Here is a 57,671-nt window from a genome sequence, read left to right on the forward strand (position 1 = left end):
GAAGATTACAGTAGTCCCTGATCAGGTTTCCATCTAAAAATTTTTGTTTTTTTCTGAAGTTTATTAATTGCGATCGCTTTTTTAATTAAAGTTAAGGGATGATCGCCTCCTACTCAACACCGAAACATTGTCCGCTCCAATTGATGTGTTATACACTGATCGCTTATCAATTACTTGTACTTTGCGATCTCCAATAACTTCTCGGAACTCATCAATGAAGCAAATCATTTTTGAGTGCTTAGTCCTGGCTAGAAGCCGATAGCTTTTGCAGACTTTTCGGTTTGGTATAACGTTTGAGTTTAACGGCGTGCATCAGCTCGTCCGCTGGAACGATTTTCTAGGGTTTTATGAAGTGTATTACCGGATCTCTAAGACAAGTTCCTACATCAGGATCAACGATGTGGTAGCCAACCTCCTTTAGCATAGAACATGTTCTTTCAATACCAGCGTTATACCATTTCGAAGGTTGCGGCTGTTCCGCTATACTTGCTGGCCCAATTCTCCTGACGAGATATCTGGAGAGCCATTTTAGAGGCAGATACATTCGCGATCTTGGAATCATGGCAGTCAAAATGCTCAGATCGTTCAGATTTGAAACTGCACTGTTATATTTGTCATGGTCTGCAACCATCCAAAAACAGTTGCTGCCTCGTTTTAGCTTTGGATAGATATTCACTGCGTATTCTCTAATTCCTTCAAGTGAAACATGACATAAGCAACCATATGAGAACATGTAGTCAAAATATTCTTCTGGTAGTATTTCACACTTGAAATCTTTGACCTGAAAGTATTTCACATTCTTCGGATATCCAAGGTATTCGAAAAATCTATTATGTTCTTCTGGCAAAGCATCCAGAGCATAGACCTCTTTTGATGGCAACAATGATCTTGTCCATGCGCCTCTGCCAGGGCCAATTTCTAATGAAACAGTATTACTATTCACATAAGGTCTTATACATCGGAGATACGTTGCGTGCAAGGTACTTATAAAACCCAATTGCCTATAACTTGATCTTGCCATTGGATTGAGGGGGTCTCCTTCAAAATACCCATCTTTCCACATACCCTCGAACGACTCTAATTCATATTTTAACTTTTCGTTCATGCGTCCTCTTTGAAATGTATATGTTTGTTGTTGATCGTAGAGTCCTAATTGTTCATTATACCGACATTCTCCGTCCAGTCACCCCCCAGAGGACAAAAAACAGAAAGTTTCCGCATATTCACCTTATAGATAAGGATAGCCAGAAACATTCCGTAGATTCTCCAGTGATAGATAGAAACTTTCTGGATAGCATACCAGATAGTCACACTATCCAGAAAAATTCTGAATATCGCCCGATGGAAAAAACGCCCAAAAAGCTCCTTGAACAAGTGAGTAATACATTCGGAAAAGGATGATCGCCCTATTGTTGATGACAATTCTAACTCAGAAGTAATTCTGTGGGAAGATCGCTAATAATCCGTTTAAATACCTGAGCATTATTTAAACCCTGAGACAAAATCAAAGAACCTTGCACCAAAATAACCGCTTTTTCAGCTTGCTGTTTCGCCACCGTTTCCTCCATTCCCTCCGCCATTAAAACCGCCGCGATCGCCGATATCAAAACCTCAAATAATTGTTGAAAAGGTGTTCTCCCCCTTCATAAAGTTCCAACAGGCGATCACCTCTCACTCAAAATCTATACCCTGATCGCTTTCTCGTTTTAGCGATCGCATCCACAGTTACAACTTAAAGCGCAGTCTGACTTTCCAGTTGTTAACTTAGCCTAAGAAGCGGCTACGAAGCGGCGATCTCGCTCAAGCTTCTTAGGGTTTAGGCACAAACCCAAAATATTTAGCGGCCCCACCCAAAACAATGAGAAGTAATCCCCCTAAAATTCCCTTGCTCACAAATTCCTGATTTTCAAGACGTTTCCCAATGCCTGTAACCTTTTCATCAAGGACTTTTATATCGCCTCGGATTTCTGCTTGGGAGACTTTGAGATCGGTTAAATCGTCTCGAATTTCTTTCAGGTCTTTTTGGATGCTGACTAAAACATCTTCTAATTTAATTTCTACAGTGGGGTTAGGCATAAGTTCTGATTCCTCTGGAGATTTTCAATTGAGAGGGAGAAGTTGGCCGCTTTTCCTTTTCTATTTTCTAGGGTAACGGATAAGGGGTGACTGCGATCGCCTCTTAACTCTACATTCTGAATCCCAAACAGGATCGCCTCTAATTCAAAACCCATACCCTGATTGCATTTCTATTTTGCTGTAGTAGCAAGTAAACACAGATCTCCCTCTCATTTTAGCGATCACATCTACAGTTTAAAGTTCAGTCTGGCTTCTGAATTAGTATTACCAGAGAAAAGCAATTCTGGGTTTCCTGTTGTCAACTCAGTCTACGAAGCGGCGATCGCACTAAATTCTTTCATAAGAAATCTTTATGATCACCTGAAGCCTTTATCTGCTATAGTCTAGAGAAGAGAAGAGTAGAAACTTCCACTGATGGCAGCGGTGGTGGAAACGACATACCTTGACTTTTTGCGGCTCCCAAACGCCACATTTCAGGCAGGTGTCCGACAATTTTGGCAGAAAATTTGTTATCCACATCGGAATTATATATACCTGGAGTGCCTCCAGATTCAATCCAGATTTCTTTCTGGACACTAAAACCAAAGCGCCCGTTACTATATTTTACCCAAAGTTGATCCATTATGCGAAGTTCCTCACTAGGAAAGTTTTCGTAGTCGTTTGGGCCTAAATAAAATCTATTATTAGTAATTTTCTTCATCAATTCCCATGTTTCTGCATCAGCTTCTTCCCATTTTCCGGCTGCTAAAAGTTGATCTAAATTACGAAAATCAGCTTTAGTTGTTTGCAGTTGAGTGGTGGGTTGAGAAGTTGTAGATGTTGTTGGAGAATCGTTAGATTGAGATGTTGAAGATATTGTTTCAGAACTTTGATTCGATGGCAGGTGAGTAATAACATAAACACCTGCAAAACTAATAGTTATTGCTGCTCCTACACCTGCGAAGATTTTTGTGGGAAACTTTTTAGGTGATGGAGGAGGAGGTGATACTATAGTTTTGAAAGGTGGAGTTGATACTACAGGTTTATCAGGTGGAATTAGTGCTTGTAAAGCCTCAGTTGCATTATTGTAACGCTGACTAAAATGGTCGCGCACCATCTTAGTTAAAACCTCAGCAAATCTATCACTAATTTGGGCATAATTACGCCAGATAATTTCCCCAGTATTTGAATCTTCTGGAAATTGTCCCGGCACCATTCCAGTTACAGCTTGAATAGCAATCATACCCACAGCATAAATATCACTAGCTAATCGAGGTCTACCATTGGCTTGCTCATCGGGAATATAACCAGGAGTACCAATTCCCACAGTTAGACTGGTTTGCCCCTGAGAGTTGACTGTCAAAGCTAGAATTTCTTTAATTGCCCCAAAATCAATCAAAATAATTTTGCCATCTTTGCGACGCATGATATTTGATGGCTTAAGATCCCGATGAATAATGTTTTGATTATGGAGAATTATTAAAACTTCCAAAATTTCAGTAATTAATTTAATCGTTTGTTGTTCACTAAACTTTCTGCCAGGGATAATTTCTGTTGTTAAGTCATGTCCATCTACAAATTCCTGAACAAGATAAAATTCTCCGTTTTCTTCAATATGGGCAAAGAGTCTGGGAATTTGATCATGTTTACCCAAGTTATGTAAAATTTCAGCTTCCTGCTCAAACAATCGGAAGGCAATGGCAAAACCTCTAGGATCAGGATTTCGCTTTAAATGCTTAACCAAACAGAGCGGATTCCCTGGTAAATTTCTATCCTCGGCTAAGTAGGTATCGCCAAAGGTTCCACCACCGATTTTTTTGAGAAGTTGATATCTATTTTGGAGTTTTATCATTGACTTAATTCTCCTACAGTTTAAAGTGCAATCTGGCTTCTACTTATGAACCTAAGCTATGGCGGATAGATGAATCACGCTAACTACTATTTCTTTGGGTAGCTATTTTTAAGATATATTCATATGATTCTTGTATTTCAATGCTTTTTTGATGGGCTAACTCCTGAAACTCTTTTGGTAAAGTTGCAACTTTGTCAGGATGGTAATCTTTTAATTTTAAGCGATAAGCGCGTCGAATCTCCTCAACAGATGCACTAGGCTTAAGACCTAATATGGCGTAATGATCTTTAACAAATTTGTCTAGTTGAGTAACAATCTCTTCGGAGAAGCCAAAGCTCCTAGCTATCATTTGCAATGCATGACATCTTTTTTTATCAAGAAATCCGTCTATTTTTGCAAAATCTAATAGGATTTCAACTATACTTGATGCATCTATATTTTGATATCTGTATGTAGTAAATAAGACCAGGGATGATATATCTTCAGATGGTTCTGACTTTATAATTTCTTTAAGAATGCTGCGCTCTTCTTCTGGAATTTCCAAAGGCCCTTCTAAGAATTCTTTAAGCTTTTTAACAGTGCCTCTATCTAACTCTCCATGTACGCGAGCAATGATCATGAATAAGCCTATTAATGGACGAAGGTACTCGCTTTTGTACCAAGGGCGTGAAGGTGGTAGAGTCCCATTAAATAATTCCCTACCAATTAAAGTGGGATTATTGTTTGAATCAGCACCAACAACTGTTATAGAAAATTTATAATCTCCACCAGACGTATAGTTTAATACTCCTATTGGGAGATAAAAAACTCCACAGCCTTTTGAAAATCGAGTAGCTAGTGAAAAGTCTCCATCTTTATCAACAAAAAAAGGAGGGATGGAAGGAATCGTCTTCGTTTTAATATAACTTGTTCCGCTATAAGTTAAAATATTAAGAATTGCAATTAACTCTTGTGATGGTGGTGCCTTTTGAGCTTCGATAAAAAGATAAAATCCGTCCTGATCAGACTGAACTTTCATTGCAAGATCTAAAGAGTCATTAGTAAGTAAAGCAGGATTCTGGCTGCTTGTATTAGTAGAGTCATTAACAGAATCAAAAGCGTTTCCTATCGCTATACCCGCTGCTGTTCCAATAGGACCAAATGCTGATCCGATTGTCCCCCCGATGATTTTTCCCCACATACTCAATTTCTCATCTTTTACTTAATTTAGTCATGGGACAATACAAAAGACCCTATGCGCACTGCAATGAATGCGCATTGTTTTTAAGAGTCTTTCTGTTTATGAACCCCAAGTAGAATGATCGCCAGAAACTCTCCCGCATAGCATAACAAAAAGCGCATTATGCCGATGTGCGTTCCTATTTATGAACTATACGGAATTTTAACTCAAAACTAATTCCTTGGCAAGATCTCTAATGATCCGTTTAAAAATCTTAACATCATTCAACCCCTGAGATAAAATCAAAGAACCTTGCACCAAAATAACCGCTTTTTCGGCTTGCTGTTTCGCCACATTTGTCTCCATTCCCTCTGCCATTAAAAACGCCGCTAGTCGTTGTATTTTAGTAAGGTAAGCTAGAGATTATTGAGCGTGATAACATGAGGGTAGCCACATGACAGCTAGAGAACAACTTAGCAAAGAACTCGAACAAGCTCCAGACTCATTAGTTGAAGAAATCCTTGACTTTTGCCTATTTGTCAAACAACGTCAGCAAGCCAAAACTAACCATCAGGCAACTGAAACAAAAACAAATGGAATCCTCGACCTATTAGAGCGCGTCAAAGAAATTCAAGCCCAAGTTCCCACCGAAGAATGGGACAAACTTCCCCATGATGGCTCAATCAACCACGATCATTATCTCTATGGTTCTCCAAAGATTGAAGGATGAAAACAGTTTTTGCTGATACTGGCTACTGGATCGCCCTGATGAATAATAGAGATGCCATCGCAATTTTCAAACATAAAAAAGTAGCTTAAAATTATCCAGACGGCCCTAAAATTTTTTAGAAAATTAAGCGATCGCTGAGGGAATTAGTAATGATCTAGAACTAGAATAAATTGGTGATTTAATCCACTTTTATGAGAATTAACTGATCAGCGATCGCCGCTTTTGGTCTATCATGAAGGAATCATAAAAATTATCCAATAGTTAATTTATTAAAACTAAAATTATGCTCACAAACACTCAAATCTCAATTCCTCCCCAACCGAAGGCTTGGTCAAAAAATATTGCTCAAATTGCCCAGGAATTTGAACGGACACCGTTATCTTTACTTTCGGGTCACATCCCTGAAGGAATACGGGGAACACTCTACCGTAATGGGCCAGGACGATTAGAACGAGGTGGTCAAAAAGTAGGGCATTGGTTTGATGGCGATGGAGCCATTTTAGCGGTTCACTTTCAAGAAGGCCAAGCCCAGGCCGTATATCGCTACGTACAAACCCAAGGCTATCGAGCGGAAACCAAGGCCAATCGTTTTTTGTACGCTAACTATGGCATGACCGATCCCCAAGGTATTTGGCACTATTGGCAGGCTATCTTTAAACGGCAGGATATACTGAAAAATGCGGCTAATACTTCAGTTTTGGCCTTACCCGATAAATTGTTGGCTCTTTGGGAAGCGGGTTTGCCCCATGCTCTAGATCTAGAAACCTTGGAAACTTTGGGTATCGAAAATTTTGGTCAGTTTCCCGCCGATCAACCCTACTCTGCCCATCCCTTACGTGACCCGATTACCGGCGATATTTTTAGTATCGGGGTGGATATGCAAGGGCGACTTCATCTCTACCGTAGTGATCGCCGAGGAACACTTCTTAAACATCAGATTTTAAAGCTAAAAAACATGCCCTTTCTCCATAGTTTTTGTCTAGCTGGCCCCTATTTAATTTTTTTCATGCCACCGATGAAGCTAGATAAATTGGGCGTATTATTGGGAACAAAATCCTACGCTGATGCAATTCAATGGCAAGCCAACGCTAGTACTAAGATTTTAGTAGTAGATCGAGAGAGTTTTGAAATCGTCAGTCAGGGAGAAACTGAGCCTTGGTTCCAATGGCACTATGGCAATGGCTGTGTGGAAGCAGACGGCAATATTCGACTAGATCTGGTTAAATTCCAGGATTTCAGCCAAACCAATGAGTACTTACGAGAAATGGCCACAGGTCAAACCCAAACTCTGAGTCAGGGGCATCTCTGGCAAATTCGCTTAAATCCTTTGACTAGTGAGATCCTAGAATCCCAAGCTGTTTTGACTCGTAGTTGTGAATTTCCCACCATTGATCCGCGTCTCGTGGGCCAACCCTGGCGACAGACCTATGTGGCTGTTCAGCGTTCCGGGGTGGAATCGGCAGAGGAATGGTTTGGGGCGATCGCAGCTGTTGACTATGAGACGGGCCAGGTGACAGAAGCCGATCTGGGAGAAGGCCTTTATCCCGTTGAACCGCTCTATATTCCTGATTGTATTCATCCTGAACAGGGTTGGATTATGACGGTGGTTTATGATGGAATAAAGGAACAAAGTGAAGTTTGGATTTGGAACAGCGATCGCCTAGAAAAGGAACCTGTCTGTCGTTTAGGATTGCCCCAAATTATTCCCTTAAGCTATCACGGTACTTGGAGACCTTTGTAACATGACCTTAACTCGACTGGAAAATGGTTTTATGCCCCGTTTTTTACTCACTTGGCTGATTACGGCCATTTCCCTTTTAGTCACGGCTTACCTTGTCCCCGGCATTAGTTTGGATAGTGTGACGGCAGCCGCGATCGGAGCCATTGTTTTAGGCTTGATCAATGCGTTGGTTCGTCCGTTAATTCTACTGTTTACCCTACCGTTAACTATTTTGACTCTAGGGTTATTTCTGTTCGTGGTTAATGCCATTTCTTTTTCCCTGGTGGCCTACTTTACCCCTGGATTTACCATTGCCACTTTTTGGGACGCGCTCTTTGGCTCGATTGTGCTTTCCTTGGTTTCGGGGGTGTTCAATCATCTTTTTGGCAATGAAGGTTAATCTCAAATTTGCCTGAGATGGGGGAGCAATGGTTCAAGGACTACAGATTTAACCCAGGGATCAGGTGACAATGGAGGGCTAGGGTTATTTTTCCGAACAATCCAGAGGGCCGTCCATGAAACCGCGCATTATTGTCTGTGGCTTGGGACAAACGGGTTATAAGATTTTTAGTCTCCTCAAACAACAGGGGGCCAGCGTTGTGGGCATTTCTAACGTTCCCATCCCCGAAGAAAGTGAGACAAATTTAGTGATTGGTAATTTGCGATCGCCGGCCACCCTCACAGCGGCCCAAATTCAATCTGCCCATACCCTAGTTCTGGCCACTAGCGACGACGCACTCAATCTGGCTATTTTGACCCAAGCCCGTATTCTTAACCCTAAAATTCGCATTATCAACCGGCTGTTTAACCATGCTCTAGGAGAACGTTTAGATCGAACTTTACCTGATCATGTGAGTTTGAGCGTCTCGGCTTTGGCGGCTCCGATTTTTTCCTTCGCGGCTCTAGGCAATAAGGCGATCGGTCAATTGCGACTACATAACAAAACCTGGCCGATTCAAGAAATTGTCATTGATGAAGAGCATCCCTGGTACGGTTTACCCTTGAGTGATCTGTGGGATGATCCCACCCGAATGTTGATCTATTACTTGCCCGCCTTGGATGAGATCAATTTAGTATCTGCGGTGATCAATTATAAAAAACTGCAAAAAGGCGACCATTTGATCATTGGTATCCAGCCTCAAGTCATACAACGACAGCGATCGCTTTCCCGCAAATTCTCCAAGGTTGTCACCAATCTCCGGCAATATCAACGCTTTGTGCGACCAGTGATTTGGGTGTCTCTCTGTCTGTTGATCATGATCATGACCGCAACCTTCACCTACATTTGGGTGAATCAGAAAATTTCTCTAGTGGATGCACTGTACTTTTCTGTGGGCATGATTACGGGGGCGGGCGGTAAGGAAGATGTGGCCGAAAAAGCTCCCGATGCCATCAAGGTATTTACGGCCCTGATGATGGTGGCTGGAGCCGGTGTCATTGGTATTTGTTATGCCTTGCTCAACGATTTTGTCCTAGGTAGTCGTCTCAAACAATTTATCGATGCCGCCAAGGTTCCCACTCATGGGCATTACATTGTCTGTGGTTTAGGGGCTGTGGGTATGGCCATTGTGGAACAGTTACAACATCAGGGCCATGAAGTGGTCGTCATTGAGGTAGATTCAGAAAATCGTTTTCGGGCGGCCACTCGTGCCCTGGGGGTTCCTATCATTGAGGAAGATGCTCGTCTAGAAGGCACACTCAAAGCGGCGAATATTGGCAAGGCGGAATCCATTTTAGTGGTGACTAGTAACGACATGGTAAACCTGGAAATTGCCCTTACCGCTAAGGCGATCGCCCCCCGTTTAACCGTTGTGTTACGGAGTCAGGATGCTCAATTTAGCCAGTCAGTGCAGGAAGTTTTTGATTTTGAGACGGTGTTATGTCCTGCGGAATTAGCGACCTATTCCTTTGCCGCAGCCGCATTGGGGGGCAAGATTTTAGGTAATGGTATGACCGATGATTTGCTCTGGGTTGCCCTGGCCACACTGATTACGCCTAATCATCCTTTTTGTGAAAAAACAGTCAAAGAAGCGGCCATGACGGCTGATTTTGTGCCTCTTTATTTAGAACGTCAAGACTATACTATCCATAGTTGGGAATTATTAAAAATTACGTTGCAATCGGGAGATGTGCTTTATCTAACCATGCCTGCCACCGAACTAGATCAACTATGGCGTAATCCTTTGACCGAATTTCAACTCAGTGAAGATTCTCTCCGGTAAGGCGATCGCGACAGATCAAGCGGACAGTCTCATTGAAAAACTTTTCTATCTGAAAAATCGAGTTACTTTTAAGCGAGAATAGAGTGATTAACTGGTTATATTTTGCTTGACCATGACCTATTCTTTTTTAAAACTGACAACCATCAGTCTCCTTTCCCTCGGAATTGCCACTACCCTTACAACCGCTTTTCTGCCAAAGGCGATCGCCTTTAGTGTTTGTGGACTCAGACCAGAAGCGGCTGCGTTTAAAACCAAAAGTTATCTCATCACTATCTGTTTAGGAGAGGCCAGTTACCAATTAATGTTAACCTATCACGATGGAACCGGTTACAAACGAGTTCCGGTACAAAGAGAAGGAAAAAGATTCCGAGGCACAGACGGCCAACAAAACTATATTATTGATCGTCAGCAATTCGTGATTGGAACCGATGGCAAAGAGCCAATTCGAGAAAGGGTTTTGACATCAAGATAAGTTTTTGATCACGTTTTCTACCCTTAAGTGAGGTTAATAATTATGTCTTCTTTTCGGAATGAACCGTTTTTGTGGATTCATCTTTCAGGAATTGCCGTTGCGCCCATTGCGTTACTCATTGTCTGGTTATCTTTAGCGATCGCGACTCCCATTACCCCCTATTGGTTAGAGTTAATAATTTTAGGGATCATTGGCATTATACCAATTCTTTTAATGCAATGGCAAAAACCCTTTGAAATTTTTAGTTTATTAGTGGTTTCCCTCCGTCCTGAAGTATTAACGCTAGAACAACGCAAAATTTTAAGTTTGTTTAAGCGGCCTAAACAGCAATTTTTGGCTCTATTGACAGCCTTACTAATGGCAGGAAAACTTTATGGCATCTACTATTTTGCTCCCTTAGCAGCCTTGCCAGTAGTTAACTTTCCTCAAGTTCGTCTCTTGGCTTTACTGGTAGCGGCGATCGCTTTTTTAGTGGCCAATTTATTTGTGCAGGTTCCAGTCAGTGTATTGGGAATTTTATTTACCCAGAATAAAATCTATGAGGAAACGACTCCGATTAATATTGAGGACATTCCTAAAAATTTAACAGTTCCAGGGTTGAGGGTTAGAAAGATCTTCTTTATCCCTGAACTTTCTGCCTAGTTGGGTTGTTACTTTTTCAAACCATATCAGATGGGTTAGACAGGGGTTGGACGGCGATCGCGTTTAAAATGCTAACCCATCTATTGGCACTCATGGCGATTTTATTCAAAAACGGATGGAATCCAAAGTCAGTAGGTCATTTAAGGAATGATCACAACACTAGGAAATTTTCAGACGAAATAAGAGAAACTGAGTTACCTGATCGGGACGAAAGTTATCATCACTGACTAAGAGCAAACTTTGGCTCCCGTCCGCTAAACGTGGCCCCAGGGCTAAACCTTCTAAATTATCGAGTTCAACACCGATATTTTCTAAGTCAAGCAGTAATTGCTTGCGTAATGGTTCAATTTCATTGGTATCATTTTTAAAACTAGCAATCCGAGAAGTATCACTGGCATTGGCATTGACAACTTGGAAGATTTTGATATCAAAACCCGCTAAGGTTAAATTGCGTTCTAAACTGAGAAAATAACCCTCTTTTTCCAAGGTAGTAATGTCACTTAAGCCACTCAATAGGGTTCCACTCGGAACGGGATCAAGCCAATAAAGATTCTCGCCAATTAGAACGGGATCACCAATGGGATTAATGACATAGTGTAAAAAACGCAGAGGTGAAGATTTTACCGATTTTTGAGGATCAATATCCTGGAGTAGAGAATTTTCAATGACGGTAAATAGCCGAAAGGGATCCTCTTTGAGTACACTAGTTGCTCCCACAGCGAGGGATTCAAAGCCTAGATTATGTTGAATGCCCTGGGGCGATCGCTCGGTCTGATTGGGGGAATTAGGAAAAAAGCGATCGGGTAATCTTAAATTCTGTTGACGCTGACCACTATTGAGATCAAATTCGCCAATAAAAGGCATCACATTTTGCTTAATACTGCCTTCACTAGCAATAAAAACGGTTCTCCTCGGTGTTAGAGCAATTCCTTCGGCATCAATGGTGTTATCAGGATAAATTTCTCCCGATTCATTTTTTAGGAAAGTAACCTTTTCCACTGTCACTTTTTCGATCTGAATTTTATCTGGTTGATGTTGATCAATATCCAGTTTCAGCGTATAAAAACGGGGTTGGTGACGATCATCACTAATGGCATAGAAGCGATCGCGTTGGCGATCATAGGTTAAACCCGACAGCCCTCCAACTTTGGTTTGCTCAAAGGTTTGTTTGGGTAAAATGTACTCCCCTAAAAAATCGAGGGAAAGATCTAAATAAAGCCGCTCCTCCGCGCTAACCTGGGGGAAATTACCACAACCCGTTAGTCCTAAAAAGATCGAAAATATTAAACAAAACCGCATTAACTGTTGCATCAGGAAGTTCAACCGATAAACTCTCACTATGCTAGGATTTTAACCAGTCTCCGGCTCCCCGTCTATGTTTCTTAATTGTTTGCTTCGCTTGAGTTCATTCCCGTTTGCCCGTTTGGGATTGCTATTTGCTCTTTTTTTGAGTACTGAATTGAGTGGCTTGGCTCTGTTTCCCGTATTAGCGACTTTACCCCCCAATTTAACGACGACTCCAGCGAAACCCACTAATATCAGCGAAGTTGACCCCCTCAATCCCGATCTCTATCCCCCTGATCCCCTGCTCCCGTTAAGTGTACCCCTTTCACCTTTTCAACGCCGTCGTCTGCGGGAAGCCTTGGACAAACTCAATCTAGAGGCTCAAGCCCAAGCCGATACTGGGAATCAGGATGGAGCCTTTGACATCTGGTATCGAGAATTACGGGCTAGACGGACTTTGGGAGCTTTAGAAGAAATTAACGCCCTGGGACGGGTGGGGGGAGTGGCCTGGGAAAAAACGCGCAAAGAGGATGTGGCACGCATCACTAAACGACTAGAACAGGTCAAACTGGAGCAGCAGGGAGATGCTTCCTTAACGCCTGAAATTCTTACCGCTTTAGCCAAAGCCTATCAAAAAATGCGAAGTCTGGATGAGGCGATCGCCATTTATCAACAGATGCGAGTCAATGCCAAAGCGCAAAAAAATGTGAAAGCGGAAGAACAATCCTTAAATATTTTAGGAGAACTCTATTTAGCCAAATTTGACTACACCAATGCAGCTATTATCTATGAAGATTTATTAGCGCGATCCCAAGCCAGAAAAAACGCCTATTGGGAAGGAATTTATCTGCAAAAACTAGCCGAAATTTATAGCAAATCCTCTGAACCGAGCAATGCGATTCGCATCAAAGAGCAATTAGTTAAACGTCATATTAAGGATCAAAAAATCGAACTTATTCCCGATTTAAAAATTGCCTTAGGAGAAGACTATGAAGCTCTCAATCAGCCCGAAAAAGCGAGTCAAAATTATCAAGAAGCCTATTCTCTGAGTTGGTCTCTCCAGCAATTTGGAGCCGCAGGACTGGCATTAAAGAAGTTAGCCAATCTCTATCAAGTTAATAATCAACCTAGCTTTGCCCTCCAAATTTACCAAAAGCTCTTGCGTATTGAACAGCAATCCTATAATTACTACGGTTTAATGAAAACCTATGAACAAGTTGCCCAACTCTATCGCACAGCAAAACAGTATCAACCGGCTTTGATGGCCTATCAACAATCCCTAGCCTTGGCCCGTTCTCTAAAATATCAAGAACAGGAAGATTATTTACTGAATCAAATTCAGTTGGTTAATAGTGAAATGCAAAATAAGGTGCCTATTAAATAACAACTAATTGCTAAATTTTAGATATAGCCGTTGCAACAGTTGGGACGTTAACAAGGGGCTTAAGCCCCTTGCCCCAAGAGTTTGAATGTCATAACCAAACTGTCCGTTGCTATAAAATGGAAGGGAGATAAATAACTAGGAATTGGGCGGCTCTAACAACAATTCTTTGACGGTTTCCAAAGTTCGTCGATCTGACACCATCCAGGCATGAAGGGGAACAGGGATCACAATTTCCTTGCCGATCGCTAATCGGGAACTAATCGGTGGCAGAATCATTAAATCGTAGGGTGTCCAAAGAATTGTGATCTGAAGATTTGCTAACGTCACCGCATAATCTCGGTTGAGATCTTCCAGAAAAGCACTGCCTGGCCGCATTTGTAAAACACCAGTTCGAGGTAAACCAAAGCCGAGCCAAGTACCATTATTAGGGGCGGAAATACTAATGTAACGCTGTACCTGGGTATGACCACCTAAACGCTGTAAATAATAACGGGTGACAATACCGCCCATACTAAAACCGAGGAGATCAATTTTTTGGTCTGGGGCAAAATTTTTCTGCACATAATCTGCCACTTGTTCGGCGAGGATGGCCAAAGAAGCTGTACCATCATTAGGGGTGAGATTGAAACAATGAACTGACCAACCGGCCTGTTCAAGATAAGCGGTCAGGGCTGTAAATTTGGCAACGGTGTCATAGATACCATGAATGAGAAGGACTGGATTGCGATCGCTTGGCATGGAATTCCCTAGAATAAATCAATGTTTATGTCTAACTCACCAATCTTGTTGCTGAATTTTGGGTTGCTTTTGTTGGGTTTTTGCCACCAATTGATCTAAATCCGCCTGCATTTTATTCACGACTAAATCATAACAATAGTCCACATAATCGCGATCGCGGGCAGCAATGGGCCCATAACGTTCTAGAATAATTGGTTCACAGATACGGGTATGGATGGTCAGAGGAATGGGTAAATGAGGAAGGGGGCCAAAAGCCACCCCCCAGGGTAAACCCAGATAAATGGGAAAAACAACCGGATCCACATCAAATAACCAGGGCATTCCCAAATCATGTAAAAACTTGATCTGTTCATAGCAATCCGTCATCACCAAAAGCGTTTCGTGGGAACCAACGGAAATAGCTGGCACAATGGGGACGTGTTCCCGAATGGCCAATTTAATAAAACCTTTACGACCAGCAAAATAGATTTGATGCCGTTGGGAAAAAGGACGAAATACATCCTGCGCTCCCCCTGGATAGACTAAAACACTGGCTCCATGATGTAACGCGGCGATCGCCATTCTAGGATGAGCTTGTACCGCCCCCACTTTCACCGCCAAGCGAGCCATTGGTGGACTCATTTTCCAAACGGTCGGGTGCATTAAACCATAGATCGGACGCTCAAAACCCTGATAACGAAACCAATCGTAGAGCATCATTACCATATCTGGCGTAGATAAACCGCCATTGTGGGAACCGACGAGCAATACTTTACTATCGGGAATATGCTGCCAACCATCGGTTTGTACCCGAAAATAATGCTGATAAAACCATCCCCAAAAGGGCATCAAACTTTGAATAGTAGCGGGATCGCGTTCTGTTAATGACCAACCTTGACCAGGTAATGGTAAGTCAGAAGTCAATTTCCCTTGTCTATCATTCTTAATCAGATCGCTCACAGTTTAAACCCTTTTCAAACTCCATTTATTTTAATTGTTGGCGTAACCATTGACGAAATTCTCGGAGGATTGCATTTTCGCCCAGTTTACCTTTTTTGGACAAAAAACGCAGTAGGTCAAAACGGGTTAAAATGGGCAATACTTTAGATGCTTCCTGAAGACTATAGTCACCTTTTTCTAGGCTATAAATCCACAGATCTTGTCCATCAAATCGCCACACTTCCCCCACTCCTAAAGCTGCGTAAATGCTCAAACGCTCTAGGGAACTGCTGGTTAAATCAATCTCGATCGCCAAATCTGGGGCAGGATCGATATTTAGATCAAAACGATCTTTTCCTCTCGCGATCGCCTCTTGGGTAATGTAATAACATTCATCTGGTTCAAGTCCTTTGCTTAGGTCTTTACGGCTCCAGGTGGTTGAACCGAGACTGCAAATTTCTAGTCCTAATTCTTCAGTAGCGGACTCCACAAAGCGACCTAAAATTCGTTTACTGGCCTCATGTTCCGGCAGAGGACTCATAATCTCTAACGTGCCTTGATTATAGGTGAGACGTTGATGGGAAAATTCAGCCCAATCTGTAAGCAGGGATTGATAGGTTTGCCAACTAATGTGGGTTAAAACGGTTCGATTTTCAAGATTGGGGACAATGGGAGTAGTAACCATACATCCAGGTAGGGGCATAAAGCTTGCGCCCAAAAGTGTTATTTCAATTATTTAGTCTAGCACTGTGATCTTTGGCTACACTGAAAGACGGGGATTAAGTCCGTACCACGAATCTTTGTATTAATCCTGAAGGCGATCGCACTCAAGAAGATGGCAAGTCGGCTGGATTACTCTAGCTGTGGGTCAAGTTTGTCGTTAGCTACGGCGATCGCGAGTAACCTAGACTGATCACGCCCGATTGGCACAAAGCTCTGCTCACCAGAGGATTCTGAAAGGGTTTCCATAGCGTAATTCCCGTACTTTGTTGCTCTAGGACTTGCTTATTTGCAGAGAATCAGGTAAGAATAAAGGAAATCAAGGTTACATCTCTGCGTTTTATTTGTTAATCTTCGCGCTAAATATTCAAGATTTTCAAAGGAAAAAACGCCCTATTACCGTTTAAAAATTCAACTACCGAATAAATTACCGTCGAACTTTATGACGAATCAGCTTGCTCATCCGATGGAGAAGTTCCAAAGAAAAATGGCTTCTCTCGTAGAATCCAAAGCAATTAAACCCAATGACAGTCTTTGGAAATTAGCTCTACTGTATGGAGATGATTGGAATTTCTGGAAAAAAGAATTGGAAGAGTTTGGTTTTGCAATGCAAGATCCGATTAAGGAAGTCCTAGCTGTTGAAGCCTGGGACGAGGACTAACAATTCTTTCAATCATTGATGCTTTTCTATTAAGTGACTGCATATTCTGACCATTGCCAGGGTTTCATCGGCGATCGCCTTTTCGTTGTTATTGAACTCTAACAGTTTAATTAACGCTGATTTAACTGAGATAAATCAACAGGTTTAACCCTGGAATGGTGCGGGATAATGTCCAGAGTAGTAGGGTTAAATAAAGAATCCCTAAACTCCATTGATACCAAACTAAAATACTGATCAGACCAGGAACATGTTCGTCTCGTAGGCGAATATCGTTAAAACCGAGTTTTAGAAAATTATTGCAGCTAAAATCATAGTAATTTAGCCAGTTCCAACGTCGTTCCCATACCAGGGGCATATAGCGATCGCGGAAAAAAGGAAATTCAGGAATGATAGGAAGACGAACAATTAAGAGGCGCAATTGGCGTAGAGTACCCTCCTGGGTAAAGTAAGAAACCTGGAGCAAATCATGATACCGTCCCTGGGAATAGAGTTTGAAAATTAATCCACCGGATAAAGGCAAAATCATTAGACCTAATCCCCACAGCGTTGACCAGGGATGCTGAGTCGAGGTAAATACATTAATTAAGCCCAATAAGGTGAGCAGAAACCAACTCAGGAAGAGATCTAGACTCTCTAGACGAGACGGTAAGATGGGGTTAGGCTGCCAACGTCTTACTCGATCAATCAAACCAAAACAGGCTCCAAAGAAAGCAATGCTAATCATGCCAATGCCGATAACAAGACTGACGTTAGTGCCATAGTTACTAAAGAGTAATAGGTTAACGAGTAGTAGCCATTGACTAAAATGATTGACCCAGGTTAATAATAATTGTCTATCAGTGGGCCAGTTACGGAGTTCTTGATTTAACTGTTGAAGCAATAGTAACTGACTGGTATATTCCATCTGATTAGCATCAGGAATTTGCTCTAGATTCCGAAAATTACGCACTAAATTGCGAATAACAGTTTCATTCCCTTCTAGGGCCGGTAGGGAGAGAACTTTGCCGATAATATTTTTATCACCCAGCAGTTTTGCCTGTTCAGAGTCAAAGGCAAGTCCCGCAACGTTAATTTTCGCAAAGGGAAAAAAGATCGCATTACTAAAATCAAGTTGTCCTAATAGTTTGACATCCTGTAGATCTGCCAAATGGCTAAAACGACTGTAGCGAAAGGCCGCAGATTTTTCGAGAGTGGCTCCATTCAAGTTTAAATCTTGGAAAAAACGGCTCCCTGAAAATAAAAGGCGATCGCGCCAACTGCATTGCCTAAAATTAACGATCTTGAGCCATTGCACATTGGTAAAATTAGCCACTTGAAAGAACTGGGATTGCTCAAAATCGACCAATCCTAAAAAATGACTATGACTAAAATCAACGCTACTTTGAAACTGAACTTGGCGAAATTTACTATTGCCCAGCCATAAACTCTGACTCCAGTCGAGATTGCGTCCCCAAATACTACCCGACAAATCTAAGTCTCGTCCAAAACGACTACCGGCCCAATTAGCTTCCTGGGTAAATTTTGCCTCCTTGCCTTCTATCCGTTGTAAAAAAAAAGTGTTAGAAAAATTGGTTTTTCCTGTAAATAGGGCATCTGGAAATTTTAATAATCCCCGAAAAACGGTGATTGTTTTAGGCTGACCATTGTTTTCCGTTAAAAAATCGGGATCAGAATGTAATTGCTCTTGTTCAATGGGAGAAAGATTTTGAGGAAGAGTGGCATTGGTGAGTTGAGTATAAAGCCCCAACCGACTCACTTGAAAATCGCCTTGAATTAAACTATGACTGAAATCGAGTCCAAGAGCTTTACTGCTATGGCTAAGAAGCGATTTAACTTGTTGATAAAACTGGTCACGGAATAGGGAATTTTCGGGGGTTAGATCAATGACTAAATTCTGAAGATCAATGGTTAAGGCTCCATCATTGAGCACTGGGTGGTTTAATCGCTCCTCCAATAAGGTGACGGTAAGGGGGAGGCGATCGCCACTGGCCAAAACGGGCTGACCACTACTGAGCCACAGCCCAAGCAGACTTCCCAGCAGAAGGATGAGGCTAAACCAGCGTTTCTGACAAGGGGTCAGCATATTGGTTAAAAAATTCTGATCATTATTTCTTGAAATCGGCGACAGCTTAGAGGATGGCCAGTAAAGACGTTAGCCCATCCTGGGAAAGTTCTGTCAAAATAAAAATTTCCTGAGCCGTTTTTCCCTGTCTGGCAATTACCTTGTAGCCACCCCGAATCGGTACAGACACCCGAAAGCGGAATTGAGGAACATGACTACGAGTCCGACTAATTACCCCAGGCGTTACCGTGCCAATGCCCTCAAAGGTAATCAATTTTTCTAAGCGGGGGATCAAACCGTCTAAATGGGTAGAATGATTCCACACAAGTCTTCCTTTGGCCCCGGAGTTCATGATCTAGGCAGCCTCCAAAGGAGCCATGGTCAGTCCGGCCCGTCGTAGTTGTTGATGGTAGAGTTCTGCGGGTTCCTGGGGCCCGACCCAAACGATCGCTTGCCCCTCATCGTGGACTTGGTTGGTGAGTTCCCAGGCGCGATCGCTATTCATGTTGGGAATATAGGTCATCAAACATTGGGCAACGTGCTGAAAAGTATTGAAATCATCATTTAAGACGATAACTTTGTAGTTGGGATAGGTTTTACGAACGACTGTGGTGGCGCGATCAGGGGTGGCCGTCGAAGCAGAGGCCACTAGGGGCAGGGCAGCCAATGATTCTTGACGCATAATTTAATCTGGACTAATGGCAATGGATAATTAGGAAAGCTTAACAATCAACTTCTATTGACGACTTGATCTTTCTCCTTCCCTTAGTCTAACGGTTAAGGTTAAATTTAGCCAAGAAAATTTAGGCGGATTCACGGCTACATTTCGCTATCTCTCGTGCTCTTAAATCTGATCTTGACGAGAAACTGAGTTAAGAAATTTTTAAGAAAGTTTTAAAATCTGGTATTCCTGCCAATCTAAATTAACCTCTTCATTGTCAATTTATCATGACTGAATTTCCAGTGAATTTAGATTACACTGAACTCACATTCTTCACTAATGCTATCCCTTAATCAGAACAAAACTCATGAAACCCCTCAGTCATCGTACTAAAATTGTAGCCACGATTGGCCCTGCCAGTAGTTCTAGAGAAATTCTAATTGCGATGATCCAAGCCGGCATGAATGTGGCTCGTCTTAATTTTTCTCATGGTAGCTATGAAGATCACGCCAAAATAGTGACATTATTGCGTTCTGTCTCGCTCGAATTAGACAATCCTATTACCCTTTTGCAAGATTTACAGGGGCCAAAAATTCGGGTTGGTTACTTACCTCAGGGAGAAATATTGCTAAAAAAGGGAACGTTTATTACCCTGATTCCGTTAGAGCAAGCCGATCTCTTTCCCGACGCGATCGCGATCGATTACCCCCATCTGGCAGAGGAAGCCTGTATGGGGGAAAGAATTTTAATGGATGATGGCTTACTGGAATTAAAAGTAACTCAAGTAGAGGCTCAAAAGGTAATCTGCCAGGTTGTTAATGGCGGTATTTTAAAAAGTCGAAAAGGAGTCAACATTCCAGGGTTGGATTTAAAATTACCTTCCATGACGGATAAAGATAAACAGGATTTGGAGTTTGGTTTAGCTCAAGGCATTGATTGGGTTTCTCTCAGTTTTGTACGGAAAGCGGAAGATATTTTATTCCTGAAAGCCTTTCTGGCTGAACGCGGCCATAGTTCTCTATCTGTAATGGCTAAGATTGAAAAGCCCCAGGCGATCGCCCATTTAGATGAAATTATTGCCGTAGTTGATGGACTGATGGTGGCCAGGGGAGATCTGGGCGTAGAAATGAACCCAGAAAAAGTGCCCCTACTGCAAAAACGAATTATTCAGGCTTGTAACTTTAAAAGTATTCCCGTGATTACAGCTACCCAAATGTTGGATAGCATGATCCACAATCCTCGGCCGACCCGTGCCGAAGCCAGTGATGTAGCCAATGCCATTATTGATGGAACCGATGCGGTGATGCTGTCAGGGGAATCAGCCGTGGGAGCTTACCCAATTCAGTCCGTCGCCATGCTCTGTAAAATTGCTGAAGAGGTGGAAAAAGAGTTTCATTTTGATAATGTGCCCCCCGCAGACAATACGGAAACCCATGCCCTGAGTGAGGCCCTTAATGTGATTGACGAGATTTTACCCCTACGTTATGTCGTCACCTTTACCAGTTCGGGTCATACGGCTCTTTTGGCTTCCAATCAACGACCCTCTGTTCCTGTTGTGGCTCTAACCCCTGACGAAAGGGTTTATCATGCCTTGAATTTAATTTGGGGGGTGATTCCATTGTTGATCGATTATCAAGTGGAAACCTTTGAGGATTTAGTTCAACAGGCCGAAACCAATCTTTGCGATCGCAATTTAGTTAATAATGGCGACAAAATTTTGATTATTGCCGGGATTCCTACCAAAATCTCCAGGGGAACAAATTTCATGAAAATTCACACGATTAATTCGAGCAATTGTCAGAAAACCTTGGATTAATGTAGCGGTAGTTAGTCATTATCTTAACGAACTGCCCAGTCTTAACTACAGCCGTTGTTTGATAAAAGTCACTAATTGGGAAATTTGTTTCTTGAGATTTTCCACTTCCCCTGACATTTTTGCCATCTGTTGTTTGAGAGCTTGAATTTCTGCCGCCATTTCCTGATTACTAGCCCCACTAGTGCTGGCTGAGGTTGAGACAGAAGCGGCCACGGCGACGGGTTTAGGATGTTTCTTCGCCTTAACCATCGCCTCTTTAATGGCCGCTACTAATTCTCGCTGTTCAAAAGGCTTTTCCACAAAGGAGAAATATTCAAAGGGTTCTGTCAGTTTTTCGAGGACTTCTTCTTTTCGTCCTGACATCAGCACCAAAGGAATACTTTTTAGTTCATATTCTTTTTGAATTTCTTGATAGACTTCCCAGCCACTCATTTTAGGCAAGAGGAGATCTAACATGATTAAATTCGGCTTCTCGCTACGGATCATGTTGTAGCCTTCGACTCCATCCCTAGCCTCTAAGATATCAAAGTTGCCCTGGGGGAGCATATCCCGAACCCGCATCCGAATAACCTTACTGTCGTCGATAACCAGAATTTTATGGGCTGACATGATAGACTCTCCTTCAAGCAATTCTCCAAAATTCTACACAGGGAGTGGGATAAAAACACTAGTCTCTGTGCCATAAGCAGTTTAGCGTTTTTTAGATTACGTCTGTGAGATGGCTGAGATTTTTTACGGTTAAATGGGGACAAGTCCGTTTGATTAAGCCGGCTAGAACCTTACCCGGCCCGACTTCCCAGACATTTTGAATATTTACCTGGGGCAGTGCTAACATAATTTCTCGCCAACGGACTGAGCCGGTCATTTGTTCACTGAGACGCTGTTTCAGGATCTGGGCATCGGTTTCCGGTGTGGGGTCAACATTGGAAAAGACGGGCATTTGGGCATCAGAGAAAAAGCTGGCTTGGAGAATATCTTCAAATTGTTGAGCGGCTTCTGCCATGAGGGGAGAATGAAAAGCACCAGAAACTTTGAGGGGAACAGTTCGTTTGGCTTTAACCTGGGCCAGGACGGAATCAACGGCAGTGGGAGTGCCAGAAATGACGGCCTGTTCTTTACTGTTATCGTTCGCCAGGACGACATCCGGTGTATTTTTGATGACTTGGGTTAGTTGCTCATGGTCAAATTTCATCAAGGCTGCCATTTTACCGCCCTGGGCTTCATTCATTAGTTGCGATCGCCGTTTGACCAATTCCAAGCCCGTCGCAAAATCAAATACACCTGCTGCGTAGAGAGCCGAATATTCACCTAAACTATGGCCGGCCACATAGTCTGGAATCTGGCCTTGTTGTTTTAATAAATCCGTCAAAATGCTTTCAATGACATAGAGACAGGGTTGAGTATAAACGGTCTGAGATAACTCCTCTTCATTGCTCTGACAGCGTTCCACCACAGACCATCCTAAAATTTGTTCTGCTTTGGCAAACTTCTCTTTGGCGATCGCGTTATCGATGAGATCGGTTCCCATACCGACCGCCTGGGAACCTTGTCCTGGAAATACCCATGCTATTGTCATTGAAGCTTAATATTTTTTATTAACAGCCTGGTAATTATACCAAGCAGTGATCCTCGAAAATTTCTTGCTGTAAAATTTTCGTTGATTACATCTGACGCGAGCTCGAAAGCCCTATCGTACCGTTTCACAGGATAATCTATCAACGAATTATTTACAGGTAGCAATCAATTGAATAAATAAGCTTTATGAGTGTATTTTCTCGGCGATAAGCTTTTTGGGCATGGCGATCGCGCTGTGGCCTATGGTTTCGGGAGAACTTGTAGCACGATGAATCCCTTATTCGTCAAGTAATACGCCCGTCCGCCGAAGCCCGGAGTGATCAGGTTGTTGAGTCCCATCGGTTCAAAGAAATCAGACTCCGCCAGAATTCGGCCGGTCGATGCCTCTCGCCAAGTCACTTGTTCCTGGTAATTTGGGTGTGACCTTTAGTTGATGAAGGAAAAGAAAAGTGTTAACATGGGATGAAAAGTGACAAAGAGGAAACAATGATGACAGCAAAACTAATTAATGTAGAGGGTTCAAAGATAAAAATAGAACTAACATTAGAACTCAGTCGTTCAATGTTGGATACAGAAATAAATATTCAAAAAGGCTTAAACGAAGTAGGTTGCATCGCCAGCAAAGAAGCCTTGAAATATTTAGATACAGATGGTTCACCCTTAAAAATCGGTGAAGAAATCTGGAAGAGTAAGGGAGAGCAACCGAAAGAATATCAAACACCTTATGGTGAGGTTATAGTGAATCGTCATGTATATCAGCGTTCACCTTTGAGGAAAAACGTATTGCCCCTTAGAAAGAGAAGCAAGGATAATCATAACATCAACGCCATTATTGGCAAAACAGGTATCCTCAAAAATGTCAGGGATGGCAGGCAAAGAGGTGAAAAATGATTTATTAGAAAATCATGGTAGAAAAGTAGCGCTATCCTATATCCAAAGATTGAGTGAAGCAGTAGGAAGTGTGGTACAGGCAAAAGAAGAAGCGTGGAGTTATGCCCCGCCCAAGGAGGATAGCCAAATTGCAACAGTGGGAATAGGATTAGATGGAACCTGTATGCTGATGTGTGAGGATGGCTACCGTGAAGCAATGGTGGGAACCGTTTCCCTATACGATAGTGAAGGCGAACGTCAACATACAATCTATCTAGGTGCGGCACCAGAGTATGGAAAAAAGAGTTTTCTAGAAAGATTAGAAAGAGAAATTGAGCGAGCGAAAAACCGTTATCCAGAGGCAACATTGGTCGGGATAGCAGACGAGGCAGAATCAAATTGGAAGTTTTTAGAAAAGCAAACGGAAGAACAGATATTAGATTTCTATCATGCCTCTGGTTACTTAGGTGCCTTGGCAGAAGCGTTGCATCCGAATACCGTGTCAAAACAAAAAGAATGGTTGACTGAAAATTGTCGAGAACTCAAGCATGAAAAAGGAAAAGCAGGAGAACTGCTAAATCTGATGAAAGAAGTCAAAGAAGAAAAAAGTCATTCTAAGAATCTTACCGAGAAACTACAAGCGGCGATTACTTATTACGAGAATCATCAGCATCAAATGGATTATGCTGAATACATAGAGAAAAAGTATCCGATTGGTTCAGGTGTTACGGAAGCAGCTTGTAAGACGTTGGTCAAACAACGATTATGTTGTTCAGGGATGCGATGGAAGGAAAAAGGAGCAGGAATTATTTTGAGCCTACGAGCTTTGGTATTGACCAAGGAACGATGGAGTCAATTTTGGGCAAAACTTGATCAATATGGGTTCCCTGTAGAACCCTGATTACAACAGCTTTTATCAACTAAAGGTCGCACCCGGTAATTTTGGGTAGCGAGCATCGGGAGTAACGACAGCCCTGGCACATTGCTCTTGAAGTTGGAAATGACCAAGACGCGCTTGTCCTTCGGGCCATAGAGAGGCTGGAATCCGCTAGTCGCATTATCCAGAACAAACTTGGTTTTCAACTCGCCAGTTGCCTGGTCGATCGTGATGCCCGCAACTTTCCCCCGCCCCATATCGGCCGAATAAATCATGCTGTTTTCTGGGTCGGTTTGGGGCTTCGGCGGGCAAAAACTTACCTCGCCATCCTTAAGTTGCCCGAAGGGAAATATCTTTTTCAACGTCGTCGGGTCTTTAGCGTTGACAGCGACGATGCTCGAAGCCGTCTTCTTGCTGAGTATGCCGTTGGTTTGAAAGACAATCCAGTCACCAAGAATGCTGGGTGCGGCCGGGGTAGTTTGCCCCTCCTCCAACACTGAGGGAATCCAGAACTTGTCTTGCGAGAGTTTCTTCGTCTTCGGGTTCCAAAAGTAACGGAAGGCTCCACTGTTCGCGCCGATGTAGATCGCGATCTTGCCCTTGAAGTTGGTGATGGTGTGGGGAACGACAGCCGGTTGCAGCAATTCAACGGCATCAATCACTTCGAGCGTATCGGGGTTGACCGCCAGCAACATCGAGTTGCCCCACTTCTTATACTCATTGGCACAAACGTTGAGTGCAAGAGTGCCTTGCTTGGTGCAGCCAGTAGACGGTATCCTGCAAGAATGGAGGATTTTGAACTCCCCGCCTCCTTGTTTTTTAAAAAACAAAGGAAATATTGCTAGAACGGACTCGGAAGTTTCCAGTAATTGATACCACAAGGAAGTTGATTATTGGAGGCGAAAACGGACAAAGGCAAGTCCCAGACCCTAGAACCAAGGAAGCGTAAGCCTCCATCGGTCAATCGGGGAGCGAATATAAAGCAGTTGACACTGTTTAACTTTGGTTAACTCCGTTTTCTGTGTGCCTCTAACGCATGAACTTTTTAATCTCTCTTGGGTTTAATTCCCCGCTGCTTGCAGCGAAAAAATTAAAGTTGCACTGGAAACCGTCGGTTTACGAGCAAAACATCTTCCATACCCCGCCCGCTTGCGGCGGGGAAATTTTGATTAGATCACAATCTCAAAGGTCATGCCCTAGTTTTCTTTGGTGCGATCGCCAGTCAAGGTTGGCTTGAGCTAGTTCGGATTCGTTTTTTGACCTTTGCAGAACTGGATTTGCCCACCGACAGTGACGATAGAATTGTTTGGCGACTAGCTCAAGAGAATCAGATGATTTTGTTGACAGCTAACCGCAGTATGAAGGGCAAAGATTCGCTAGAGCAAGTTATGCGTGAAGAAAGCATCTCTGTATTCCTACCTGTTGTCACAATTAGCAATGCTGATCGATTACTCAACGATTCTGAATATCGAGGTCGGTACGTTGAAAAGTTGATTGAAATTGTTCTCGATATTGATAGTTATCGAGGAGCAAGACGAATTTTTATTCCGTAGGGCGATCGCCACTTCCCCTTCACTCCCCAATAATCACCGTCTCCAATCTCATCCCCTCAAAAAGCGATCGCCTAAAAATCACGAGTCACAGGAATAGCGATCACATTTCATCAGAGAAAGCGATCGCGTTGCAAGGAAAGTCAAAATCTCAAAATTTGGTGTATTATAGCTTTATCTTGCTGATAACCCACTGGATGGAGAATAAGATCATGACAAATATTAAACCAGTCTCTACACAAAAATCATCCCTTAATCGTCAAAAGTCTTTAACCCTTAAGGGGTTTCCACAAAATACGCTACTAGAAGAAGTTCGTTGTGGTTATGGGCATTGTTCCTATAGTGGTTGTTATTGCAAAAATTATGAAGGCCCTCCTAGCTCCACTACCTGTCAAAATTCGGGATGTGGCCATAGTTATACTGATCATTGGAATAGCTAAGACCTATTTGAGCTTTATATGTAACTATTGTGGGGTAGGCATCCTGCCTGCCCAAATCTCTAAATTAGGTACGTTTTAGCTGATTGCCCTATTTTAACCTTACAAAATATTAAAAATCAAATGCAAATCACCAGAGACTATTGCGAAGGAATGATCGAAGGATTCGGTTACAATCCCCTTACAGGAAAGATTTACGATAAGTATGTTACTTTTGAACGAAAAGTTATTGCAGGTGCAAAAGAAGGCGCGATCGCGGATTTGTTATTCAAAAGGGTAACATCTACTGCTGAATTAAATACCGTTTTGAACCTAGATGCCAGCGCGAACTTGAATGCTTCTTGGTTTACGGGACAAGCTTCTCTCAAGGCGAAGGTTTCTCTGGAATCTAGCGAAAAAACGGAAGAATTTTCTACTTTTTCGGTGTTGTATGTCAAAGTCCGCGAAGCACCAATAATACTTGAAGAGGTTGATTTAAGTGACAGAATACTCAAATTTATCGACAAAAATGGACTAGATGAGTTTTATCGGCGGGCGGGTTATGAATATATCGCTGGGATTATTCCTGGTGGTGAGTTTATCAGTACGATTAAGATTATTTCTAGCAATAGGGAAACTAAGGTACTGGTATCGTGTGATCAAAGCTAGAAAAAGTTATGGTGTAAGAGTTTGAGAAAATAGAAAATAACTTACGACTGGACATATTCCCGTTTTTGTTATACTATTATTATTGTCATTATATTAAAGAAAGGGAAAACGGAAAGCAATGTCAACATTGAATAAAAGCTCAATTGACCTCCTAAGTGATATTGGCTTACCTCAAGAGAAAGAGGAAGCCTTATTTCAGAAAAACTGCCCTCATTGCTATAGTGAAAAAGTAAAAATACATTCTCATTACCAAACGAAAGGTAACGGGGAACGTAAAATGTTCATCTGTCAAGAATGTGGTTCTTGTTTTGCTGAGACTTATGGTAGCGTAATCGCTGGCTTAGAAACCCCATTAAGTGAAATTGTAAAAGTATTAAAAGCCAGAATGGAAGGAATAGGATTAAATGCAGCAGCCCGAGTATTCGGCTACGCAAAAACAACAATATTGAATTGGGAAAAGAAATTATCAGGATTACAAGAGACATTATTTTTATACGCCTTAGTGAATGAATTTGTTAAATTAGTAATAGAAGGGGATGAACTATACACAAAAGTTGGAAAAAATAAAGAAGCAAGTGCCTCTGAGGGGTGGACAATCGTGCTCATGGACAGGGCTAGCCGCTTTATTTGGCATTTAAAATGTGGTAAAAAAGAGCAGAAATTATTTCTAGAAGCAATGATGACGGTAGCGGAATTATTTGAAAGGAGTGCAGAATCTCTCCAGTTATTTACAGATGGAGAAAAGCGATATAGTCAACTGCTATTTAATATTTGTCACGAAGTATTAAGGACTGGGAAGCGAGGTCGTCCCACCAAAGTATTACCGAAGGGTATGGTGGTAAGATTAAAAAATAAGAGTAGTAAACGTCGAGATTCTGAGGGTAAACTAGAGAAAGTAGAAACTCCGAAAACTGAACATCCTGAGACAACAGAAAAACCAGAAGACAAGGATGTTCATGCCAACCACGTTGAGGCATTTAATAGTTCTCTACGACGCTATTTAGCCGCCTTTCGTCGTCGAACAAATACTTATGCTAAATCTGTTGTGGGATTACAGCGAGTGCTAGATATTTTCTGGATGGTTCATAACTTTGTTCGCAGCCATTTTACGACGAAAAAAGTTCCTGCGGTAGCTCTCGGTATAATTCAAAAAGGGTTAACTTGGGAGGACTTACTCCAAATTCGCCTGATTTGTTGAACCTCTTGTATTGCAACGTTTATAGCTTCTAGCTAGACGATACCAGTGCCGAAACTAAGGAAAAAGTTGATGCGGCCTTCAACGCGCAAATGTCTTTTAGTTCGGGAGTTCCTAGTAGTGGCTCGATTGAGGCTGGTCTTGAGCTAAAATCAACATTTTCCCAATTAGCAAAAAATAGCCAAGTGCAGATTGAAGCGCGGTGTTATCGTAAAGGCGGTGAGGGTTTGTTGGTGACAAATCCTGAAGATGCCCTTAATTATGCTCTCAATTTTCCTGCTTCGTTGCGACAGTCGCCCAGTATTTTGCAAGTGATTTGTAAGCCTTATCAAGATTTATTGTCTTTTCCAACGGCGGAGAAAGCGATTGATATGATGACTTTGCAACGGCAAAAACGGCCATTGCAAGACCTTTTTGATATATTTCAACAAAAAACCAAAACTCTTGCTCAAATTGACGATATTCTTTTGAATCCGATGCAGTTTCATGGAGTGGAAGAAAATGTTTTGAGGGAAGGGAAAAGACAGTTAAAAGAGCAATTAGATAAAATTGCTGAGAGTGCGACTAAATATGCTAACAATCCTCAAGACATTAGCGTTGATAGTAGCGATTTTCCGCCTATTTCTCTCGCTTTACCTACCCGCAGATTGGTAGAATTAAAGTCAGGTTTAGGAATAGATTATACTAAGCTATCGGATTTACTTTTTGCCAAGGAATGGCTTCAAGCAGACATAGAAACCACAGAATTAATGTTGAAATGTGCTAACAGGGAAAAAGAAGGTTGGTTAGATGTTGATAGCTGTCGCAATTTTCCCCAAGAGCAGTTACGCATTATTGACCAATTGTGGTTAAAATATTCTCAGAACAGATTTGGTTTTTCTGTAAACAAAAAAATCTGGGTTGACAATGGTGGTAAGCCTGATGGAAGCTTTAATTTAGAAATCTACCATAAACTAGCAGAAAAAATTGCTGAAAAGATACAGCGAGGATCAAAGTCTCCATGGCCATTAAGTTTCTTACTCGACGACGCACAAAAAGGGCATAGGCCTTCCGCGCCTTTTGTGCCTGTAGCCAAGCTTATGACTTTTATGTGAATAAAAAATATTTCTGCTTAAAGCTTTTAGTGCGAGCTTACTAAGTTTATTGGGTTTCATTACCTGCTAGGGGCGGGTTTGTAGAACAATTGCAGGGAAATAATAATATTATGTCCTTATATTTTTGGGGTGGAAAATTAAATAAAGTTATCAAACTGAGTTAAAATTATTATTTCTGCAAAGTTTTCCGTCAAATAAAATGAATGAAATCACTTTTTTCATTATCTCCATTACTATTAGATCAAAATGAAGAAAGCCCCATGAAAAGTTCTATCACAGTTGATCCAGATATTTGCAATGGCAAACCCATTATCGCTGGCACAAGAATTTCTGTACAAACCGTAATGGAGTTTTTGGCAGCAGGAGATTCCATTGAAGAAATTTTAGAAGAATATCCTTCCCTCTCCAGAGAAGATATTTATACCTGTCTCCAATTTGCTACAAAATTAATGGCAAATCATTATGAAATCCGAAAAGTCGTATGAATGGATTTTTATTTGATGAAAACCTGCCTTCTAAAATACAGTTTGCGTCATCATTACCGATTACTCATGTTTCAGCTTTAGGCAAAAGTCTCAGCGATACAGAAATTTGGCAATATGCTAAGGAAAAAAATCTAATAATTGTCACTAAAGATGTAGATTTCTCAGATAGACTAATGCTAGATTCCAACCCGCCTAAAGTCGTTCATCTCCGCTTTGTGAATATGTGAAAACGTGAATTTCATCAGTTTTTAGCTCATATTTGGCCACAGATTGAAGAATCTGACTTTTCCCGTTAAGTCTGAAAACGACGACAGAATAAGGGTTTCAAGCTCTTTGCTGTTGCCAACAAGCTAGACTTAATGATGATAGACAACGAGAGAATAGGGCTTTGAGATAGGGGAAAATTAGGTGATCGCTTAAATAAAAAGATAATGGGAAAAGTCAGATTGAAGAATTAATTGTCGATCACAAGTTAGTTAACGTTTATCTAGATCAAATTGAAGCATTTAGATAGTGCGATCAGTGTAAATAAGAAGTGCTTAGATTATTCGTTTTGAAGAAGATTATCCTCGTTTAACTACCGTATATCCTCTTGATTAATTATAGGAGATCAATCAACATGAGTCTAATTAAATTACATGATATTATCGCGGCACTGGTATCGTCTAGCTAGAAGCTACAAACGTTGCAATACGAGAGGTTCAAGAAATCAGGCGAATTTGGAGTAAGTCCTCCCAAGTTAACCCCTTTTCAATTATACCGAGAGCTACAGCAGGAACTTCTCTAGTCGTAAAATGGCTGCGAACAAAGTTATGAACCATCCAGAAAATATCTAGGACTCGCTGTAATCCCACAACAGATTTAGCATAAGTATTTGTACGACGACAAAAGGCGGCTAAATAGCGTCGGATAGCACTATTAAATGCCTCAACGTGGTTGGCATGGACGTCCTTTTCTTCTGGTTTTTCTGTTGTCTCTGGATGTTCTGGTTTCGGAGTTTCTACTTTCTTTAGTTTACCCTCAGAATCTCGACGTTTACTACTCTTATTTTTTAGTCTTACTACAAGACCCTTCGGTAATACTTTGGTGGGACGACCTCGCTTTCCAGTCCTTAATACTTCGTGACAAATATTAAATAGCAGTTGACTATATCGCTTTTCTCCATCTGTAAATAACTGGAGAGATTCTGCACTCCTTTCAAATAATTCCGCTACCGTCATCATTGCTTCTAGAAATAATTTCTGCTCTTTTTTACCACATTTTAAATGCCAAATAAAGCGGCTAGCCCTGTCCATGAGCACGATTGTCCACCCCTCAGAGGCACTTGCTTCTTTATTTTTTCCAACTTTTGTGTATAGTTCATCCCCTTCTATTACTAATTTAACAAATTCATTCACTAAGGCGTATAAAAATAATGTCTCTTGTAATCCTGATAATTTCTTTTCCCAATTCAATATTGTTGTTTTCGCGTAGCCGAATGCTCGGGCTGCTGCATTTAATCCTATTCCTTCCATTCTGGCTTTTAATACTTTTACAATTTCACTTAATGGGGTTTCTACGCCAGCGATTACGCTACCATAAGTCTCAGCAAAACAAGAACTACATTCTTGACAAATGAACATTTTACGTTCCCCGTTACCTTTCGTTTGATAATGAGAATGTATTTTTACGTTTTCACTATAGCAATGAGGACAGTTTTTCTTGAATAAGGCATCCTCTTTCTCTTGGCACAAGCCAACATCATTCAGGATTTTCATAGAGCTTTTCTTTAATATTGACATTGTTTTCTGTTTCCTTCTTCTTTGATATAATGACAATAATAATATAATAAAAACGGGCCGATGTCTAGTCTTAAACTATTTTTCTATTTTCTCAAAGCCTTACACCATAACTTTTTCCAACTTTGATCAGACGATACCAGTTCCATTATCGCTCTTTCTGAAAATATTAAAACCACCCAATTTATGACAGAAAAAGAAATAATTTTACCTAGAGGTCAAATGGGGACAGTGGTAGAAGAATATAATAATGGAGAAGCTTTTGAAGTGGAATTTTGCGATCATAATGGTCAAACTTATGCGTTAGTTTCCCTAGAGTCGGAAAAATTAATATTGCTTTATCCTGATACTTCTAATCTTATTTTAGTTTACTAAATTATCAGCGAATTAAGCGAAATTCTCAAAAGGATCGCCGTCTTCCTGTTAATTAAACTAAAAGTGCGATCATTTTTGCTTTTGGAAGTGCGATCGTGTTGTGAAGTGGCGATCGCACTTCATCAAAGAAAGTAATCGTATTAACCGACAAGGAGGTTATCATAGGGTTGTGTTCGTTAACCCAAATTACAGGATCGGCGATCGCGCGACTCATTTTAATTTGAGGGGAGCACTTCGTCAAACCAATCTACAGTGCGATTATTTGCTTTACAATTTTTACTAATCCCTTTCCAACAATGACTCGAAATCCCCGTGAACTTTATTTTAAGTCACCATGCCGAAGAAAAAATTATTCAACGCCAAATCTCTTTAAAAATATTGCAGGAAATCATCAACAATCCTGAGCAAATTTTAGAAGAAGATGGACTCAAAGTTTATCCTGACTTTTCCCGTTAAGTCCAAAATCCAGCAATGCAAACTTCTAGAGGCTTTATCTGGCAAGGGTTTGAGTAATGATTCTCTTGACAGGAAAAAAATATTCTGAAGCCATCATCCCGCTTATCGTTCAAATTTCAAAAACAAAGGATGAAGGGAGTATGAGACTGTAAAATGGAGAAAATCTTAAAGGGCAGGTCAAAAAATGTTGGAATGGTGGACAAAAAACTTTGCCAGTTGTGAATTGGGAGACGAGAGGCTAAACAATCGTGCCTTCTCGATTGGGAAAAAGTTAAGTGAGGGGTTTGGAAAAGCCTTATCAGAAGTGTTTAAGGGAGGAAACGAGTTAAAGAGGGCCTATGAATTTTTGGGAATCCGAAAACAGACTTTGTCAAGATAATAGAGCCGCACTGTGAAATGACAACTGCCGCCGTAGAAGAATATAAGATAATGCTATCAGTCGGAGATACGACCTTCTTAGATTATCGCAATATCAAGGAAAAAAGGGAAGGGTATGGGCCGACTGGAAAAGGAGGGAATGGATTAATACTGCATAGTGCTTTAGCAATTGAGCCAGAAAAAGGACAAGTATTAGGTTTATTATGGCAAAAACTGTGGAATAGGGAGGTAAAAGAAAAGCCCCCAACAGATGAAACGGCGAAGCAGAAAAAAGAAAGACAGAAAGAACAAAGAAAAGCAGCTCGTCAAAGACCATTTGAGGAAAAAGAATCCTACAAATGGGTAGAGGCTCTAAACACCTGTGAGAAACAGGTAGAAAGTTCAACGAGGGTAATTCATGTATTTGACAGAGAAGGAGATGTTTCAGAAGTCTTTGACTCAGTGCGTCAACTCAAGCATACAGGAGTGCTGGTCAGAGCGTCTCATAATCGTAGTTTAGACAAAAATAGTGAACGACTTTGGCAACATTTGGAATCAGAACCGATTCGTTTTCATCAAGAAATCGAGATTCCGAGTACAGGAAAAAGAAAAGCACGGAAGGTTAAGCTTGCCGTCCGATTTTGCTCAGTTAATCTACGAACTCCCTATCGTTTTGATAATCGTGACCCGTTGAATGTCTATGCTGTTTATGCGACAGAAATCGATTGTCCCGAAGGCGAAACTCCTTTATCTTGGATGCTTCTGACTACAGAAGTTGTTGAGACTATTGAGATGGCTGTCACTATTCTTCGTTGGTACACCTACCGATGGCGGGTTGAAGAATTTCATAAAGTCCTTAAGTCTGGTTGTCAGAGTGAGCGTTATCGACTTGCCTCTGATGGAATGAAAACTCTTTTGGGTTTTTTAAGTGTCATTGCTGTTGAACTTTTACACGTTACTTATCTTCATCGTACCCAGCCCGATGCTCTCGCGATTGAAATTCTTAATCCTCTTCAACTTCAGGTGTTAAAAGCAGCCGCCTCTCAAAAACTTCCCCCTATTTTGACTGTTGCTTGGGCTGTCGAGTCTGTTGCTTTTCTTGGTGGTTATCTTGAACATCGTCGTAAAACTCCTCTCGGTATCCAAGTCCTTTGGCGCGGTTGGTTGAAGTTGCATGACCTTTGCCAAGGCTGGCAGCTTGCAATCCGCACTTAACGGGAAAAGTCAGGTCAACTGACAGTTTTCGGTGGAGGTGCTATTAAAGTGCGATCTCCGCCTTAACTCTCAGTGAACAGCGATCGCCAATTGTCTTAGGGCAATACGAAGATCGTTGTCATTTCTGTAGGATCGATTAAGAAACGCAACGAATCGTCAAGCTAATCTACAAAAAACAGCGATCATACTATCCCTCTAAGCATTTTTACTTATTCTCTTTTGCACGAACGATAAGTTACTATTACAAGCAACTTTGGCTAGTTGAGATAAATTCCATGCACTTACAACGGGTTCAAGTTCCCGATTTTCGGGTTTTAAAGGATATTGATATTAGCTTTGAGAAGGAGTTTTCTCCTCGTATTTTTCCCCTGGGTAGTTTGAATGGTGGGGGAAAAAGCACCTTATTGCAATTAATTTTTATCTTGTTGCATTGCTCAGCTGATCCTCAGAAGTACCACTTTATCCGAAATTTATTAGAAGATTTCACAATTCCTAAAGGCACTGATCAAAGAACGTTGGCTAAGTTTGAGATTGCGAATAGAGGGGGGATTATTGGACTCGAATATTTGGTATTTTTAGGAAGTTCTTTTTCTGCTTTATATAGCACCATTGAAAACAAGACCTTTTTGATCTCTGAATCAATAGGGAAAGAACAAAGTTTTGCAAGTAAGCCTAAATATATTCTTGACTATAACAACTATATTCTTGCTTATAGAATTATACAGGCTTATCTTACAACAGTTAATGAAGCCCAAGATCAATCTACAAATATAGATTTTGATAAAAGTGATATATTTCTAGATAATTTATCCAAAAAAGTATTTTTAGCTTCACCTTCCACTCAGATTTTTCTTTTTCTTTCTAAAAAATATCGTAAATCACGATTTAAAAGCAATAAAACGTTAGAAAATCAGGAAGAATCTTCAAAAAAACAGGATAGGGGGTGGGAATGGGACGATGCGAAAAATCAACTAACCAATTTTTTCCCCTATGACTTTGTTTCGGTAGATATTCTTATTCAATCCTTTAAACAAGCAAGAGATAAAGATTTTGAGGAAGCAATCGAAACAGGAGGTCACTATGGTAAACATTATCAAAACTTACTCAATGATTTTAATAAATTTTTAAAAGATAAACAAATCAATCTAGACAAAGATTTATCAGGAGTTAATTTTAAAGCAGAAAGGAATGGTGAAACCATAGAACTTTATCCCGAAGATTTGAGTCATGGCGAACTCAAAAGACTCAGTTTATATGTTTGGCTCAAATATAGTAATATTGAAAATGCAATTATTCTGTTTGATGAAATTGAAATTGCACTTCATCCTGACTGGCAATATCAAATTATTCGAGACTTGGAAGAATGGGGGCCAACTAATCAATATATTTTAGCGACCCATTCCTACGAACTTTGCCAAGCTTTAACCCCTGCTCATGTTAAAGAAATTGAACCCAAACTTTTGAATAACGTTAATCATTCGTAATGAGTTTTGATGCCCAACAACTTGAAGAACATTGTCAAACGATCCTCCAATCCCGTCGCATTAAAAATAAAATTGTCATCCTGTGTGAAGGTAGTTTTGCCCCCATTAAAGGTCGGCGATCGCCTCAATCCTATGGACGAATGGAAGATTTTCCAGACGCAAACTTTTATAAAGCCTGTGTTCCGCAAAAACACAATCAATATTTACCTGAATTCTTTAATTGCGGCGATCGCTCAACCTGACTTTTCCCGTTAAGTGCGGATTGCAAGCTGCCAGCCTTGGCAAAGGTCATGCAACTTCAACCAACCGCGCCAAAGGACTTGGATACCGAGAGGAGTTTTACGACGATGTTCAAGATAACCACCAAGAAAAGCAACAGACTCGACAGCCCAAGCAACAGTCAAAATAGGGGGAAGTTTTTGAGAGGCGGCTGCTTTTAACACCTGAAGTTGAAGAGGATTAAGAATTTCAATCGCGAGAGCATCGGGCTGGGTACGATGAAGATAAGTAACGTGTAAAAGTTCAACAGCAATGACACTTAAAAAACCCAAAAGAGTTTTCATTCCATCAGAGGCAAGTCGATAACGCTCACTCTGACAACCAGACTTAAGGACTTTATGAAATTCTTCAACCCGCCATCGGTAGGTGTACCAACGAAGAATAGTGACAGCCATCTCAATAGTCTCAACAACTTCTGTAGTCAGAAGCATCCAAGATAAAGGAGTTTCGCCTTCGGGACAATCGATTTCTGTCGCATAAACAGCATAGACATTCAACGGGTCACGATTATCAAAACGATAGGGAGTTCGTAGATTAACTGAGCAAAATCGGACGGCAAGCTTAACCTTCCGTGCTTTTCTTTTTCCTGTACTCGGAATCTCGATTTCTTGATGAAAACGAATCGGTTCTGATTCCAAATGTTGCCAAAGTCGTTCACTATTTTTGTCTAAACTACGATTATGAGACGCTCTGACCAGCACTCCTGTATGCTTGAGTTGACGCACTGAGTCAAAGACTTCTGAAACATCTCCTTCTCTGTCAAATACATGAATTACCCTCGTTGAACTTTCTACCTGTTTCTCACAGGTGTTTAGAGCCTCTACCCATTTGTAGGATTCTTTTTCCTCAAATGGTCTTTGACGAGCTGCTTTTCTTTGTTCTTTCTGTCTTTCTTTTTTCTGCTTCGCCGTTTCATCTGTTGGGGGCTTTTCTTTTACCTCCCTATTCCACAGTTTTTGCCATAATAAACCTAATACTTGTCCTTTTTCTGGCTCAATTGCTAAAGCACTATGCAGTATTAATCCATTCCCTCCTTTTCCAGTCGGCCCATACCCTTCCCTTTTTTCCTTGATATTGCGATAATCTAAGAAGGTCGTATCTCCGACTGATAGCATTATCTTATATTCTTCTACGGCGGCAGTTGTCATTTCACAGTGCGGCTCTATTATCTTGACAAAGTCTGTTTTCGGATTCCCAAAAATTCATAGGCCCTCTTTAACTCGTTTCCTCCCTTAAACACTTCTGATAAGGCTTTTCCAAACCCCTCACTTAACTTTTTCCCAATCGAGAAGGCACGATTGTTTAGCCTCTCGTCTCCCAATTCACAACTGGCAAAGTTTTTTGTCCACCATTCCAACATTTTTTGACCTGCCCTTTAAGATTTTCTCCATTTTACAGTCTCATACTCCCTTCATCCTTTGTTTTTGAAATTTGAACGATAAGCGGGATGATGGCTTCAGAATATTTTTTTCCTGTCAAGAGAATCATTACTCAAACCCTTGCCAGATAAAGCCTCTAGAAGTTTGCATTGCTGGATTTTGGACTTAACGGGAAAAGTCAGAAAGTTTATCAAGGTACGTTTGTCGCCATTAACAACAAAACTTATCTTCTAAGAATTTATATTAATGACTTAGTTGAGCCTCAAAAAATTGTTACACTATATGTAGCCAGTAAACTTATAAAATATAGGCGGTTATCAAATGAAAGCTAAATATGATGCTGAAGTTGACGTTTTAACAATCACTTGGAATAACACACCTGTAGAAGAAAGCGAGGCAATCAGTCCGGGGGTTATTCTTGACTACGATCAAGCAGGTAATGTAATAGGGATTGAAATTCTTAATGCTTCTCGGAAAATCGAGAATTTTTCCCCTAATTTGCAGGTAGCTATTTCTTCTCGATAAAGATGATCGCCTTTATCTTATTGATTAAATGTTAAAAATGCGATCGCTTGGGATAGAAAGGCAGAGGGCGATCTTTTTTTTGGATGATGAGTGGCGATCGTTTTTGTAGGGCGATCGCAGTAAATCAACCGTTAACCAAAAGGGGTTATTATTTGTTAAAGCCGGGCTGTGTTTCTTAAGCTAACCTACAAGATCAGCGATCGCGCTACTTATCACCAAAATACTGAACAATGACTCAATCACTGTTACAAGTTGTTAAACAACAGATTGATCGCCTGAGTTGGGATGAGCGTTTAGAATTAATCGCTTATATTACCCAAAAAGGACAGAGTAATTCTGCATTTTCAGCAGAAGAAAAAGCGATCCAACGGCTTGGAGATTTGGATGATCCAAGTCAATGGATTACGACCATTCAAGCAGGAGAAGAAATTAATGAACAAGAATTAAAAGAATGGTTAAAGCAAAGAGGCTATGAAGACTAAATATCTGATTCAAATACACAAACTAATTAGTATTGAAGATTTTCCTCTTCTACCGTCAGAGATTAAAGCCGACTTCAAACAATACCAGCAAATTTTATCCTTAAACCCTTATGAAACTCATAGAATTCCTAGTCATAATTTATTGGGAAAATTGGTGAATTGCCGAGCTTTAGAAATTACTCAAAATCAAATTGTTTATCGGCTAGTGTATCGTGTTTATGAAGTGCCTTCGCCAAAACGTGTTTTAATTTTAAGCTTTGCTGAACACGATCTTGCTTATGTCAAAGCAAAAGAGCGAAAATAAATAGTGATCGCTATTCCCCCCTATCCCAGTAGGGCTGATTCATTCTAACAAATCTCAATCAATCAAATCCTTATCTGGCAAGGTTTTAAGGCGATTTCTCAGAATAAATATCTGAAAATTTTTAAAAATACCTTACTTTGCTTACCCCATAAGCGATTGAAGAGAGACAAAAAAGGAATCAAACCAGAGAATGAATCAGCCCTACCCTATCCCAGCAAGCGATCACCTTTATCTTATTGATTTAATTTTAAAAGTGCTATTGCTTGGGATGGGAAAGCAGAGGGCGATCGCTGATATCTTAAAACTACTTATTTTTTGAGATTTGTTGTACAATGAGTAAATGAAAATTTTAGGGGTAATCAAAATGTTAAGTGTTAATACTATTAATGAAAATATTGCTCAATTTTCTTTACCTTCATTACAAGAAATTGCTAAACTTTCTCTATCAGAAAGACATAGATTTTTACGTCCTCTTATTCAAGAAATAGCTGAGGATGTCAATAAGGATCCTGAACTAGATTTATTTTCAGAAATAGAGGGGGAAGGATTAGATAACAATGACGATTAATCCAAAACGCGGCGAGATCTGGCAAGTTAACCTTGAGCCAACCATCGGACAGGAAATTAGAAAAAAACGTCCTGTTATTGTTATTAGTTCAGATTTGTATAGTCCGATTGCTTTAAGAATTGTGATTCCATTAACAACTTGGCAGAATAAATTTGTTAATCGTCCTTTTATGGTCAGAATTGTGCAAGATAAAATCAATGGTTTAGCTCAAGATTCTGCGGGGAATGTTTTACAAATTCGTAGTCTATCAACGCAACGATTTATTGATAAAATTGGAATTGTTTCCAATCAAGTCATGGGAGAGTTATTGGCAGGTTTAATCATTAGTGTTGATTATTCGATAGATAATTAAATAGTGCGATCGCCACCCTTCTGTTGATTAAATTTTAAAACCGCGATCGCGGCTTGGGATAGGAAAACAGAGGGCGATCGCTGTATAATAAAGAATATACGATTTAAATACCTTAACCGATGAAACTCAAAGTCATTGTTCACACAGAAGAAACGGGTTATTGGGCTGAAGTTCCTGCTATTCCTGGTTGTGCTACCCAAGGCAATACTTTTGAAGAACTCTTACAAAACTTATATGAAGCGGTTGAAGGTTGTTTGTTAGTAGATACGGAACAGCTACAGCTTGATGAATCTTCCCAAATTTTAGAAATCGCCGTATGAAATCTGTTTCAGGAAAGGAGTTTACAAAAATATTAGAACAAAATGGTTGGCAACTACTACGCATTAATGGTAGCCATCATATCTACAGGAAATCAAATAATCCAGCCCGAATTTCCGTACCAATTCATGGCAATCAAGCCCTAAAACCTGGACTATTAAGACATTTTATAAAAGTTGCTAATCTTAATGATAATGATTTGTAATTATTGGCAGGGATCACTTGCGAGATCGCCATTATCTTGTTGATTAAACTTTAAAATTGCGATCGCTTTTCTTGTCGTCAGTTCTAACTCATGCTGATTTTGATATAATAGTCGTAATCGCTTGACATCTTAGGAAAAAAATAATGATTAGAGCCATTAAACAGAAAGGAACTGTTGGTAGAGAAGGAAAAATAGAACTTCATTCTACGGAACTAGAAGAAGGAACAGATGTGGATATTATTATTTTAGTATCTGAGCCTGAACCCGACACAACCGAATATCTTCTTTCAACAGAAGCCAATCAGCGTGAATTATCTGAAGCTATTGACAGAATAGAAAATAAAGAAAACTTAGTGACAATTACAGCAAAAGAATGGCATGAAAAATATAGTATTTGATCCGAAAGCTTTTAAACAATTCAATGAATGGGCTATAGAAGACAAAAAACTCTATAAAAAAATCGTTGATTTAATTGGCGAAATATTACGTCATCCCTTCTCTGGAATCGGTAAACCCAAACCCTTAAAACATCAACTAAAGGGTTATTGGTCAAGACGCATTAATGATGAACATCGCCTAGTTTATAAGATTACAGAAATAGAAGTTATTTATCTTCTGTTAGACTAGGAAGACATTTTCAGACCTCAAATACTAAAGTCCTTCCATAGCAAGACTTTTGAGCTATTAAGTTAGGAGGAAACACATATTTTATTTTATCCTCAGAAATAACGACAGAATCCTTGTTGAGCAAGGGTTGTAGGATTTGAGATTTAAAATCATTTCCTAAAGTAATACAAGAGAGTTATAGCGGTTTTTACCTTAGTGAGGTATAAAAATAGCTCTCAAAGCCTTGCTGTATAAGCATTCTTATGATTTCATCTTTGCTTAAAACGCTATAATATTCAACATCGTTTAGTTTATCAAGTTTTTCCCGAAAAGAAAATTAATCAAAATTTCCCCGCAGGGGAAACGCATCTAAATTCTGGACTCCTTATCTGATAAGACTTTCAGCGTTTCATAAAAAATCAATCATGATCTCGGAAACCCTTATCCAGCCTACCTTTCAAAATTAAAATTATAGAAGTTACGCATTGACAAAAGCTTTTACTTGTGCACAAGCAAGCTTTAGTAGCCTAAGCTACATTTCCATTTGGGTTTCAGCGACATTTATCGTCATTAGACCTGTTCCAAGACATTGTGCTGGACGGCTCAAACGCCTTTATTTCGTCCATCCACATTCGTGACAATTCCACAATGCGTAACTCCTAAATTATACGGATGTGGAGTCATTATAAATAAAAATCAATAATCTCATTATAGCGTTTTTCATTTTGGTGAGGTATCAACAAGCCTTGCTAAGAAAGAGTTTAAGCCCCTTATTCGTACCTCATTTGAATGAAAATTGCTATATTTTTATCTATTGTCTAAACGGCGATCGCCCTCCTTGGGATGTTATCCCTCAGCAAATCCCTGATCCTGTAATCCAAGGGAGAAAAAGCGATCAGCTCTATAACGGGGAAAATTTAACTGAAAAAATTGATTATGACGACAACAAGCAACGAGCAAGAATACCTAGACGGGGAAGACTATCTGTCAGCCCAAAAAGACGTTTACGCTCATTCTTCCCCTGCAAAAAATAGACAAATGGAAATCATTAATAGGGAAAATGTGGTAATTTTAAATGATGCGGAGTTTATGCCCCAGGTTTGGTAGGTTTAGCTTTTCCTCGAAATCTTAAACGGTCTAATCGCAAAGGTCACTAACGCAAATAAGCTAAGGTCACACCGGCTCCCCCCTCCTCTTGAGAAGCGAGTTCAAAGCGTTCTACCTGGGGATGGCGACTTAAAAAGGCTTGAACGCCCTGCCGTAATTTTCCTGTGCCTTTGCCGTGAATAATCCACAGGACTGCCGCATTGTTAGCTCGATTAATGGCAACTTCTAGCTTCGATTCCGCCTCATCAACGCGATCGCCGCGAATATCTAGGGTATTTTGACTGGTTCTGACGGTGACATTCGGCTTAACTTCACTCACTACAGGAGAACTTTTTACGGGTTGAACAGTGGCTTTAGGCAGGGGCAGATCAACTTTTTTCCCGTCCAGGGATTCGATTTCTGTAACCGCGATCGCCATTTTCATCAAGCCAAATTTAACGGTAACTTCTCCATCGGCAATCTTGATCACCTCTGCGGTTTGATTGAGACTGGGAATTTTGACCCGTTCCCCCACCTGAGGTAAATAGCTGGCCGTTTGAATCTCGGTTTTCGCCCGTTCTTTTTCTGCAATTTGATTAAGGGCCGCCGTTGCGAGTTGTGCCTTTTGAGCGGTTGGTTTCCCTTTTTGCAATTGTCGAATTACCTGAGCAATTTCAGCCTTTGCGTCGGCGATCGCTTTTTGCACTTCCTGTTCCTGATAAAGTTTTAAATCCCGTTCCCTGGCCTGTAACGAAGAGGCTTTTTGAGATACTTCACTATAAAATGCTTCCGTTTGCTGCAATAATTTTTGAGCCGCTTTGGCCTTGGATTCCTGTTGTCGCCGTTCCGATTCTAGACCGGCAATGACTTGATTAATATCCTCAGAAAACCCGCCAATTTTGGTCTTGGCTGCCTCAATAATATCCTTAGATAAACCGAGACGCTGGGCAATGGTTAAAGCATTAGAACGCCCTGGAATTCCCCACAATAATCGATAGGTGGGCGACAGGGTTTGATCATCGAATTCCACTGAGGCATTTTCAAAGCGTTGATCTTGATATTTGAGTGCTTTTAATTCGCCATAATGGGTTGTTGCTAAGGTTAATTGGGCCTGATCTGCTAGATAGGTTAAAAGGGCGATCGCTAAAGCACTACCTTCAACAGGGTCAGTTCCCGCTCCTACCTCATCCAAGAGGACTAGGGAGTTGGAGGACTGGGGGGATGAGGGGACGGGGGAAGATGGGGAGGTGGAGGGAGGAAGGGCTTCAATAATGCGAATAATACGGCGAATATGGCCCGAAAAAGTTGATAAACTTTGGGTTAAGGATTGCTCATCGCCAATATCAGCTAATACCTGATCAAACCAGGGAATTTCCACTGGATCTTTAGCCGGAATAAAGAGTCCAACTTTAGCCATTAAAGCCGCTAATCCCAAGGTTTTTAGGGTAACTGTTTTGCCGCCTGTATTTGGCCCGGTAATGGCTACTACTCGAATTTTGGGATCAATTTGGACAGTAATGGGAATGACCGCTTGCCCCTGTTCTTGTTTTTGTTGCCAAACGAGAAGGGGATGACGGAGTTGTTTTAAGGTAATCGTTTGTCCTGCTGAAAAGTTGATCAAGCGAGGGGGATTTCCTCCTAACCAGAGGCTATAACGTAAGCGAGCGGTGGCCAAATCTAAACGGGTGGCAACGGCTAAAACCTGTTCTAAATCATCAAGAACTTCGGCAATTTTGCTGGTTAATTGTCGCAGAATAATCTCTTCTTCGTTTTGTTCTTGTCGTCGAGTTTGACGCAATTTATTGCCCAATTCAACGATCTCAGTTGGCTCGATATAGAGGGTTGCGCCACTGCTAGAACTGTCGTGAATAATACCGGCAATTTGTTCTCGATGACTGGCTTTAATGGGAATAACAAAGCGATCGCCCCGTTGGGTAATCACGGCTTCCTGAACGGCTGTTCCCTGACGTTGCAAGATATTTTGGAGTTTTTGATAAATGCGATCGCGGATTTCCTTAAGTCGTTGTCGAATGTCTGCCAATTTAGGACTGGCCCGATCCGTTACTTTGCCCGCATCATCCAGGCAATAGTGAATTTCCTGCTCTAATTCAGGATAGGTACGGATATCTGCCACCAATGCGGTTAAAACGGGCAAGTTTTCCTGTAATTCAATGATCCGCCGTAAGCGTCTGACTCCGGCCAAGGTGGTGGCAATCTGCAATAAGTCCAGACCGCTTAATAAACCACCTAATTCTGTTCTGGCGAAAGCTTCGGTAAGATCATGAATCCCTGTAAATTTCCAACCCGCATTTAAGGTGCGCTCTAGCTGTTCAATTTCCTGGGTTTGGGCGAGCAAGGTTTGGCTCTCTTCCATCTGAGTGGGTGGGATCAGGTTTTGGGCGGCGATCGCACCTAATTTTGTCTCTGTGAAGGTAGAGAGATGTTGACAAAGGCGTTGCCATTCGAGGAGAGCGAGGGTTTCCGTTTGAATCAAGGTTTTATCAGGGTTGAAAGAACTAATGGTTAATAGATTTAAAGTCAGGCTAGGATGATCTTTTAGTAATCAAGGAGCGATTTATAATTTCTACAATATTAGTTAGATTGAGAGTCTCAAGTTCTTTTTGAATTTTTGGAATTGCATTTTCTGAAGCTTGCTCATCATTACCAGAATAAGCTAATTGAATTTTCTTATGTTCGGAACTAGTAAATAATGTTATCCAATCTTTGTTATTCGGCAATAGGTAATCTATGTAACTGTTTTGTCTATCTTTCGACAGGAAAAAATTCTGAGAATAATAGTCATCTTGTTTGCGTTGATCTAAGGCACGTTTAGCTAATAATTCTTCGATCAGAAAACTACCTGATTCAGTTATTTTTTGATTAACATATTGATTTTTACTAATCAAATCAGCTTGCGTATTTATCTTTGAGATATAACTATAAAGTTCTGCCCTGTGACTATACTGAACAGGCAAGATAATAAAACCTGTTTTAGCTTCTTTATTAATATCAAAAAATGGAATAGTTGAGTTGTAGGGAGTTAATAAAATTCCTTGCAGATGAAATTTCAGCTTACTTGAACAATATTTTTTAATTGACCGTTTAAGAATATCTCTAAAAGTTGTAATTTGTTCAATCCCCCGTTCAGTAGAATTTTTATTGATGCCTTTCATTTCGATAATAGTCAATAACAGTAAATCATCCTGTATAAACAGCGATAAATAATCAGGTCTTTTAAGTTTTTGATTGGTAATGAGAGGGTCTGGATTGCGATCAATTTCAAATAAAAGGCAAACGGATTTTTCTTGAGCCTTGGTTATACGAAAACTAACACCACTTTCTGGGGGCGCAATTCGATCAGGGACAGTACAGAAAATCAGCAAATTCTCTAGCAAATTAAAGTTTTGCCAGTCGAGTTTATCTTTTTTTTCAACAATGGGTAAATTGGAAAAATCAGGCTTCTGTGTCTTTGCTTTTTTGTCCCGCTTCATAAATTGTAAAAAACTTTTGTTGAACATCAACGGACACATCACTCAGTGTATCCCAACGAATGCCATAATCAGGATCATGGAGAGAAATTAATTTGTTATTTTTCATTTCATAGGCACTAACCTGTTCCATTTTGAGGAAGGCTTGAGAATCTTGCAGATAAAGAGATTGGGCTTGAGCTTCCAGAATGTCTTGATCTTGATGATTTCCATTAACAATATTATTGAGATGGGCCATTAAGTAGGGACTATGGGTGGTTAATAAAACTCTAACACCTAAATTAACAAGGATTGCTAAAGCCTCTAATAATTTTACCTGGGATTCAGGATGTAAATTCATTTCAGGTTCATCAATAACCAAAAAATCCCCTGCTTTGGCTCGATAGCGCAGATAAAGTAAGAGAGGAGCCAATTGTTTAATTGAAGATGAGGCATTATAAAGGTCAATTTCTAAACCTCTTTTAACTGAAACTTTAATTTCCCTTCCTCCAAACTTAGTTTTCTTAAATTTAGTTTTATTATTATTTTGAATATGCTCCTCAATTTGATCGGCTAATTCTTGAAATTTATTTTTGCTACTAGAATCAGGAACGGGTTTATTTTCTAGTTCTATTTCCGTCAAAAAGTCTAAAAAATCTTCTACTGGCTGTGGATAGAAAAGATTTTCTTGCTGACCAAATAAATCAAGTTGTCTGAATTTTGTTGATTCTAAATCATTATCCACATCAATGTTAATAAAATCACCTGAACCTCTTTGCACTCTCTTAAAAAATCGTTCTCCTTTAAAAAATCTGTAACGTGTATTTTCAATAAATTTATAAGTATTAATCAGGGCATTTCTCTCGGCTGGGAAAGGGAAAGCTATTGAGAAAATTTCTCTTAAAATCAAAACGCAAACAATAGTTATTAAACTGGCACTAATCTCTTTGATTAAATCCTCATTCTCTATATTATTTTGCATTGCCTCAACAACAAAGTAGTTATTTTCAAGTTTAACTTGATACCCATTTTTTCTAAATGCCACTTTTATAATTTCTTGCCTTTGTAAAATACAAATTGCATCTAAAATTTCATTGTCAGAAACTTCCAGTTGAAGTCCTGTTCGCTCGAAAATTTTATGGCTAGAATCTTGAAAAAAAGCCTCTAGTTTAAAGCCATCAAACTGCTGTGAAATTAATTTGACGCTTGTTGAAAAAAAATCAATAAAAGATGAATCTACTTTAATTCTAAGCCCCTGTTGTGCTGTATCCTCAATCTCTAATTGACTTAGTTCTAATGTTTTTATCATGTTACTGGCAATATGCTTCCATAAGCCATAAATAGAGTAAGCAATATAAGTTTTATTAGAATTATTTGGGCCAATAATAACGGTCAGAGGTCGCAAATCTAACTCTGCTTCCTTAATACTTCCCAAATTCCAGAACTTGATTTTCATAGCAAAACTTATACCTGGACACAAAACACCATTTTAACCGATCCGCGATCGCCTTGACAAATATTCTGTGAAGGTCTCAACAGAGAGTTAAGGTTTAGACTGTAATGGCTAAGTACCAAATTAGTTCGTAAAAAACTTGCTGTTCAAGGAGCGATCGCTATCAGTAAACATCTTTAAACATCCATCAACGGTGAAAAGAATCTAGCGCAAACCATAGAAAACAATTGTCAACAATGGCGTTAAGAAAGCTAACATAATCGTTAAAGGCGCACCTACCTTCGTAAAGTCATAGAATTTATAACCCCCTGGCCCATAGACCATTGTATTGGTTTGATAACCGATGGGGGTCATATAACTATTGGAGGCAGCAAAAGTAACTACAAACATTAAAGCTAAAGGATTTAAGCTCAAACTCTTAGCCACCTCAACGGCGATCGGTAGCATCAACACAACAGTGGCATTATTAGACAGAATTTCCGTCAAAATAGCCGTTGCAATATAAAACAATAATAGAATCCAATAGCCTGATAAATGACCCCCAAAACTGACTAAGTAATTTGCCAACCATTTTGTCGTTCCCGAATTTTCCATCGCCGTTCCCAGGGGAATTAAACCGGCTAATAGAAAAATAATATCCCAACGCACCGCGCCATAAATTTCACCTGGTTTTAAACAACCTGTTATGATCATCAAAAGAACTCCGACTAAACTTGTCACTAGAATCGGCATCCAGTCTAGGGCCGCAATGACCACCACACCGACAGTAATCGCTAACGCAATCCATGCCTTATCTAGACGTAAATTTTCTCGATCCTTTTCTTCCAATACTAATAATTCTCTGGTGGTTTGCAAGCCTAAAAAGCTTTCCTTAGGGCCTTGCACTAATAACAAATCCCCGAAGCGTAATTTCACTTGTCCCAAGCGTTGACGAATCAGTTCTTCACCACGACGAATGGCTAATACAGTGGCATTATAACGCTGGCGAAAGCGAGTATCCTTTAAGGTTGAACCAATTAAACGGGCATTGGATAGGATTAAAATTCCGGCAATTTTTTCTTCTCCTTTTTCGAGATTCGTGGCTAACGATGCCTCTAGTTCTTCATCAGAAAATTTTACATCAGCAAAAATTTCAACACCTCTTTCGTCCTTAATTTTGAGGAGATCATTGCGTCCCCCTCGTACAATTAAAATATCACCTAGAGCCAGAACTTTATCCGCTAAAGGTTGGGGGAAATGGATATCATTATGAATAATTTCTAGAACGTCAATATCAAACTTGCGCTGAATTCCACTCTGTCTAAGGGTCTGACCAATTAAGCTAGAGCGCGGAGGAATAATGATCTCACTAACATAATCTTTTAATTGGTATTCATCCGTCATATTGCTGTCAGAAACGGGTTTACGCTCTGGCAATAAACGAGGAGCAACGATCGCCAGATAAATTAAACCGATCGCAAAAGTAGTTAATCCTAAAGAGGTAAATTGAAACAGATGAAACTCTTGCCCTGTCAGTTTTTTAGCAAGACCACTGGCCAGAATATTCGTCGAAGTCCCGATGACGGTAATCATGCCCCCCAATACGGTGACATAGGAAAGGGGAATCATCAGTTTAGAGACGGAAATTTTGCGCTGTTTACACCATTCTTCCACAATGGGAAGGAAGATTGCAACGACGGCGGTATTGTTAATAAAGGCCGTAATCGGCCCAACGATCGCCCCCATTACCAGAATTTGCTGGCTCGGATTGGTCCCCCCCCACTTTACCAAGAAATCCCGCATGATCTGAATAATGCCAGTCCGCGTAATGCCATAGCTGAGAATAAACATCGCCATGACGGTAATCGTGGCAGAATTTCCAAATCCGGCAATGCCTTCATCAGGAGTCACTAAGCCCAAAACCATCAAAATGACCATTACCGCGATCGCCGTTGTATCAATCGGCAACCATTCCGCCACAAACATCACCAATGCGCCAATAATGACTACAAGGGTAAGAAGAATTTGATGCTCCTGTAGCCACTGATGAACAATATCCATGAAATACGTCGAAAAAAAAAGCAGATGAAGTTACGATCAACTTAACCTTAACCGATAAGTTGTTACACATTTAAAGTGCTTGGTGATTTTCTTGAAAGTTCTGTAACCAGGGGCTTAAGCCCCTTGCCCGTATGCGTTTAAGCACTGTTTTAGTGAGTGCTATTCCTCGTTGTGATGACCTGACCATCCGTAGGCAATTAACTCGCCCGATGACGATCAATCTTCTCCAGGGCAGCCGTTAAATCCGCCGCCTTATCTTCCCGACCGGAATCAATCACCGATCGCACTCCTTCCAGGGTAGAAATAATACTACGGGGATCGATGAACATTACCTTACTACTTTCACTGGTTCCAATACTCATTCCCATGTCTAAATATTGTTGAGCCAATAGAAATTGCAAAGCTTCCCTGGTATCAGGATTCGTGCTCAGTTTTTCCGTCAAAATATTTAAGGCCGCAGCCGTTGCTTCAGCCTGAAGAATTTTCTGTTGTCGTTCAGCTTCTGCCTGGAGAATGGCCGATTTTTTCATCGCTTCTGCGTCCAAAATACGGGCTTGAGCCTGACCTTGAGCCGAATTAATGGCCGCATCTCGTTCTCCCTCCGAAGTCAGAATAGCAGCCCGTTTTTTCCGTTCCGCCGCCATTTGTAATTCCATCGAATCCTGAACTGCTTTAGCCGGTATGATATCGCGGAGTTCTACTCTGGTGACTTTCACACCCCAGGGATCGGTGGAAATATCGAGATCTCGCAGCAGACTTTCCCCAATTTCAGAACGGGCGGTAAAGGTTTCATCTAATTCCAATTTGCCAATTTCAGCCCGAATTTGCGTCAAAACCATATTTACCATCGCTGATTGCAAATTTTCTACTTTGTAATAGGCTTTTTCCATATCGAAAATGCGCCAATAGACGACAGCATCAACGGTAATAGAGACATTATCTTTCGTAATACAGGATTGGGGCGGAATGTCTAAAACTTTTTCTCGGATCGTTCCTTGATATACCACTCGATCCATAAAGGGAATGACAAAATTGAGGCCAGGGGCCAGTTTTTTGTTGTAACTGCCCAAGCGTTCGACTAAGTATTCATTTTTTTCGTTAACAATTTTAACGGAACCAAAAAGGGTAGAACCACCAAAGGCGAGAATAAATAAAAAGAAAAAGACTTCCATAATGTTTGTCCTAAGATGAATGATTAGAAGTTAAAGGGAAAAAAAGTAAGCGATCTTTTGCTCTCAAGATCACAATTTTTTTTAAAACATTGATTTTAAGGGACTGATTCGGTATCTAGAAAAGGATAGACAATCAGAGTATTGCCATTGCGACCAACCACATAAACTTTTTGGCATGGGGCAAGGGTAAGGGTTTGATCCTGACATTCTGCTCGCCAAGAATTGCCCTCATAGAGTACTCTACCCACCTTCCCAGGTAGAATTTCGGTTAGAGTTTCGCCTTCGATCGCATCTTGGAGATGAATGGAACGGTTGCGTTTAGGAACAAATCGTCGGGAGCCGATAATTAATAAGGTGGCCACCAAAAGCCAGGCTGTCACCTGAATGCCAAAACTGGGAATCCAAATGGCTAGACCGGCTACGGCGATCGCGCTAATCCCCAGAATCAAAGCAACAAAAGCGGTCGGGAAAAAAGCCTCCGTTAGACAAAGACAGGAACCAGCAATCAGCCAGAGAAAAACAAGATTCATAGCCAGAAACGAAGAGTGAAGATGATTAGATCTCTTGCAAATTCAAGCAAGTCCCCCTTTTTAAGGGGGATTTAGGGGGATCAAACGCTATTGTGCAAGAAGTCTATTCTCGCCAATCTTGATGCAGCCGAATTGAGAAATAAAACAATCTGCAAGCCTATCCTAGCCTAGTTGAGACTGGATTTTCTGATTCTTTTGTACTTAAGACTGCCCGTTAAGCTGTACAAATAGTAGAAATGCTTCAGCTATCACCCAAGAGAGTGAGGTTAGTTAGAATAATGAAAGTTCAAACTATCCCCTTTTTCATGAGTAACGACCTATATCAACAAATCCAGGAATTTTATGATGCCTCTAGTGGCCTATGGGAAGAAATCTGGGGTGAGCATATGCATCATGGTTATTACGGTCGGGGGGGAACCTATCGGCTCAATCGTCGCCAAGCCCAAATTGATCTGATTGAAGAGCTTTTAGCCTGGGCAGAGAGCGATGCCTGTAACAAACCACCATCCACGATTCTCGATCTTGGTTGCGGCATTGGGGGCAGTAGTCTCTATCTTGCCGAAAAATTGGGGGCGCAGGTTACGGGTATTTCGCTGTCACCAGTACAAATCAAACGGGCTAGGGAACGCGCTCTCAACCAAGGACTGGCAAATCAAGTCACTTTTGAAGTAGCTAATGCTCTAGAAATGCCTTTTGCTGATCAGAGTTTTGATTGGGTTTGGTCTCTCGAAAGTGGTGAGCATATGCCTGACAAGGCTAAATTTTTGCAGGAATGTTATCGGGTGCTTAAACCAGGAGGACGGTTAATCCTAGCAACCTGGTGTCATCGTCCGACTACTTCCTTGGCTGGGACTTTAACGGCTAATGAAAAACGGCATTTGCAAGCTATTTATCAAGTTTATTGTTTGCCCTTTGTTCTCTCTTTGCCAGACTATGAGGCGATCGCTCTGGATTGTGGTTTTAAAGCCCTGCGTTCCGAGGATTGGTCGATGGCTGTTGCACCCTTTTGGGATCAGGTTATTGATTCGGCGATTACACCCAAAGCGATCGCGGGACTCCTTCGGGCGGGCTGCAAAACGATTGAGGCCGCTTTATCTCTTCAGTTAATGCAGCGAGGTTATCAACGCGGTTTGATTCGTTTTGGATTGTTAACGGCAATCAAATAAATACTAAATTTTTACGGAAAAAACGATGAACATCGATCATATTCATTTTTATGTCGAGAATGCGAATCAGACTAGGGATTGGTTGATCCAAACGATGGGTTTGCAGTCATTAGGGCAAAAGGTGGAAACTCATACCCAGACTGAATATGTTGGCAATGCTCATCTTTTGTTTTTAGTCTCTGCTCCGCTCACTTCCCTTAGTCCTGTGGCTGACTATTTAAAAAAACATCCCAGTGGTGTTGTGGATTTGGCCTTTCAGATTCAAGATTTAGAGTTAATGTTAACTAAAGTTCTGGATTTAGGGATTCAAATTTTTCAAAAGAAGGTATCCAGCACCGGCGAAATTCAATCGTTTAAAATTAAGGGCTGGGGGGATTATTATCACACCCTGGTTAAAAATAAAGCCTCAATCTCTAGGGTTAATGAGCTATCGGAGTCTTCTGTCCAGATTACAGCGATCGATCATCTAGTTTTAAATGTTCATTCTGGTCAACTAGATTTAGCGGTAGATTGGTATAAAACTTTATTTGATTTTCAAGTTCAACAAATTTTTACAATTCAAACTAATTATTCGGGTCTTTATAGCAAAGCTTTAATTGATAACACTGGACAACTGCAATTTAATATTAATGAACCTAGCACTCATAATTCCCAAATTCAGACTTTTTTAGAATACAATCATGGGGCTGGCATTCAACATATTGCTCTATACACTCAAAATATTTTTCAAGCGGTTAGTGATTTACGAAAAAAGGGTCTAGGTTTTTTGCCCATCCCCAAAAGTTATTATGCTGCGCTGAAATATCGTTCTCAAAAGCTACTCAATTTTGCGTTTAATGCTCAGGAATGGCAAGCGTTAGAAGCTTTAGAAATCCTACTGGACTGGTCGGATCAACAACCAGAGGCTTTATTGATGCAAATTTTTACCCAACCTATTTTTGATCAGCCTACTTTCTTTTTCGAATTAATCGAACGCCGTCAGCAAAAAAAAGGATTTGGGGAAGGGAATTTTTTAGCATTATTTCAGGCAATTGAAACCTTATTATAAGAGCTAGTCTAGCGCGATCGCTTTGGGAGCATCTCACTTATGCCATAAGTATTAATACTTATGGGCAGAAAAATAAGACTTTGAACTTTATCGAACTTTATCAAAAAAAGAAATGAGAGTATAATAGTCGAGACCCACTTTCCAAAATCTATCCCAATTGAGGAACAATCTCATGTTATCAGTGTTATCAGAAAATGAAAAAAGGATTCAAGAGTTATGTCAAGAGTTGGGAGAATGTCTCTATCAACAATCTCAAGTTAAAACATTTAATAATTTGGGAGAAATAGAGGAGACTGTCAGAGACTTAATGATTCAGTATGTCAACCCAGAAATAGGTATTTTTTTGTCAAAACAAGTACCGAGGAAACCACAGGTCGGATACGAACAGTAAAAAGTATTTTGGGGGAATTGCCCATTACAGAAAAACAAGCGAAGAAATTAGAACTAAAGCCTCGAACTCAGATGAGTCCAATGTTAGAGAAGAACTGTTTGCTACTGAGTGGCGATGAGTCTTATGAAAAAGCAGCTAAGAAAATCCAATCATTGACGGGAATTGCTGTTTCTCACAGTACGCAACAACGCCTTGTACATCGCTATCATTTTGAAGAATTACCCTCTAACACAGAAGTCGAAGAAATTAGCATAGATGGTGGGAAGGTACGACTCAGAACTCCCAAGGGAGAACCCTTAATTTGGCGTGATTATAAAGGAGTCAGTTTTCATCAATTGGGGGTAGCTGCCTTTTTTCAAGATAACTCGGCTTTATTAGATTTGGTTAATTCTCAAATTTTGGCTAAGCCTTTAATTTGTTTGGGAGATGGACATGATGGTATCTGGAACTTATTTCGTGAGATAGGACAGAAACATGAGCGAATTGAAATTTTGGACTGGTATCACTTAATTGAAAACCTCTATAAAGTTGGGGGGTCATTCCAGCGAATTGAGGAGGTCAAGTCTTTTCTTTGGACGGGTGAAGTGGATGCCGCTATCTCCTGTTTTGAGGGATGGTCAGAGCCTCAAGCTGAGAATTTTATCATTTATTTAAACAAGCATAAACATCGGATTGTCAATTATGGTTATTTGCAGGCAGAGGGCATTTCCATTGGCTCTGGCTCTGTCGAATCTCAAGTTAAACAAATTGGTCATCGTCTTAAAATTACTGGTGCGAGTTGGAATTCTGACAATGTACCACAAGTCCTTCGTCATCGCTGTTCCTATTTAAATGATTACCTTTTTTGACTCTTTCATTTACCTCGTTAAGTATTTCTACTTATTGCAAAGGTGAGATGCTCCCGATCGCTTTTCTCAATTGCCGTCATAGTTTCCCATATTAATAATCAATTAAACAAAACCCACCGTAGGGACATAATACTATTATGTCCTTTTTTTAACGCTTTCTTCTATTACGTTGATTGGAGGACTTAACAGTGTTAAGTCCCTACAGAAAATGGATGAAATTTAATGCGATCTTGGCTATTTTTTCTATTAAACAAAATTTATCGTAGGGACATAATACCATTATGTCCTTTTTTTCATCGCCATCATATTTCTCTATATTTACCATAGGGGCGCATGGTGTGCGCCCAATAGATGATCGCGGTTATCAATATGACAAAAAATGGGTAATTAATGATAAACAAAATACGGTTATGAATGGGAATAAAATCGGGGGTTTGGGTGGAATTAATATGATATTTATGGTGATCAAATTGTCTTTTTGGGCGAACGCAATTCGCCCCTACGATATATTACAGGTTACAAGTCTTTGCGCGAGAAAAGAGACTCTTCTGCTTTCTCCTACTCCCCTGCTATCCAAATTCAAAATCACACACGGGAGGTGTGCGTGTTTACTACCCTCTAATAAAAAAGTTATCTCATCATAGCTACACCAGTCTCCGCTTCTCCGCCAACCCACTTGGTTAGCAAATTTTTTATAGACATCCCAATCATATTCCCCAGGGATACCACCGCAAGCCATCCAGACTTTTTTTTGTACGGAAAAGCCAAATTTACCTTTGCTGTAATATACCCAGAGCTTATCAATCTTACATAAATCATCACAAGGAAAGTTTTGAATATCTTCTATGCTTAACCCTTGATCAGCCTCTTTGCCCACGATTTGTAGCATTAGGCGGTCTGTTTCTTGATCAGCCTCTTTCCATTGACCATTTTTCAAAAAAGTTTCCAATTGTTGATAAAGAGTATTTTGAATTAACCAATCAAGAGCTTGAAGTGCATTAGGATTGGTAATTTTAGCGGTTATTAAATTTTTATCGTCGCCAGTTAATTCAAAATTAGTTGCTTTTTGAATTTGCTGCTCTAGACTAGAATTAATACGACGATTAGCCGACTTTAAACCTTTAAAGCATTCGTAAGCTAAATCTCTCGCCGCTTGTTGTTCAAACTCCAATAAATTCTTAATAAACTGAGTCGCATTCGCTAAACTGGCATACATTAAAATCGTATCTTTCCATTCTGTTTTTTGCCAATTTGCTAACAATAAATTTTCCTGATTTGCATCAATAATTTCATAAGCGGATAGATAACTTTGGAACTGACGATGGGCAAATTCATACTCATGATCAACTTTGACTAAAAGTTCACTGACTTCTTCCATTTGTTTTAAAAAATCTGCACTTTCCACTGTCGAATTCAGAAAATCTAACCCTTTTTGCAATTGAGCTAATAATGAATGTTCTTCAATGCGACTGAGGGTTCCCTTCACCATAAATAAAGCGAGTTGCTGTAACACTCGTTGACTATCTTGGAGCGGTAACAACAGATCAATTTTCTTCGCTAAGGGGCGATCACCGAGTTGGAGACGAATAATTGCCCGATAGAGATCAACCCTGCGATCGGGAAGACTTGCGCCATCATAACTCGCGTGCAAATTGACAATAATCGCCAACATCAGAGGACTTTTTGCTAAATCTTCTAATTCGGGACGACTGGTTAATTGCTCTAATAAATCTTGCGTTCTTCGATAGGCTTCCGTTGAAACCGCAGGATGATTGGGATCAGCACTAAAATGTTTTTCGCGGCTGAGATACCAAGATTGGATAAATCGTTCCCGTTGATCGGCATTTAAACCTTTGATATAAAAAGATAAATTGAACTTTGATTCGGGATCAAAATCTAAACGGTAAGCCGCAGGACGAGAGGTTAAAATAAACACCGCATTAGGATAGTCCCGCATCTGTTGACCGACCCACCGACTAACCAGAGAACGGGGTTTTTCTTCACCTTCTTTGACTTGCTCTTTAACTTCATCAAAACCATCAAACATGACCAACATTCCAACCTTTTGACTGAGCCAATGTTTAGCCCAATTCGGGGGAAGTTTCACATCTTTTCCGCCTGGTAAGTAGGGAAGATGGTATTTTTCAATTAAAGTTGGTAAATCAGGCTTTTCTTCGATAATGACTTTCTGCCATTGTCGAAAATCTAATAAAACAGGCAATAATTTTGGGGCTTTATAGGGAGCCTGACTATACAATTTTTGGCAGTAAATATGGGTGACATGACGCAATAGAGTCGTTTTGCCGTAACCGCCCCAGGCTTGGATCACCATACTGCGATAGATGGATTCCTGGGGACTACGCTTTAAAATATCCCAAATCCTGAGTTGATCGGCTTTTTGGAGAAATTCCTGAATACTTTTTTGCGAATGAAACCCGCCAGGCATCGGTAAATCGTGACCATCGGGCGATCGCCAGGCAGTGCCACTTAATTCCAAGGGGACAAAAACATCTTTTAATAACGGCTTAAAGGTGTTTAAACCCTCTGTGCGCGAAAAATCGACCTCATTGCCCTGACAACGCAAATATTTATCTTCTGTACCTGCCAATTGCCATTTTACGGTCTGATCCAGCTTGTCTTGCCAATTGACTAAACTTTCTGCGTCCTTATCTCCTCGACTTTCATAAAGCGTCTGTAATTTTGCGAGAAAACCCTTGCTATAGGCGGCCCAAGCCACTGCTAAACCTGTTAGGGGAAAGGTAATCAGAGCTTGCATGATTTGGGAATCTTTAATAAAGGAAACCAATAACCAGCCGCTACTTCCTAAAGGAAACCACTGAATTAGAGTGATAGTCGCGTTATTCAGCCATTTTTGCGTCTTTGCTTGAGTAGAAAGATCGTCTGTATTCTCTTCTTTTTCAGACTTAGATTCTTCCTTTTTATCGTCTTCTTCTGCCATAACCGTTAACTCTAATTTTTCCCCATTATACCGATTTTAGCGAGGAATATGGCATTACGATCAAAACTCATTGTCAGCCAAGCGCGATTAATTGTCAGCCAAGCGCGATCGCTTTTCCAATAACCTCTGATTTTTTGAGCAAAAGTTTGGACAATTGCTGTCAAATTATTTTTATACTTAGTATTTTTTTGTTTACTTTACTTTTTCTGGGTCTTCAAGAATAAAACAGCCTCATCTTAATAAGGGCCGCAGAGGAGATAAAGTGAAAAATTTGTCTTCTATTTCGTTATAATCTGCTACTGAGCAGACAACTAATTTGAATTTTTCTGATTGAGAAAATGCCATGAAACCTTACTCAAAAATTCCTATTCAAGATTGTGGAGAACCCCTGGTTCCGATCGCCCTAGAAAATATTTACCTCGAAGATCCCGCACCCTATGTTCTTCTAGGAGCCGACTATCAAGGGAAAAGTCCCTATTGTTTGCGGATAGGGGTATTAACAGCTTTAGCCCAGGCTCAGGACAATCTCAGCCAATGCCAGCCAGGTTGGAAAATTAAAGTTTTTGATGCCTACCGTCCGATCGCCGTTCAGCAATTTATGGTGGACTATACCTTTGGGCAAATTTTAGAGCGGGACAAGTTAACCATCGAACAGTTAAGTGAAGCGCAACGTCAACAGGTACTTGAAGAGGTCTATCAAATTTGGGCCATTCCCAGTCATGATCCGGCCACGCCACCGCCCCACAGTACTGGAGCCGCTTTAGATATTACCCTGATCAATGAATTGGGCCAAGCTGTGGCCATGGGAGGAGAGATTGATGAATTATCACCGCGATCGCAGCCTAATTTTTACCAACCAGCAAAGGATCAAGAGGCTCAAATTTATCATCACCATCGCTGTTTATTAAATAACTTGATGGAATCCGTCGGTTTTCTGCGACATCCTGGGGAATGGTGGCACTTTTCCCTCGGTGATCAACTGTGGGCTTGGCAATACAATC

Annotated in this window: 60 protein-coding genes and 1 pseudogene (1 of these 61 running past the window's edge); 36 read left to right on the plus strand and 25 right to left on the minus strand. The window is 40.6% G+C overall.

What is annotated here, in order from left to right; translation table 11 throughout:
- Positions 1-337: 337 nt before the first annotated feature.
- From KA717_38520 to KA717_38540, 5 genes are all read right to left on the minus strand, one after another.
- A complete protein-coding gene (locus KA717_38520) occupies positions 338-1,105 on the minus strand; it encodes a class I SAM-dependent methyltransferase (protein UXE61207.1) in 768 nt (255 codons plus the stop codon).
- A gap of 319 nt (positions 1,106-1,424) precedes the next feature.
- Complete coding sequence (locus KA717_38525) at positions 1,425-1,607, minus strand: hypothetical protein (GenBank protein UXE61208.1); 183 nt, start codon at positions 1,605-1,607, stop codon at positions 1,425-1,427.
- Between the two features lie 202 nt (positions 1,608-1,809).
- Positions 1,810-2,076, minus strand: a complete 267-nt coding sequence (locus KA717_38530; protein ID UXE61209.1) for a hypothetical protein — start codon at positions 2,074-2,076, stop codon at positions 1,810-1,812.
- A gap of 376 nt (positions 2,077-2,452) precedes the next feature.
- Positions 2,453-3,907: a serine/threonine-protein kinase gene (locus KA717_38535; GenBank protein ID UXE61210.1), complete on the minus strand. Its 1,455-nt coding sequence runs from the start codon at positions 3,905-3,907 to the stop codon at positions 2,453-2,455.
- A gap of 79 nt (positions 3,908-3,986) precedes the next feature.
- On the minus strand, positions 3,987-5,087 hold the full coding sequence (locus KA717_38540) for a DnaJ domain-containing protein (protein UXE61211.1): 1,101 nt from the start codon (positions 5,085-5,087) through the stop codon (positions 3,987-3,989).
- A gap of 433 nt (positions 5,088-5,520) precedes the next feature.
- On the opposite strand from KA717_38540, the gene KA717_38545 reads away from it, so the two are divergent.
- The 6 genes from KA717_38545 to KA717_38570 all read left to right on the plus strand — a co-directional run bounded on the left by KA717_38545 (position 5,521) and on the right by KA717_38570 (position 10,852).
- A complete protein-coding gene (locus KA717_38545) occupies positions 5,521-5,796 on the plus strand; it encodes a hypothetical protein (GenBank protein UXE61212.1) in 276 nt (91 codons plus the stop codon).
- A gap of 283 nt (positions 5,797-6,079) precedes the next feature.
- Positions 6,080-7,537 (plus strand): carotenoid oxygenase family protein, encoded by a 1,458-nt coding sequence (locus KA717_38550; GenBank protein UXE61213.1) that lies wholly within the window; start codon positions 6,080-6,082, stop codon positions 7,535-7,537.
- A gap of 1 nt (position 7,538) precedes the next feature.
- A complete protein-coding gene (locus KA717_38555; GenBank protein ID UXE61214.1) occupies positions 7,539-7,916 on the plus strand; it encodes a phage holin family protein in 378 nt (125 codons plus the stop codon).
- Between the two features lie 115 nt (positions 7,917-8,031).
- Positions 8,032-9,738 (plus strand): NAD-binding protein, encoded by a 1,707-nt coding sequence (locus tag KA717_38560; GenBank protein UXE61215.1) that lies wholly within the window; start codon positions 8,032-8,034, stop codon positions 9,736-9,738.
- A 112-nt stretch (positions 9,739-9,850) separates the two neighbouring features.
- Positions 9,851-10,210: a hypothetical protein gene (locus KA717_38565; protein ID UXE61216.1), complete on the plus strand. Its 360-nt coding sequence runs from the start codon at positions 9,851-9,853 to the stop codon at positions 10,208-10,210.
- Positions 10,211-10,252: 42 nt separating this feature from the next.
- Positions 10,253-10,852, plus strand: a complete 600-nt coding sequence (locus tag KA717_38570) for a low-complexity tail membrane protein (protein ID UXE61217.1) — start codon at positions 10,253-10,255, stop codon at positions 10,850-10,852.
- 159 nt (positions 10,853-11,011) lie between these two features.
- Here the strand turns inward: KA717_38570 and KA717_38575 are convergent, their stop codons facing one another.
- Positions 11,012-12,163, minus strand: a complete 1,152-nt coding sequence (locus tag KA717_38575; GenBank protein ID UXE61218.1) for an esterase-like activity of phytase family protein — start codon at positions 12,161-12,163, stop codon at positions 11,012-11,014.
- A gap of 118 nt (positions 12,164-12,281) precedes the next feature.
- On the opposite strand from KA717_38575, the gene KA717_38580 reads away from it, so the two are divergent.
- On the plus strand, positions 12,282-13,520 hold the full coding sequence (locus KA717_38580; GenBank protein ID UXE61219.1) for a tetratricopeptide repeat protein: 1,239 nt from the start codon (positions 12,282-12,284) through the stop codon (positions 13,518-13,520).
- 135 nt (positions 13,521-13,655) lie between these two features.
- On the opposite strand, the gene KA717_38585 is transcribed toward KA717_38580, so the two are convergent.
- The 3 genes from KA717_38585 to KA717_38595 form a co-directional block, all read right to left on the minus strand.
- Positions 13,656-14,258, minus strand: coding sequence for an alpha/beta fold hydrolase (locus KA717_38585; protein ID UXE61220.1), 603 nt, complete (start codon positions 14,256-14,258; stop codon positions 13,656-13,658).
- A gap of 36 nt (positions 14,259-14,294) precedes the next feature.
- Positions 14,295-15,161 carry an acyltransferase family protein gene (locus KA717_38590; protein ID UXE61221.1) on the minus strand — a complete coding sequence of 289 codons (867 nt, stop codon included), beginning with the start codon at positions 15,159-15,161 and terminating at the stop codon, positions 14,295-14,297.
- A gap of 61 nt (positions 15,162-15,222) precedes the next feature.
- On the minus strand, positions 15,223-15,861 hold the full coding sequence (locus KA717_38595; GenBank protein ID UXE61222.1) for a Uma2 family endonuclease: 639 nt from the start codon (positions 15,859-15,861) through the stop codon (positions 15,223-15,225).
- A 477-nt stretch (positions 15,862-16,338) separates the two neighbouring features.
- On the opposite strand from KA717_38595, the gene KA717_38600 reads away from it, so the two are divergent.
- Entirely contained in the window at positions 16,339-16,557 is a 219-nt protein-coding gene (locus KA717_38600) for a DUF4327 family protein (protein UXE61223.1), read from the plus strand.
- Between the two features lie 121 nt (positions 16,558-16,678).
- On the opposite strand, the gene KA717_38605 is transcribed toward KA717_38600, so the two are convergent.
- The 3 genes from KA717_38605 to clpS are packed head-to-tail and all read right to left on the minus strand — an operon-like array spanning position 16,679 to position 19,301.
- Complete coding sequence (locus tag KA717_38605; protein ID UXE61224.1) at positions 16,679-18,640, minus strand: pentapeptide repeat-containing protein; 1,962 nt, start codon at positions 18,638-18,640, stop codon at positions 16,679-16,681.
- 46 nt (positions 18,641-18,686) lie between these two features.
- Positions 18,687-18,971: a DUF2103 domain-containing protein gene (locus KA717_38610; GenBank protein ID UXE61225.1), complete on the minus strand. Its 285-nt coding sequence runs from the start codon at positions 18,969-18,971 to the stop codon at positions 18,687-18,689.
- A 3-nt stretch (positions 18,972-18,974) separates the two neighbouring features.
- The gene (gene clpS / locus KA717_38615) at positions 18,975-19,301 is read right to left on the minus strand and encodes an ATP-dependent Clp protease adapter ClpS (protein ID UXE61226.1); all 327 of its coding nucleotides are present in this window, start codon (positions 19,299-19,301) and stop codon (positions 18,975-18,977) included.
- A 346-nt stretch (positions 19,302-19,647) separates the two neighbouring features.
- Here clpS and pyk point away from each other — a divergent pair, with 346 nt between their 5' ends.
- Positions 19,648-21,096, plus strand: a complete 1,449-nt coding sequence (gene pyk, locus KA717_38620; protein ID UXE61227.1) for a pyruvate kinase — start codon at positions 19,648-19,650, stop codon at positions 21,094-21,096.
- Positions 21,097-21,141: 45 nt separating this feature from the next.
- On the opposite strand, the gene KA717_38625 is transcribed toward pyk, so the two are convergent.
- Both KA717_38625 and fabD read right to left on the minus strand, forming a co-directional pair.
- On the minus strand, positions 21,142-21,705 hold the full coding sequence (locus KA717_38625) for a response regulator (protein UXE61228.1): 564 nt from the start codon (positions 21,703-21,705) through the stop codon (positions 21,142-21,144).
- Between the two features lie 91 nt (positions 21,706-21,796).
- Positions 21,797-22,672 (minus strand): ACP S-malonyltransferase, encoded by an 876-nt coding sequence (gene fabD, locus KA717_38630; GenBank protein ID UXE61229.1) that lies wholly within the window; start codon positions 22,670-22,672, stop codon positions 21,797-21,799.
- A 488-nt stretch (positions 22,673-23,160) separates the two neighbouring features.
- Between fabD and KA717_38635 the strand changes: the two are divergent.
- A pseudogene (locus KA717_38635) lies at positions 23,161-24,442 on the plus strand (ISKra4 family transposase).
- On the opposite strand, the gene KA717_38640 reads toward KA717_38635, so the two are convergent.
- A complete protein-coding gene (locus KA717_38640) occupies positions 24,415-25,299 on the minus strand; it encodes a hypothetical protein (protein UXE61230.1) in 885 nt (294 codons plus the stop codon). The pseudogene KA717_38635 and the gene KA717_38640 sit on opposite strands and share 28 nt — an antisense overlap.
- A 375-nt stretch (positions 25,300-25,674) precedes the next feature.
- On the opposite strand from KA717_38640, the gene KA717_38645 reads away from it, so the two are divergent.
- The 6 genes from KA717_38645 to KA717_38670 all read left to right on the plus strand — a co-directional run bounded on the left by KA717_38645 (position 25,675) and on the right by KA717_38670 (position 30,054).
- The gene (locus KA717_38645) at positions 25,675-25,971 is read left to right on the plus strand and encodes an ACP S-malonyltransferase (GenBank protein UXE61231.1); all 297 of its coding nucleotides are present in this window, start codon (positions 25,675-25,677) and stop codon (positions 25,969-25,971) included.
- A gap of 557 nt (positions 25,972-26,528) precedes the next feature.
- Positions 26,529-27,053: a hypothetical protein gene (locus tag KA717_38650; protein UXE61232.1), complete on the plus strand. Its 525-nt coding sequence runs from the start codon at positions 26,529-26,531 to the stop codon at positions 27,051-27,053.
- Between the two features lie 118 nt (positions 27,054-27,171).
- Positions 27,172-28,251 carry an IS1 family transposase gene (locus KA717_38655; protein UXE61233.1) on the plus strand — a complete coding sequence of 360 codons (1,080 nt, stop codon included), beginning with the start codon at positions 27,172-27,174 and terminating at the stop codon, positions 28,249-28,251.
- A gap of 89 nt (positions 28,252-28,340) precedes the next feature.
- Positions 28,341-29,342, plus strand: a complete 1,002-nt coding sequence (locus KA717_38660; GenBank protein UXE61234.1) for a GUN4 domain-containing protein — start codon at positions 28,341-28,343, stop codon at positions 29,340-29,342.
- A gap of 260 nt (positions 29,343-29,602) precedes the next feature.
- Positions 29,603-29,827, plus strand: coding sequence for a DUF433 domain-containing protein (locus KA717_38665; GenBank protein ID UXE61235.1), 225 nt, complete (start codon positions 29,603-29,605; stop codon positions 29,825-29,827).
- Positions 29,824-30,054, plus strand: a complete 231-nt coding sequence (locus KA717_38670) for a DUF5615 family PIN-like protein (protein ID UXE61236.1) — start codon at positions 29,824-29,826, stop codon at positions 30,052-30,054. Before KA717_38665 ends, KA717_38670 begins: the two co-directional genes overlap by 4 nt.
- Positions 30,055-30,528: 474 nt before the next feature.
- On the opposite strand, the gene KA717_38675 is transcribed toward KA717_38670, so the two are convergent.
- Positions 30,529-31,608, minus strand: coding sequence for an IS1 family transposase (locus KA717_38675; protein ID UXE61237.1), 1,080 nt, complete (start codon positions 31,606-31,608; stop codon positions 30,529-30,531).
- A gap of 183 nt (positions 31,609-31,791) precedes the next feature.
- Between KA717_38675 and KA717_38680 the strand changes: the two genes are divergently transcribed.
- The 6 genes from KA717_38680 (at position 31,792) to KA717_38705 (ending at position 35,734) form a co-directional block, all read left to right on the plus strand.
- Positions 31,792-31,980: a DUF4926 domain-containing protein gene (locus tag KA717_38680; protein UXE61238.1), complete on the plus strand. Its 189-nt coding sequence runs from the start codon at positions 31,792-31,794 to the stop codon at positions 31,978-31,980.
- 312 nt (positions 31,981-32,292) lie between these two features.
- The gene (locus tag KA717_38685) at positions 32,293-32,436 is read left to right on the plus strand and encodes a hypothetical protein (protein ID UXE61239.1); all 144 of its coding nucleotides are present in this window, start codon (positions 32,293-32,295) and stop codon (positions 32,434-32,436) included.
- 184 nt (positions 32,437-32,620) lie between these two features.
- Positions 32,621-32,815, plus strand: a complete 195-nt coding sequence (locus tag KA717_38690; protein ID UXE61240.1) for a transposase — start codon at positions 32,621-32,623, stop codon at positions 32,813-32,815.
- A 17-nt stretch (positions 32,816-32,832) separates the two neighbouring features.
- Entirely contained in the window at positions 32,833-34,008 is a 1,176-nt protein-coding gene (locus tag KA717_38695; GenBank protein UXE61241.1) for an IS4 family transposase, read from the plus strand.
- A 275-nt stretch (positions 34,009-34,283) separates the two neighbouring features.
- Positions 34,284-35,492, plus strand: coding sequence for an ATP-binding protein (locus tag KA717_38700; GenBank protein ID UXE61242.1), 1,209 nt, complete (start codon positions 34,284-34,286; stop codon positions 35,490-35,492).
- Complete coding sequence (locus tag KA717_38705) at positions 35,492-35,734, plus strand: hypothetical protein (protein ID UXE61243.1); 243 nt, start codon at positions 35,492-35,494, stop codon at positions 35,732-35,734. The genes KA717_38700 and KA717_38705 overlap by 1 nt, the downstream gene beginning before the upstream one ends.
- Before the next feature lie 9 nt (positions 35,735-35,743).
- On the opposite strand, the gene KA717_38710 is transcribed toward KA717_38705, so the two are convergent.
- Both KA717_38710 and KA717_38715 read right to left on the minus strand, forming a co-directional pair.
- Positions 35,744-36,919 (minus strand): IS4 family transposase, encoded by a 1,176-nt coding sequence (locus tag KA717_38710; GenBank protein UXE61244.1) that lies wholly within the window; start codon positions 36,917-36,919, stop codon positions 35,744-35,746.
- Between the two features lie 17 nt (positions 36,920-36,936).
- Positions 36,937-37,131, minus strand: coding sequence for a transposase (locus KA717_38715; protein ID UXE61245.1), 195 nt, complete (start codon positions 37,129-37,131; stop codon positions 36,937-36,939).
- Positions 37,132-37,471: 340 nt separating this feature from the next.
- Between KA717_38715 and KA717_38720 the strand changes: the two genes are divergently transcribed.
- From KA717_38720 to KA717_38765, 10 genes are all read left to right on the plus strand, one after another.
- Positions 37,472-37,675 carry a DUF2283 domain-containing protein gene (locus KA717_38720; protein ID UXE61246.1) on the plus strand — a complete coding sequence of 68 codons (204 nt, stop codon included), beginning with the start codon at positions 37,472-37,474 and terminating at the stop codon, positions 37,673-37,675.
- Positions 37,676-37,905: 230 nt separating this feature from the next.
- A complete protein-coding gene (locus tag KA717_38725; GenBank protein ID UXE61247.1) occupies positions 37,906-38,157 on the plus strand; it encodes a hypothetical protein in 252 nt (83 codons plus the stop codon).
- A complete protein-coding gene (locus KA717_38730) occupies positions 38,147-38,461 on the plus strand; it encodes a hypothetical protein (GenBank protein UXE61248.1) in 315 nt (104 codons plus the stop codon). The genes KA717_38725 and KA717_38730 overlap by 11 nt, the downstream gene beginning before the upstream one ends.
- A 364-nt stretch (positions 38,462-38,825) precedes the next feature.
- Positions 38,826-39,029: a hypothetical protein gene (locus tag KA717_38735; GenBank protein ID UXE61249.1), complete on the plus strand. Its 204-nt coding sequence runs from the start codon at positions 38,826-38,828 to the stop codon at positions 39,027-39,029.
- On the plus strand, positions 39,019-39,381 hold the full coding sequence (locus tag KA717_38740; protein ID UXE61250.1) for a type II toxin-antitoxin system PemK/MazF family toxin: 363 nt from the start codon (positions 39,019-39,021) through the stop codon (positions 39,379-39,381). Before KA717_38735 ends, KA717_38740 begins: the two co-directional genes overlap by 11 nt.
- Before the next feature lie 119 nt (positions 39,382-39,500).
- Positions 39,501-39,701 carry a type II toxin-antitoxin system HicB family antitoxin gene (locus tag KA717_38745; protein UXE61251.1) on the plus strand — a complete coding sequence of 67 codons (201 nt, stop codon included), beginning with the start codon at positions 39,501-39,503 and terminating at the stop codon, positions 39,699-39,701.
- Complete coding sequence (locus KA717_38750; GenBank protein ID UXE61252.1) at positions 39,698-39,904, plus strand: type II toxin-antitoxin system HicA family toxin; 207 nt, start codon at positions 39,698-39,700, stop codon at positions 39,902-39,904. Before KA717_38745 ends, KA717_38750 begins: the two co-directional genes overlap by 4 nt.
- 143 nt (positions 39,905-40,047) lie before the next feature.
- Positions 40,048-40,302, plus strand: coding sequence for a hypothetical protein (locus KA717_38755; GenBank protein UXE61253.1), 255 nt, complete (start codon positions 40,048-40,050; stop codon positions 40,300-40,302).
- A complete protein-coding gene (locus KA717_38760) occupies positions 40,283-40,531 on the plus strand; it encodes a Txe/YoeB family addiction module toxin (GenBank protein ID UXE61254.1) in 249 nt (82 codons plus the stop codon). The genes KA717_38755 and KA717_38760 overlap by 20 nt, the downstream gene beginning before the upstream one ends.
- Before the next feature lie 915 nt (positions 40,532-41,446).
- Positions 41,447-41,617 (plus strand): hypothetical protein, encoded by a 171-nt coding sequence (locus KA717_38765; protein UXE61255.1) that lies wholly within the window; start codon positions 41,447-41,449, stop codon positions 41,615-41,617.
- Between the two features lie 46 nt (positions 41,618-41,663).
- On the opposite strand, the gene KA717_38770 is transcribed toward KA717_38765, so the two are convergent.
- The 6 genes from KA717_38770 to KA717_38795 form a co-directional block, all read right to left on the minus strand.
- Entirely contained in the window at positions 41,664-44,090 is a 2,427-nt protein-coding gene (locus tag KA717_38770; protein UXE61256.1) for an endonuclease MutS2, read from the minus strand.
- A 49-nt stretch (positions 44,091-44,139) separates the two neighbouring features.
- Positions 44,140-45,087 (minus strand): hypothetical protein, encoded by a 948-nt coding sequence (locus KA717_38775; protein ID UXE61257.1) that lies wholly within the window; start codon positions 45,085-45,087, stop codon positions 44,140-44,142.
- Positions 45,050-46,519 carry an ATP-binding protein gene (locus KA717_38780; GenBank protein ID UXE61258.1) on the minus strand — a complete coding sequence of 490 codons (1,470 nt, stop codon included), beginning with the start codon at positions 46,517-46,519 and terminating at the stop codon, positions 45,050-45,052. Before KA717_38780 ends, KA717_38775 begins: the two co-directional genes overlap by 38 nt.
- Positions 46,520-46,720: 201 nt before the next feature.
- Complete coding sequence (locus tag KA717_38785; GenBank protein ID UXE61259.1) at positions 46,721-48,556, minus strand: SLC13 family permease; 1,836 nt, start codon at positions 48,554-48,556, stop codon at positions 46,721-46,723.
- Between the two features lie 197 nt (positions 48,557-48,753).
- A complete protein-coding gene (locus KA717_38790) occupies positions 48,754-49,728 on the minus strand; it encodes an SPFH/Band 7/PHB domain protein (protein ID UXE61260.1) in 975 nt (324 codons plus the stop codon).
- A gap of 95 nt (positions 49,729-49,823) precedes the next feature.
- Positions 49,824-50,258 (minus strand): NfeD family protein, encoded by a 435-nt coding sequence (locus KA717_38795; GenBank protein ID UXE61261.1) that lies wholly within the window; start codon positions 50,256-50,258, stop codon positions 49,824-49,826.
- Between the two features lie 305 nt (positions 50,259-50,563).
- On the opposite strand from KA717_38795, the gene KA717_38800 reads away from it, so the two are divergent.
- From KA717_38800 to KA717_38810, 3 genes are all read left to right on the plus strand, one after another.
- Complete coding sequence (locus tag KA717_38800) at positions 50,564-51,424, plus strand: methyltransferase domain-containing protein (protein UXE61262.1); 861 nt, start codon at positions 50,564-50,566, stop codon at positions 51,422-51,424.
- Between the two features lie 25 nt (positions 51,425-51,449).
- The gene (gene hppD / locus KA717_38805; GenBank protein ID UXE61263.1) at positions 51,450-52,472 is read left to right on the plus strand and encodes a 4-hydroxyphenylpyruvate dioxygenase; all 1,023 of its coding nucleotides are present in this window, start codon (positions 51,450-51,452) and stop codon (positions 52,470-52,472) included.
- A gap of 181 nt (positions 52,473-52,653) precedes the next feature.
- A protein-coding gene (locus KA717_38810; protein ID UXE64918.1) for an ISKra4 family transposase occupies positions 52,654-53,711 on the plus strand; the annotation gives its coding sequence in 2 pieces (ribosomal slippage) (positions 52,654-52,810 and positions 52,810-53,711; 1,059 coding nt in all).
- Positions 53,712-54,210: 499 nt separating this feature from the next.
- On the opposite strand, the gene KA717_38815 is transcribed toward KA717_38810, so the two are convergent.
- Positions 54,211-56,670, minus strand: a complete 2,460-nt coding sequence (locus KA717_38815; GenBank protein UXE61264.1) for a GUN4 domain-containing protein — start codon at positions 56,668-56,670, stop codon at positions 54,211-54,213.
- A 343-nt stretch (positions 56,671-57,013) separates the two neighbouring features.
- Here KA717_38815 and KA717_38820 point away from each other — a divergent pair, with 343 nt between their 5' ends.
- Positions 57,014-57,671 carry the 5' portion of a D-alanyl-D-alanine dipeptidase gene (locus KA717_38820; protein ID UXE61265.1) on the plus strand. It continues 50 nt past the right edge of the window, so 658 of the gene's 708 nt are visible here — the first part of the coding sequence; it begins with the start codon at positions 57,014-57,016; the stop codon falls past the right edge of the window.

The sequence above is a fragment of the Woronichinia naegeliana WA131 genome (genome assembly GCA_025370055.1).
Lineage (GTDB): Bacteria > Cyanobacteriota > Cyanobacteriia > Cyanobacteriales > Microcystaceae > Woronichinia > Woronichinia naegeliana.

What these genes read in the sequence shown, in the direction of transcription:
- KA717_38520 (UXE61207.1), bottom strand. Translation starts at nt 1,105, where the DNA reads ATGAACGAAAAGTTAAAATATGAATTAGAGTCGTTCGAGGGTATGTGG.
- KA717_38530 (UXE61209.1), bottom strand. Translation starts at nt 2,076, where the DNA reads ATGCCTAACCCCACTGTAGAAATTAAATTAGAAGATGTTTTAGTCAGC.
- KA717_38535 (UXE61210.1), bottom strand. Translation starts at nt 3,907, where the DNA reads ATGATAAAACTCCAAAATAGATATCAACTTCTCAAAAAAATCGGTGGT.
- KA717_38540 (UXE61211.1), bottom strand. Translation starts at nt 5,087, where the DNA reads ATGTGGGGAAAAATCATCGGGGGGACAATCGGATCAGCATTTGGTCCT.
- KA717_38545 (UXE61212.1), top strand. Translation starts at nt 5,521, where the DNA reads ATGACAGCTAGAGAACAACTTAGCAAAGAACTCGAACAAGCTCCAGAC.
- KA717_38550 (UXE61213.1), top strand. Translation starts at nt 6,080, where the DNA reads ATGCTCACAAACACTCAAATCTCAATTCCTCCCCAACCGAAGGCTTGG.
- KA717_38555 (UXE61214.1), top strand. Translation starts at nt 7,539, where the DNA reads ATGACCTTAACTCGACTGGAAAATGGTTTTATGCCCCGTTTTTTACTC.
- KA717_38560 (UXE61215.1), top strand. Translation starts at nt 8,032, where the DNA reads ATGAAACCGCGCATTATTGTCTGTGGCTTGGGACAAACGGGTTATAAG.
- KA717_38565 (UXE61216.1), top strand. Translation starts at nt 9,851, where the DNA reads ATGACCTATTCTTTTTTAAAACTGACAACCATCAGTCTCCTTTCCCTC.
- KA717_38570 (UXE61217.1), top strand. Translation starts at nt 10,253, where the DNA reads ATGTCTTCTTTTCGGAATGAACCGTTTTTGTGGATTCATCTTTCAGGA.
- KA717_38575 (UXE61218.1), bottom strand. Translation starts at nt 12,163, where the DNA reads ATGCAACAGTTAATGCGGTTTTGTTTAATATTTTCGATCTTTTTAGGA.
- KA717_38585 (UXE61220.1), bottom strand. Translation starts at nt 14,258, where the DNA reads ATGCCAAGCGATCGCAATCCAGTCCTTCTCATTCATGGTATCTATGAC.
- KA717_38595 (UXE61222.1), bottom strand. Translation starts at nt 15,861, where the DNA reads ATGGTTACTACTCCCATTGTCCCCAATCTTGAAAATCGAACCGTTTTA.
- KA717_38600 (UXE61223.1), top strand. Translation starts at nt 16,339, where the DNA reads ATGACGAATCAGCTTGCTCATCCGATGGAGAAGTTCCAAAGAAAAATG.
- KA717_38605 (UXE61224.1), bottom strand. Translation starts at nt 18,640, where the DNA reads ATGCTGACCCCTTGTCAGAAACGCTGGTTTAGCCTCATCCTTCTGCTG.
- KA717_38610 (UXE61225.1), bottom strand. Translation starts at nt 18,971, where the DNA reads ATGAACTCCGGGGCCAAAGGAAGACTTGTGTGGAATCATTCTACCCAT.
- clpS (UXE61226.1), bottom strand. Translation starts at nt 19,301, where the DNA reads ATGCGTCAAGAATCATTGGCTGCCCTGCCCCTAGTGGCCTCTGCTTCG.
- pyk (UXE61227.1), top strand. Translation starts at nt 19,648, where the DNA reads ATGAAACCCCTCAGTCATCGTACTAAAATTGTAGCCACGATTGGCCCT.
- KA717_38625 (UXE61228.1), bottom strand. Translation starts at nt 21,705, where the DNA reads ATGTCAGCCCATAAAATTCTGGTTATCGACGACAGTAAGGTTATTCGG.
- fabD (UXE61229.1), bottom strand. Translation starts at nt 22,672, where the DNA reads ATGACAATAGCATGGGTATTTCCAGGACAAGGTTCCCAGGCGGTCGGT.
- KA717_38650 (UXE61232.1), top strand. Translation starts at nt 26,529, where the DNA reads ATGCAAATCACCAGAGACTATTGCGAAGGAATGATCGAAGGATTCGGT.
- KA717_38655 (UXE61233.1), top strand. Translation starts at nt 27,172, where the DNA reads ATGTCAACATTGAATAAAAGCTCAATTGACCTCCTAAGTGATATTGGC.
- KA717_38660 (UXE61234.1), top strand. Translation starts at nt 28,341, where the DNA reads ATGTCTTTTAGTTCGGGAGTTCCTAGTAGTGGCTCGATTGAGGCTGGT.
- KA717_38665 (UXE61235.1), top strand. Translation starts at nt 29,603, where the DNA reads ATGAAAAGTTCTATCACAGTTGATCCAGATATTTGCAATGGCAAACCC.
- KA717_38670 (UXE61236.1), top strand. Translation starts at nt 29,824, where the DNA reads ATGAATGGATTTTTATTTGATGAAAACCTGCCTTCTAAAATACAGTTT.
- KA717_38675 (UXE61237.1), bottom strand. Translation starts at nt 31,608, where the DNA reads ATGTCAATATTAAAGAAAAGCTCTATGAAAATCCTGAATGATGTTGGC.
- KA717_38680 (UXE61238.1), top strand. Translation starts at nt 31,792, where the DNA reads ATGACAGAAAAAGAAATAATTTTACCTAGAGGTCAAATGGGGACAGTG.
- KA717_38690 (UXE61240.1), top strand. Translation starts at nt 32,621, where the DNA reads ATGTTGGAATGGTGGACAAAAAACTTTGCCAGTTGTGAATTGGGAGAC.
- KA717_38695 (UXE61241.1), top strand. Translation starts at nt 32,833, where the DNA reads ATGACAACTGCCGCCGTAGAAGAATATAAGATAATGCTATCAGTCGGA.
- KA717_38700 (UXE61242.1), top strand. Translation starts at nt 34,284, where the DNA reads ATGCACTTACAACGGGTTCAAGTTCCCGATTTTCGGGTTTTAAAGGAT.
- KA717_38705 (UXE61243.1), top strand. Translation starts at nt 35,492, where the DNA reads ATGAGTTTTGATGCCCAACAACTTGAAGAACATTGTCAAACGATCCTC.
- KA717_38710 (UXE61244.1), bottom strand. Translation starts at nt 36,919, where the DNA reads ATGACAACTGCCGCCGTAGAAGAATATAAGATAATGCTATCAGTCGGA.
- KA717_38715 (UXE61245.1), bottom strand. Translation starts at nt 37,131, where the DNA reads ATGTTGGAATGGTGGACAAAAAACTTTGCCAGTTGTGAATTGGGAGAC.
- KA717_38720 (UXE61246.1), top strand. Translation starts at nt 37,472, where the DNA reads ATGAAAGCTAAATATGATGCTGAAGTTGACGTTTTAACAATCACTTGG.
- KA717_38725 (UXE61247.1), top strand. Translation starts at nt 37,906, where the DNA reads ATGACTCAATCACTGTTACAAGTTGTTAAACAACAGATTGATCGCCTG.
- KA717_38730 (UXE61248.1), top strand. Translation starts at nt 38,147, where the DNA reads ATGAAGACTAAATATCTGATTCAAATACACAAACTAATTAGTATTGAA.
- KA717_38735 (UXE61249.1), top strand. Translation starts at nt 38,826, where the DNA reads ATGTTAAGTGTTAATACTATTAATGAAAATATTGCTCAATTTTCTTTA.
- KA717_38740 (UXE61250.1), top strand. Translation starts at nt 39,019, where the DNA reads ATGACGATTAATCCAAAACGCGGCGAGATCTGGCAAGTTAACCTTGAG.
- KA717_38745 (UXE61251.1), top strand. Translation starts at nt 39,501, where the DNA reads ATGAAACTCAAAGTCATTGTTCACACAGAAGAAACGGGTTATTGGGCT.
- KA717_38750 (UXE61252.1), top strand. Translation starts at nt 39,698, where the DNA reads ATGAAATCTGTTTCAGGAAAGGAGTTTACAAAAATATTAGAACAAAAT.
- KA717_38755 (UXE61253.1), top strand. Translation starts at nt 40,048, where the DNA reads ATGATTAGAGCCATTAAACAGAAAGGAACTGTTGGTAGAGAAGGAAAA.
- KA717_38760 (UXE61254.1), top strand. Translation starts at nt 40,283, where the DNA reads ATGAAAAATATAGTATTTGATCCGAAAGCTTTTAAACAATTCAATGAA.
- KA717_38765 (UXE61255.1), top strand. Translation starts at nt 41,447, where the DNA reads ATGACGACAACAAGCAACGAGCAAGAATACCTAGACGGGGAAGACTAT.
- KA717_38775 (UXE61257.1), bottom strand. Translation starts at nt 45,087, where the DNA reads ATGAAGCGGGACAAAAAAGCAAAGACACAGAAGCCTGATTTTTCCAAT.
- KA717_38780 (UXE61258.1), bottom strand. Translation starts at nt 46,519, where the DNA reads ATGAAAATCAAGTTCTGGAATTTGGGAAGTATTAAGGAAGCAGAGTTA.
- KA717_38785 (UXE61259.1), bottom strand. Translation starts at nt 48,556, where the DNA reads ATGGATATTGTTCATCAGTGGCTACAGGAGCATCAAATTCTTCTTACC.
- KA717_38790 (UXE61260.1), bottom strand. Translation starts at nt 49,728, where the DNA reads ATGGAAGTCTTTTTCTTTTTATTTATTCTCGCCTTTGGTGGTTCTACC.
- KA717_38795 (UXE61261.1), bottom strand. Translation starts at nt 50,258, where the DNA reads ATGAATCTTGTTTTTCTCTGGCTGATTGCTGGTTCCTGTCTTTGTCTA.
- KA717_38800 (UXE61262.1), top strand. Translation starts at nt 50,564, where the DNA reads ATGAGTAACGACCTATATCAACAAATCCAGGAATTTTATGATGCCTCT.
- hppD (UXE61263.1), top strand. Translation starts at nt 51,450, where the DNA reads ATGAACATCGATCATATTCATTTTTATGTCGAGAATGCGAATCAGACT.
- KA717_38815 (UXE61264.1), bottom strand. Translation starts at nt 56,670, where the DNA reads ATGGCAGAAGAAGACGATAAAAAGGAAGAATCTAAGTCTGAAAAAGAA.